At 41.7% G+C, this 57,671-nt stretch carries 55 protein-coding genes and 4 pseudogenes (1 of these 59 only partly in view); 16 read left to right on the forward strand and 43 right to left on the reverse strand.

Translation table 11 applies throughout. The features are described from left to right. Positions 1 to 170: 170 nt before the first annotated feature. A complete protein-coding gene (locus tag HHK01_RS15065; protein ID WP_170008840.1) occupies positions 171 to 581 on the forward strand; it encodes a MerR family transcriptional regulator in 411 nt (136 codons plus the stop codon). Between the two features lie 416 nt (positions 582 to 997). Here the strand turns inward: HHK01_RS15065 and HHK01_RS15070 are convergent. Next, a pseudogene (locus HHK01_RS15070) lies at positions 998 to 1,300 on the reverse strand (transposase); the annotation flags it as partial. Between the two features lie 621 nt (positions 1,301 to 1,921). Beyond that, positions 1,922 to 3,061 carry an NAD(P)/FAD-dependent oxidoreductase gene (locus tag HHK01_RS15075; protein WP_170008533.1) on the reverse strand — a complete coding sequence of 380 codons (1,140 nt, stop codon included), beginning with the start codon at positions 3,059 to 3,061 and terminating at the stop codon, positions 1,922 to 1,924. A 316-nt stretch (positions 3,062 to 3,377) separates the two neighbouring features. On the opposite strand from HHK01_RS15075, the gene HHK01_RS15080 reads away from it, so the two are divergent. Further along, positions 3,378 to 3,548, forward strand: a complete 171-nt coding sequence (locus HHK01_RS15080; protein WP_170008534.1) for a hypothetical protein — start codon at positions 3,378 to 3,380, stop codon at positions 3,546 to 3,548. Here the strand turns inward: HHK01_RS15080 and HHK01_RS15085 are convergent. From HHK01_RS15085 to HHK01_RS15135, 11 genes and pseudogenes are all read right to left on the reverse strand, one after another. Further along, a complete protein-coding gene (locus tag HHK01_RS15085; protein ID WP_170008535.1) occupies positions 3,545 to 4,324 on the reverse strand; it encodes a sulfite exporter TauE/SafE family protein in 780 nt (259 codons plus the stop codon). The genes HHK01_RS15080 and HHK01_RS15085 overlap by 4 nt on opposite strands. A 62-nt stretch (positions 4,325 to 4,386) precedes the next feature. Next, the gene (locus HHK01_RS15090; protein ID WP_170008536.1) at positions 4,387 to 4,614 is read right to left on the reverse strand and encodes a sulfurtransferase TusA family protein; all 228 of its coding nucleotides are present in this window, start codon (positions 4,612 to 4,614) and stop codon (positions 4,387 to 4,389) included. Between the two features lie 22 nt (positions 4,615 to 4,636). Next, a complete protein-coding gene (locus HHK01_RS15095; RefSeq protein ID WP_170008841.1) occupies positions 4,637 to 5,761 on the reverse strand; it encodes an MBL fold metallo-hydrolase in 1,125 nt (374 codons plus the stop codon). A 20-nt stretch (positions 5,762 to 5,781) separates the two neighbouring features. Continuing rightward, the gene (locus HHK01_RS15100) at positions 5,782 to 6,177 is read right to left on the reverse strand and encodes a DsrE/DsrF/DrsH-like family protein (protein ID WP_170008537.1); all 396 of its coding nucleotides are present in this window, start codon (positions 6,175 to 6,177) and stop codon (positions 5,782 to 5,784) included. Positions 6,178 to 6,204: 27 nt separating this feature from the next. After that, entirely contained in the window at positions 6,205 to 6,777 is a 573-nt protein-coding gene (locus tag HHK01_RS15105) for a sulfurtransferase TusA family protein (protein WP_170008538.1), read from the reverse strand. Between the two features lie 25 nt (positions 6,778 to 6,802). Further along, positions 6,803 to 7,117 carry a rhodanese-like domain-containing protein gene (locus HHK01_RS15110; RefSeq protein WP_170008539.1) on the reverse strand — a complete coding sequence of 105 codons (315 nt, stop codon included), beginning with the start codon at positions 7,115 to 7,117 and terminating at the stop codon, positions 6,803 to 6,805. A 38-nt stretch (positions 7,118 to 7,155) separates the two neighbouring features. Then, positions 7,156 to 7,395, reverse strand: a pseudogene (locus tag HHK01_RS15115) (DsrE/DsrF/DrsH-like family protein); the annotation flags it as partial. A 220-nt stretch (positions 7,396 to 7,615) separates the two neighbouring features. Continuing rightward, the gene (locus HHK01_RS15120) at positions 7,616 to 7,876 is read right to left on the reverse strand and encodes a metal-sensitive transcriptional regulator (RefSeq protein WP_170008540.1); all 261 of its coding nucleotides are present in this window, start codon (positions 7,874 to 7,876) and stop codon (positions 7,616 to 7,618) included. A gap of 28 nt (positions 7,877 to 7,904) precedes the next feature. After that, a complete protein-coding gene (locus HHK01_RS15125; RefSeq protein WP_170008541.1) occupies positions 7,905 to 8,297 on the reverse strand; it encodes a rhodanese-like domain-containing protein in 393 nt (130 codons plus the stop codon). A 295-nt stretch (positions 8,298 to 8,592) separates the two neighbouring features. Then, positions 8,593 to 10,032, reverse strand: coding sequence for a 6-phospho-beta-glucosidase BglA (bglA, locus tag HHK01_RS15130; protein ID WP_170008542.1), 1,440 nt, complete (start codon positions 10,030 to 10,032; stop codon positions 8,593 to 8,595). A 13-nt stretch (positions 10,033 to 10,045) separates the two neighbouring features. Continuing rightward, on the reverse strand, positions 10,046 to 11,947 hold the full coding sequence (locus tag HHK01_RS15135) for a beta-glucoside-specific PTS transporter subunit IIABC (protein ID WP_170008543.1): 1,902 nt from the start codon (positions 11,945 to 11,947) through the stop codon (positions 10,046 to 10,048). Positions 11,948 to 12,115: 168 nt separating this feature from the next. Between HHK01_RS15135 and HHK01_RS15140 the strand changes: the two genes are divergently transcribed. Next, the gene (locus HHK01_RS15140) at positions 12,116 to 12,826 is read left to right on the forward strand and encodes a GntR family transcriptional regulator (RefSeq protein WP_170008544.1); all 711 of its coding nucleotides are present in this window, start codon (positions 12,116 to 12,118) and stop codon (positions 12,824 to 12,826) included. A gap of 262 nt (positions 12,827 to 13,088) precedes the next feature. Here HHK01_RS15140 and HHK01_RS15145 read toward each other — a convergent pair whose 3' ends face one another. From HHK01_RS15145 to HHK01_RS15710, 5 genes are all read right to left on the reverse strand, one after another. After that, entirely contained in the window at positions 13,089 to 13,883 is a 795-nt protein-coding gene (locus tag HHK01_RS15145) for an IS91 family transposase (RefSeq protein WP_265575545.1), read from the reverse strand. 635 nt (positions 13,884 to 14,518) lie between these two features. Continuing rightward, a complete protein-coding gene (locus HHK01_RS15150) occupies positions 14,519 to 15,373 on the reverse strand; it encodes an SDR family oxidoreductase (protein WP_194241269.1) in 855 nt (284 codons plus the stop codon). A gap of 246 nt (positions 15,374 to 15,619) precedes the next feature. Further along, positions 15,620 to 15,967 carry a DoxX family protein gene (locus HHK01_RS15155; RefSeq protein ID WP_228027605.1) on the reverse strand — a complete coding sequence of 116 codons (348 nt, stop codon included), beginning with the start codon at positions 15,965 to 15,967 and terminating at the stop codon, positions 15,620 to 15,622. Between the two features lie 61 nt (positions 15,968 to 16,028). Continuing rightward, on the reverse strand, positions 16,029 to 17,075 hold the full coding sequence (locus HHK01_RS15160) for an LLM class flavin-dependent oxidoreductase (RefSeq protein WP_170008545.1): 1,047 nt from the start codon (positions 17,073 to 17,075) through the stop codon (positions 16,029 to 16,031). A gap of 11 nt (positions 17,076 to 17,086) precedes the next feature. Next, on the reverse strand, positions 17,087 to 17,425 hold the full coding sequence (locus HHK01_RS15710) for an NAD(P)H-binding protein (RefSeq protein WP_228027606.1): 339 nt from the start codon (positions 17,423 to 17,425) through the stop codon (positions 17,087 to 17,089). Between the two features lie 433 nt (positions 17,426 to 17,858). Between HHK01_RS15710 and HHK01_RS15170 the strand changes: the two genes are divergently transcribed. The 4 genes from HHK01_RS15170 (at position 17,859) to HHK01_RS15185 (ending at position 21,776) form a co-directional block, all read left to right on the forward strand. Beyond that, on the forward strand, positions 17,859 to 18,434 hold the full coding sequence (locus HHK01_RS15170) for a TetR/AcrR family transcriptional regulator (RefSeq protein ID WP_170008546.1): 576 nt from the start codon (positions 17,859 to 17,861) through the stop codon (positions 18,432 to 18,434). Between the two features lie 1,098 nt (positions 18,435 to 19,532). Further along, the gene (locus HHK01_RS15175; RefSeq protein ID WP_170008547.1) at positions 19,533 to 20,147 is read left to right on the forward strand and encodes a DUF4372 domain-containing protein; all 615 of its coding nucleotides are present in this window, start codon (positions 19,533 to 19,535) and stop codon (positions 20,145 to 20,147) included. 112 nt (positions 20,148 to 20,259) lie between these two features. Continuing rightward, positions 20,260 to 21,369 carry an IS4 family transposase gene (locus HHK01_RS15180; protein WP_170007902.1) on the forward strand — a complete coding sequence of 370 codons (1,110 nt, stop codon included), beginning with the start codon at positions 20,260 to 20,262 and terminating at the stop codon, positions 21,367 to 21,369. A 191-nt stretch (positions 21,370 to 21,560) separates the two neighbouring features. Continuing rightward, positions 21,561 to 21,776: a pepsin/retropepsin-like aspartic protease family protein gene (locus HHK01_RS15185; protein ID WP_170008548.1), complete on the forward strand. Its 216-nt coding sequence runs from the start codon at positions 21,561 to 21,563 to the stop codon at positions 21,774 to 21,776. Positions 21,777 to 21,926: 150 nt separating this feature from the next. On the opposite strand, the gene HHK01_RS15190 is transcribed toward HHK01_RS15185, so the two are convergent. The 12 genes from HHK01_RS15190 to HHK01_RS15245 all read right to left on the reverse strand — a co-directional run bounded on the left by HHK01_RS15190 (position 21,927) and on the right by HHK01_RS15245 (position 35,611). Beyond that, positions 21,927 to 23,036 (reverse strand): IS4 family transposase, encoded by a 1,110-nt coding sequence (locus HHK01_RS15190; protein ID WP_170007902.1) that lies wholly within the window; start codon positions 23,034 to 23,036, stop codon positions 21,927 to 21,929. 170 nt (positions 23,037 to 23,206) lie between these two features. After that, complete coding sequence (locus tag HHK01_RS15195) at positions 23,207 to 23,470, reverse strand: hypothetical protein (RefSeq protein WP_170008549.1); 264 nt, start codon at positions 23,468 to 23,470, stop codon at positions 23,207 to 23,209. Positions 23,471 to 23,698: 228 nt separating this feature from the next. After that, on the reverse strand, positions 23,699 to 24,178 hold the full coding sequence (gene rlmH, locus HHK01_RS15200; protein WP_170008550.1) for a 23S rRNA (pseudouridine(1915)-N(3))-methyltransferase RlmH: 480 nt from the start codon (positions 24,176 to 24,178) through the stop codon (positions 23,699 to 23,701). 69 nt (positions 24,179 to 24,247) lie between these two features. After that, positions 24,248 to 24,427 (reverse strand): CxxH/CxxC protein, encoded by a 180-nt coding sequence (locus HHK01_RS15205; protein WP_170008551.1) that lies wholly within the window; start codon positions 24,425 to 24,427, stop codon positions 24,248 to 24,250. Between the two features lie 771 nt (positions 24,428 to 25,198). Next, the gene (locus HHK01_RS15210; protein ID WP_170008552.1) at positions 25,199 to 26,407 is read right to left on the reverse strand and encodes a S1C family serine protease; all 1,209 of its coding nucleotides are present in this window, start codon (positions 26,405 to 26,407) and stop codon (positions 25,199 to 25,201) included. Between the two features lie 329 nt (positions 26,408 to 26,736). Then, the gene (locus HHK01_RS15215; RefSeq protein ID WP_170008553.1) at positions 26,737 to 27,531 is read right to left on the reverse strand and encodes an MBL fold metallo-hydrolase; all 795 of its coding nucleotides are present in this window, start codon (positions 27,529 to 27,531) and stop codon (positions 26,737 to 26,739) included. Between the two features lie 5 nt (positions 27,532 to 27,536). Continuing rightward, positions 27,537 to 28,337 carry a two-component system regulatory protein YycI gene (locus tag HHK01_RS15220; protein WP_170008554.1) on the reverse strand — a complete coding sequence of 267 codons (801 nt, stop codon included), beginning with the start codon at positions 28,335 to 28,337 and terminating at the stop codon, positions 27,537 to 27,539. Beyond that, positions 28,324 to 29,670 carry a YycH family regulatory protein gene (locus HHK01_RS15225; protein ID WP_170008555.1) on the reverse strand — a complete coding sequence of 449 codons (1,347 nt, stop codon included), beginning with the start codon at positions 29,668 to 29,670 and terminating at the stop codon, positions 28,324 to 28,326. The genes HHK01_RS15220 and HHK01_RS15225 overlap by 14 nt, the downstream gene beginning before the upstream one ends. Continuing rightward, entirely contained in the window at positions 29,667 to 31,499 is a 1,833-nt protein-coding gene (gene walK / locus HHK01_RS15230) for a cell wall metabolism sensor histidine kinase WalK (protein ID WP_170008844.1), read from the reverse strand. The genes HHK01_RS15225 and walK overlap by 4 nt, the downstream gene beginning before the upstream one ends. Before the next feature lie 9 nt (positions 31,500 to 31,508). Next, positions 31,509 to 32,213, reverse strand: coding sequence for a response regulator YycF (yycF, locus tag HHK01_RS15235; protein ID WP_170008556.1), 705 nt, complete (start codon positions 32,211 to 32,213; stop codon positions 31,509 to 31,511). 248 nt (positions 32,214 to 32,461) lie between these two features. Then, positions 32,462 to 33,922: a M23 family metallopeptidase gene (locus tag HHK01_RS15240; protein WP_170008557.1), complete on the reverse strand. Its 1,461-nt coding sequence runs from the start codon at positions 33,920 to 33,922 to the stop codon at positions 32,462 to 32,464. Positions 33,923 to 34,321: 399 nt separating this feature from the next. Next, complete coding sequence (locus HHK01_RS15245; protein ID WP_170008558.1) at positions 34,322 to 35,611, reverse strand: adenylosuccinate synthase; 1,290 nt, start codon at positions 35,609 to 35,611, stop codon at positions 34,322 to 34,324. 241 nt (positions 35,612 to 35,852) lie between these two features. Here HHK01_RS15245 and HHK01_RS15250 point away from each other — a divergent pair, with 241 nt between their 5' ends. Beyond that, positions 35,853 to 36,239, forward strand: a complete 387-nt coding sequence (locus HHK01_RS15250; RefSeq protein WP_170008559.1) for a VOC family protein — start codon at positions 35,853 to 35,855, stop codon at positions 36,237 to 36,239. 47 nt (positions 36,240 to 36,286) lie between these two features. Here the strand turns inward: HHK01_RS15250 and dnaB are convergent, their stop codons facing one another. The 3 genes and pseudogenes from dnaB to HHK01_RS15265 form a co-directional block, all read right to left on the reverse strand. Further along, a complete protein-coding gene (gene dnaB / locus HHK01_RS15255; RefSeq protein ID WP_170008560.1) occupies positions 36,287 to 37,654 on the reverse strand; it encodes a replicative DNA helicase in 1,368 nt (455 codons plus the stop codon). Positions 37,655 to 38,263: 609 nt separating this feature from the next. After that, positions 38,264 to 38,669, reverse strand: a pseudogene (locus HHK01_RS15260) (transposase); the annotation flags it as partial. 557 nt (positions 38,670 to 39,226) lie between these two features. Next, positions 39,227 to 39,757: pseudogene (locus HHK01_RS15265) on the reverse strand (transposase); the annotation flags it as partial. Between the two features lie 252 nt (positions 39,758 to 40,009). Between HHK01_RS15265 and HHK01_RS15270 the strand changes: the two are divergent. The 8 genes from HHK01_RS15270 (at position 40,010) to HHK01_RS15305 (ending at position 48,368) form a co-directional block, all read left to right on the forward strand. Continuing rightward, positions 40,010 to 40,996 carry a LacI family DNA-binding transcriptional regulator gene (locus tag HHK01_RS15270; RefSeq protein WP_170008561.1) on the forward strand — a complete coding sequence of 329 codons (987 nt, stop codon included), beginning with the start codon at positions 40,010 to 40,012 and terminating at the stop codon, positions 40,994 to 40,996. A 21-nt stretch (positions 40,997 to 41,017) separates the two neighbouring features. Further along, positions 41,018 to 42,340 (forward strand): ABC transporter substrate-binding protein, encoded by a 1,323-nt coding sequence (locus tag HHK01_RS15275; protein WP_170008562.1) that lies wholly within the window; start codon positions 41,018 to 41,020, stop codon positions 42,338 to 42,340. 106 nt (positions 42,341 to 42,446) lie between these two features. Beyond that, positions 42,447 to 43,724 (forward strand): carbohydrate ABC transporter permease, encoded by a 1,278-nt coding sequence (locus HHK01_RS15280; protein ID WP_170008845.1) that lies wholly within the window; start codon positions 42,447 to 42,449, stop codon positions 43,722 to 43,724. 12 nt (positions 43,725 to 43,736) lie between these two features. Beyond that, positions 43,737 to 44,558, forward strand: a complete 822-nt coding sequence (locus HHK01_RS15285) for a carbohydrate ABC transporter permease (RefSeq protein WP_170008563.1) — start codon at positions 43,737 to 43,739, stop codon at positions 44,556 to 44,558. A gap of 13 nt (positions 44,559 to 44,571) precedes the next feature. After that, entirely contained in the window at positions 44,572 to 45,300 is a 729-nt protein-coding gene (locus HHK01_RS15290; protein ID WP_170008564.1) for a ThuA domain-containing protein, read from the forward strand. A 6-nt stretch (positions 45,301 to 45,306) separates the two neighbouring features. Then, positions 45,307 to 46,332, forward strand: coding sequence for a Gfo/Idh/MocA family protein (locus HHK01_RS15295; RefSeq protein WP_170008565.1), 1,026 nt, complete (start codon positions 45,307 to 45,309; stop codon positions 46,330 to 46,332). Between the two features lie 14 nt (positions 46,333 to 46,346). Beyond that, positions 46,347 to 47,387, forward strand: a complete 1,041-nt coding sequence (locus HHK01_RS15300) for a Gfo/Idh/MocA family protein (RefSeq protein WP_170008566.1) — start codon at positions 46,347 to 46,349, stop codon at positions 47,385 to 47,387. Between the two features lie 12 nt (positions 47,388 to 47,399). Then, positions 47,400 to 48,368 (forward strand): sugar phosphate isomerase/epimerase family protein, encoded by a 969-nt coding sequence (locus tag HHK01_RS15305; protein ID WP_170008567.1) that lies wholly within the window; start codon positions 47,400 to 47,402, stop codon positions 48,366 to 48,368. An 86-nt stretch (positions 48,369 to 48,454) separates the two neighbouring features. On the opposite strand, the gene rplI is transcribed toward HHK01_RS15305, so the two are convergent. The 10 genes from rplI to ychF form a co-directional block, all read right to left on the reverse strand. Then, positions 48,455 to 48,901, reverse strand: a complete 447-nt coding sequence (gene rplI, locus HHK01_RS15310; RefSeq protein ID WP_170008568.1) for a 50S ribosomal protein L9 — start codon at positions 48,899 to 48,901, stop codon at positions 48,455 to 48,457. After that, positions 48,898 to 50,871 (reverse strand): DHH family phosphoesterase, encoded by a 1,974-nt coding sequence (locus HHK01_RS15315; protein WP_170008569.1) that lies wholly within the window; start codon positions 50,869 to 50,871, stop codon positions 48,898 to 48,900. Before HHK01_RS15315 ends, rplI begins: the two co-directional genes overlap by 4 nt. Positions 50,872 to 50,891: 20 nt before the next feature. Then, a complete protein-coding gene (locus HHK01_RS15320; RefSeq protein ID WP_170008570.1) occupies positions 50,892 to 51,830 on the reverse strand; it encodes a YybS family protein in 939 nt (312 codons plus the stop codon). A 163-nt stretch (positions 51,831 to 51,993) separates the two neighbouring features. After that, the gene (gene rpsR, locus HHK01_RS15325; RefSeq protein ID WP_170008571.1) at positions 51,994 to 52,227 is read right to left on the reverse strand and encodes a 30S ribosomal protein S18; all 234 of its coding nucleotides are present in this window, start codon (positions 52,225 to 52,227) and stop codon (positions 51,994 to 51,996) included. Between the two features lie 33 nt (positions 52,228 to 52,260). Then, positions 52,261 to 52,794 (reverse strand): single-stranded DNA-binding protein, encoded by a 534-nt coding sequence (gene ssb, locus HHK01_RS15330; protein WP_170008572.1) that lies wholly within the window; start codon positions 52,792 to 52,794, stop codon positions 52,261 to 52,263. 60 nt (positions 52,795 to 52,854) lie between these two features. Next, a complete protein-coding gene (gene rpsF, locus HHK01_RS15335; RefSeq protein ID WP_170008573.1) occupies positions 52,855 to 53,142 on the reverse strand; it encodes a 30S ribosomal protein S6 in 288 nt (95 codons plus the stop codon). Between the two features lie 461 nt (positions 53,143 to 53,603). Beyond that, positions 53,604 to 53,885: a transposase gene (locus tag HHK01_RS15340; protein WP_228027607.1), complete on the reverse strand. Its 282-nt coding sequence runs from the start codon at positions 53,883 to 53,885 to the stop codon at positions 53,604 to 53,606. Positions 53,886 to 54,155: 270 nt separating this feature from the next. Further along, positions 54,156 to 55,265, reverse strand: a complete 1,110-nt coding sequence (locus HHK01_RS15345) for an IS4 family transposase (RefSeq protein ID WP_170007902.1) — start codon at positions 55,263 to 55,265, stop codon at positions 54,156 to 54,158. A gap of 112 nt (positions 55,266 to 55,377) precedes the next feature. Continuing rightward, positions 55,378 to 56,103, reverse strand: a complete 726-nt coding sequence (locus HHK01_RS15350) for a hypothetical protein (protein ID WP_170008574.1) — start codon at positions 56,101 to 56,103, stop codon at positions 55,378 to 55,380. Positions 56,104 to 56,792: 689 nt separating this feature from the next. Further along, positions 56,793 to 57,671, reverse strand: the 3' portion of a protein-coding gene (gene ychF, locus HHK01_RS15355) for a redox-regulated ATPase YchF (protein ID WP_170008575.1). It continues 222 nt past the right edge of the window; the window shows 879 of its 1,101 coding nt (coding positions 223-1,101); the start codon falls outside the window, past its right edge; it ends in the stop codon at positions 56,793 to 56,795.

The raw sequence follows: 57,671 nt of genomic DNA on the forward strand, positions 1-57,671 counted from the left end.
TAGCCTATATTAGTTACATATTTTAAAAGCAAGTATATCTCAATTGAACCGAGTCAAAGTTACTTTCCCTTTAAAGTAACTTTGACATTCAGCAAAAACAGCGATAAAATCCTCTCACAACAATAGAGTTAACTCGAGATCTATCTATCAATTGAAAGGGGAGATAAATGTTGAAGACATATTCTATCAGTGAAGTTGCAAAAGAATTGAATCTTACAGTCTATACCTTGCGTTACTACGACAAAGAGGGACTTATGCCTTTTGTAGAACGGGCAGACAGCGGAACACGCTTGTTTAAAGAATCTGATATCGACGCTTTAAAAATAATTGAATGTCTGAAATCTACAGGGATGCCTATTAAGGAAATTAAAAACTTCATTGATTGGTGTTCTGATGGGGATTCAACGTTGCAGCAAAGATATGACATGTTTATGGAAAGAAAGGCTAGTGTAGAAGCGCAGATAGAAGAATTAAAAAAAACAATGGAACTCATCGAGCATAAATGTTCCTATTATAAAACTGCTTTGGATGCTGGAACGGAAGATATTCATAAAAACGATAAAATAGAGATTACTAATTAATAGAAGCCACCGCTTCGTTTTGTTCAATACTTTAGTTACATACAATTAGAACGACTCTATAACACCGGGAGTGCTCCAACAATTATGTTGTGCAATTATAAATTTCTCCCATTATTCTCATATAAAAGAGAACTATATAATCTGCAAAAAGATGAAAACAACAGAATTATTCCTGACTAGTTTCGATATTCTTTAATATTTTCGCAGGTACACCCTGTTTTTGACACCCTAAGATTACTGAAAGTTGACGGTATTGCCTGTCCGGAAGTGGACGAGTATAATGTCCATGAATATAATCCGGCGAAAGGAAAAGACGCCTCCCATAATGTATAACTGCGCCAACAGTTATACAGGAGACGTCCCAACAAAAAGTATATGGTTATTGTATCAGATTATCAGCTGATTGACATTCATACTACTTGTTCGTAAATGGGGTCATCATCATAACCAGCATCCATGGCCTGATAGCGCAGTGATGGAATGGAGAGACGTTCGTGAATTCCCTTTAATAAGGGGATTGCTGCCTTTCCACCGTTCAAGCTACCCGATGAGAAGAGGGATTGTAGTATGTATTGACTCGATGTACCAACGGCCAAGTGTCCCTTATAGCCATACCAAAAAACGTTTTTGCCTTCACTGTTCTTTTTCATGCCCCAAGTAGGGCCTTGAGGAACTTCAGCGCGCAATTCAGCTAAAGATGCATCCAGTTGCGCTTCGATCTACAAGAATTGACCGCTCACCCAAATTTGAACAAGCAGTCAATTCCAATGCCTTTCACACCAAAAATAGAAAACTCAAACCCAATCATTTTTGTGGAACAGCCATGTTCTGTTGTTGGTCATTACCCTCTTTACACCAAACAATTAAATTTGGGCACCGCACCCACTTATGGGCGACCTCATTCTTTTGCCTATACGAATTTTTTTATGTATAATGGACATATAAATAAAGAGAGAAGCGTCGACACTTCTCTCCCTGCAACCTCTACCGTCAGGGTGGTGGTTGTCAGAAGTTACTTGTTATCTTGAGAACCACCCTTTTGCTTGTGACGGCGTAGGGTGGTTTTCTTGTCCTCTAGTACGTTTTTTCGAATTGGTTTGGCGATTAAACAATACCACAAGATAAGCATACTTCTTTATTTTTTTATGTCTTTTTAAGGTATTTTTGTTTTTAGAACTGCTTCTAGAGAGCCATCGCATTAGCGATTTCGTTCTTCTGCTGCTTCGGAAGCAAGAGAACCGCCCCCGTGCATCCACCAGGAACAGTAGCCTTTGAGAGGGTCAAAGATTGCTCCAAATATGTCTCACTTGGCTCCCCCTTAATGGTTCAAGTGTGTATCTCTACAGAATATAATCTATATTCCCTTGTTCTCGCACAAAGTATTCTTTAAAAGATTTCTTCATAAAAGCTGCTACTGGACCTGTAACGGGAACTTTACTCCGGGTTCCACCCCAAATTGTATCAGCCTCAATATATGCAGCATTGTCTCCACCCATCTCCATCACACATAGTACTTCAGGTGTATAAAGTTTGTTTGTATTGCTGACTTTCAACTCATGAGCAATATTTTGGGCAATTACTTTTGCACCTGCCATTGCATTGTGCCCCATTTTCGGACCCACCATCTGAATCATATCCCCTGTTGCAAATACATTTGGATAATGAACCGAACGCAGTTGTTCGTTGACCGGAACAAATCCACCCTCACCTTCCAAACCACTTCCTTGTAATCCCTTTGGACCTTCGTATGCAGGCATGATAAACGACAATTGACTTTCCAAAACAGGACCATCTTTAAACCGAACTTCATTTTCTGCTATTTCACTCAACTCTACGTTGACATGAAGATGAACGTCATGTTTTTCAAACTGTTCTTTGACAAAATCTTGTACTACTGGTCCGCCCGGAGCAAAAGCAACAGGCTTAGCGGTAAAATAATGAAATTCTGTTTGATCCCTTATACCTTTTTCACGAAGATAATGATCGAGTTGAAATAAAACTTCAAGAGCCGGTCCTTCGCAAGGGCTGTTTGCTGCTACACCAGCCACGAAAGTACCACCTTTAAAAGATGAAATCGCTTTACGAAGCTCTAAAGCCATGTCGATTGTTTGTAATGAATGACCGTAATCCTTAAATCCAGGGATTTTTTCATATGCGAAATGTGCACCCATCGCCGTAACAAGATAATCGTAATCAATCGTTTGGTCGGAAGCATAGACTTTCTGTTCCTTAGGGTCAACCTTTTCAATATCACCAGCTAAAAAGTCAATATTTCTCTTGTGTAGTAACTCAGGTAATGACAGGACAATTTCTTCAGGATCAATATGACCAATTGCCACACCTGGGAAGGCTGCACGCATATAGAACTTGTCCAAATTTGAAATTAACAAAATATCATGTTCATTCCCTAATTCATTTCGAAGGGACTGTGCAGCAACAATCCCACCAAATCCTCCACCTGCTATAATAATTTTTGCCATGCAATATCATCTCCTTACTTTTTTTATACTCCATATGGTATCCAATAAATGTGATGAAAGTGTTAAGTAATATAAACTTTTCTAATATTTCGCTTATTCAATTGATTTATTGATTTCAAAGGTTTTTTGAAGCACTCGATCATCTTACTTTCATGACTTTCGTATATTAGTTTGTCCGCATATTTGAATTAAATCGACTTCCCGCCTTTACTTTCCCCTCCACCCTTATTATTCCATTCCAACCTTTCCTCTATTATGTTAAAATCATAGTAAACACATTGGTTTTGGCAGATTTGATCTCAGGAGGTCTTTCTTGATGAATATCTTAAAGAATTTTTTTATAGAGAAATGCCCAAAGTGTAATGATGTTTTAGTAAATAAAACCCATACATTAACAGCTCAAATTATTAAGTTTTGTCCAAATGGCCACTACGAAAAAGAGTTTCACCCAGCACTGGAATCATATATTGAAACGAAAAAAGCTTAAGACAATATTTCTAACCAAATTTTAATTGTAGTAATCAGTATTAACACCGCCAGTATTCCTTGTAAAAAATTTGTGTTCACTTTCTTTCCAATAGCTGCACCAAGAGGTGATGCAATAAGACTAGCAACTACCATTACTAGCGCTGGGATAAACGGAACTTGCCCAGTTGTCAGTTTCCCTACCGTTGCACCAATGGAAGAAATAAATGTAACAGCGAGCGAAGTGGCAATCGTCATTCGGGTCGGTATTTTTAAAACAACTAACATAATTGGCACGAGGAGAAATGCTCCTCCTGCTCCAACGATGCCTGCCCCAAGACCGACAATAAACGTAAGTGAAGCAGCTAAGCCCTTAGAAAATGCGACTTGATCACGCCCTCTATCATCTATTCCTTTCTTTGGAATAAACATCATCACTGCAGCAATTACAGCCAACATGCCATAAACAAGATTGATTCCTTCCTCGGATAAGAATCGAGAACCGTATCCACCGATGAAACTCCCGATTAGAATACTTACACCCATCGTTAGGATTAAGCTTTTATTTAAATGCCCTCCTTTACGATAGGCGAAAACACCGGAAAGTGTAGCAAAAAAGACTTGAACGGCAACAATGCCTGAAACTTCATAAGCATTGAAACCTACAAATCCTAGTAAGACAGGAATGTATAATAGCATCGGATAATTAATAATAGCCCCACCGATACCGAGCATTCCTGATAATAAAGATCCGATTAGCCCAATAACAAATAGGGTAAGAATAAAGGTTATATCCATCGTATGTTTCCCCTTTTGATAAATTGAAAAGGAGGCATAGCAACCCCCTTTTCAATTGATGTTTAACCTTTCTTAATCCAAAACTTTAAAACCCCATCTTCTTCTGTATCTTGTAATAATTCATGTCCACCAGACTTTGACCAAGCAGTAAGGTCACTTTTTGCTCCTTTATCTGTTGCATGAACTTCTAACACTTCTCCTGAATTTAATTCATTTATCGCCTTTTTTGTTTTTACAATCGGCATTGGACATGCCAGCCCTTTTGCATCTACTATTTTGTCTGAATTCATTTCAAACTCTCCTTTTTATTTATTATCCGTGTATGGCACAACGATTTGGTCCAATTTCCATTTCACGTTGATCTTCATCATTTGGGTTTATTTTCCCCATGTTCGTTTGACGAATTTCTTGATAAGCATTCGGCTGTGGTGGTAGATTCTCTGATACAGCACGACGGAATTCTTTTTCATCCAGATTTAAACCTGCATTTTTTTCAAATAGGTCGCCAAGTTTTGCTTGAACTTGACCTTGATCATCTAATTCACTGACATTTCCAAAGTGTGCTGGAAGAACGATGAGCTCGTATGACAATTCCTTATATTTGTCATATAACGTATTGCGTAAATCATCTGCCCAGTCTCCAGCTTTCCCAGCTAGGTCAGGACGGCCAATCGATTCTACAAAAAGAATATCTCCGGTTAGCAAGTATTGATCGTCAACAATCAATGACGTACTTCCAATCGTATGACCTGGAGAATACAGTGGCTCCACTTTAACCTTTGTATTGCCTACAGATATATCTTTCCCCTCGACAAGTGGCTCATAAGAAAATTGTACTTCCTCTGCATCTTTTGGTGGTAAATAGTACGTCGCACCTGTACGCTCTTGTACTAAACGTCCACCTGATATATGGTCAGCATGTAAGTGCGTATCAAGAACATGCTTAATAGTGACACTTTTTTCCTTTGCAAAGTCAATATACGCATCAACTGTCCGGGTGGAGTCAACAACGATAGCTTCTCCGTTTGATTCAATGAAGTAAGAGAGACAGCCTTTACCAATACGAACAAATTGATAAATAGAGCCACCGTCTTTCAAATCACCAATCTTCACTGGATTTAAATATTCACTCCATGTCTTCATCCCGCCTTCAAGCACAAATACACCTTCAAATCCAGCGTCAACTAAATGCTCCCCAACCATCTCGGACGATCCTTGCTTCGCACAAACGACAAGAATTTCACTATCTTTCGGAAGTTGATCAACAATCTCATCAACCCCATCAATCAAATCGAAATAAGGGGCATTTAGGTGCTCAACTTGTTTCCCTTCGATTTTCCAATCACTAAACGCATCTTCGTTTCTAACGTCTAAAATAAAGAGTGCCTTATTACTTAAAACCTTATCGGTCACTTCTTTTGCTGAAATTAGTTTCATGCCCAATCCAGAAACCTCCTTTAGAATGTTAATGTAATATTGGCGTCAGAAGCATAGTGGATGAAACTTGCCGCACCACCAACCTCAATTCCATCAACAAATTGATCTCTATCTAAGCTCATGACATCCATTGTCATCTGACAAGCAATGATCTTCACACCCATTTCTTGTGCCATTGAAAGTAATTCGGGGATAGATGGTACGTTCTCCTTTTTAAAACCTTCTTGAAAATGCTCACGGCCTTCAGGGATAGGAAGCTGCTTATGTCCTTCCTTGTGAATCAAATTTAAACCTTCAAATGTGAAGAAGATCCCCACTTCGGCATCACTTGCTGCCGCAGCTGTTGCTACGTTAAATACCTTATAGGCATCAAATAAACTCCCATTACTTGCAATAATCGCTACTTTTGTTGCCATTTTTACATTCCTCCATTTAGTTTGTTTTTATTGACTTTTTTCGACTGAGCCGGACCACTCTACCATTCCTTGAACAACATTTTTAACACTTTTAAAGCCCTTTTCAGCGAGCTGCTTAGAAGCTAAGTCACTGCGGTTGCCGGTACGACACACAACGTAAACTTCACTTTCTTTATCCAACTCATCTGCTCGATTCTCTAGTTCACCCAATGGAATTGATTTTGCGCCTGGAATATGTCCAAAACTATATTCAGCAGGTTCACGGACATCAAGTACAGTAACCTTCTCTCCAGCATCCAATTTTTCTTGTAATTCGTCATTTTTTATTGCGTGAGGATAGTCCTTATCTTCTTTTATTTCGGATTCGCTTGCCTTACGAAGGTAGTGCTTCAATACATCAGCCTCTTCTGTTGTTCCAAGGTACTGGTGGCCACTGCTTTTTGCCCAAGCTTGAATATCCGCGAGTGAGCCCTTATCCGTCGCTTGCACCTCGATCACTTGCCCAGGTTCTAAGTCATTCATCGCTTTTTTCGTTTTTACAATCGGCATCGGACAAGCAAGCCCTTTTGCATCTAACATATGATCCGTATGAATGGTCATTTCTTATTCCTCCATATTTGTTTATTTATTCTATATCGCTTTCCCAATTGGACATTCCACCAACCATGTTTTTTACCTTAAAACCCTTTTCAGTTAACCATTCAGAGGCTAAACCACTTCGGTTGCCGGAACGACAGACCATAACATATTCTTTTTCTTTATCCAATTCATCTAGACGAGTTAAAATCTCTCCTAAAGGGATGTGTTTTGCCCCTGGGATTTTCCCCGTTTCAACTTCATTGCCCTCTCTGACATCAATGATGTTGAGCTTTTCATCATTTTTTAATCTTCTTGCTATCTCAAAAGGTTTTACTTCCTCTATTTTCAGTTTAGTTCCCATTTTTTACCTCTTTCCTCTCTCCTTTAGTTTCACCGAAGTGATAGTCCGAATCTCTCTGGACCACGAGGCATCATAAAACCAAAGGCCTTTTCAAGTATTCCCTTTTTGACTGGTACTTGCTCATCTTTTCTTAAAGCATTAAGTCCCCAAAAAGTATGAAAGATCGTTACCTCATGATCATAAGCTGCTGCACCATTAGCAATAATAAATGCTGCAATAGCTTTATCTAAGTCCCCACTAAATAAGACAATAGTTGTTTTTTCTTTCTGCTCGCCCATTTAATATCTCTACCTACTATAAAATCTAATACACCTACCTGTATGGGTATATTAGTATTCAAAAAAATATAGCTAACATTTATTACCATTAGTAACAGTGTTGACTCATTACCCCTGTGGGTATGTTAGCAAACAAAAAAATAGTTGTCAACATTCGACTGTTTCTTTGAGCAGAAGTAAATGAAATGGCTGTTCGTTGTTATAAACAGCCAAAATTTATTTATCTACTCTTCACCAATAAATTAACAGCTTCTTGAATTAGTTCCTCAGTATCTTCTCCTCTTTCTATTTGCAGGCGAACACATTCCTCTAGGTTAGAACTTACAACAACACCTATGGCGCGATCTAATGCAGAACGAACCGCAGACATTTGACCCACAAGGTCTTTACACTCTTTTCCCTCTTCCATCATTCTTAAAATACCTCTAACTTGACCTTCAATACGTTTCATTCTATTTTTGATTTGGTCATTGTATTCCATGTTATAACCTCCAATTCTTATCTATTTTTTATCCCAATCCGCTTTTTTTCTGTCCCGACCAAGAGGAAATACCTCCTGACAAGTGAGAAACATCTGTGTAATTTTGCTTCTGTAAAATCCGTGCTGCCTGTTTACTACGTATGCCACTTTGGCAATACAAGATCAATTCTTTATCGTTAGGAATTTCCTTTAAACGTTGTTTCAACTTAGATAATGGTATATTCACTGCATCAGGAATATGACCGGAACTAAATTCATGAGTTTCTCGCACGTCAATTAATGTACTAGCTCCGCGTTCGAATTTTTCACGCAGTTGTGCCTCCGTTAAATTTCTTAAGTTTTTAACTGGAGCTATTCTCTTATAAACGAACCACCCTACTAAAACAAATAAAAGTATATTAATAAGATAACTTATGTCCAAATCAAAGATTCTCCTCTCATACTTCTATAAACATACCCCCGTGTGTATTATACCACCCTTTGTTACTTTTACCAGAGTATAAATTTACCAAATAAGGCTCGCGTCCCGCCCGCGGAAAGCGTCCGCCTGTAGCGGAATCAACAACCAGGTTCAACGGCTACCCATCAGATGATTTTTAGGATTCTGCGTAACTCCGCCCCTTTTCCACAGAAAAAAAACCGAATATGGCACTTTTTTATGAGTGTCCATATTCGGGTTAGTATTTTCCATGGTTAGCAAGAGTTAGGTTTCTCTATTATAATTGTTCTCCGTTCGTTTGAATGACCCTTTTATACCAATTAAATGAATCCTTCTTATAACGTTCCATTGAACCATTTCCTTCATTATCACGATCCACAAAGATCATACCATAACGTTTTTTCATTTCACCTGTTGTGAATGATACAATGTCGATTATTCCCCATGGCGTATAGCCCATTAAGTCAACACCATCATACGTTACCGCTTTTTGTAATGCCTCAATATGTGATTTTAAATAAGTAATTCTTTCTGGATCATGGATAGAGCCATCTTCTTCTATAGTATCCACTGCACCAAAACCATTTTCTACGATAAACAATGGAATTTGGTATCGATCATAGAAACGATTTAATGTATATCTTAATCCAGTTGGATCAATGGCCCAACCCCAATCACTAGACTTAATGTATGGGTTTTCCACCCCATTCGGTAATCCACCATTAACGATATCTCCACGATTATCCTTTTCGACATCACTTTTAACCGTTGTAGACATGTAATAACTAAACCCTAAATAATCAACCGTACCATTTCGTAAGATTTCTTCATCGCCATCTTCAAACTTGATATTGTAGCCTTCTCTTTCAAACTCGTTTAAGGCATAGCTTGGATAGTAGCCACGAACATGTACATCAGGGAAGAAGTATCGTTGTCTCATTTCTTCTTCAGCTAGCATCACATCTTCTGGATTCGATGAATAAGGGTAAATAGGTACATGTGAAACCATTGCCCCAATTTTGAATTCTGGATTGATTTCTCTTCCCTTTGCTACGGCTAATGCACTTGCAATCAATTCGTGGTGTCCTGCTTGATACATGACCTCTTTAGCGTTTTCGCCTTCTTCTACCGTAACACCGGAGTTTGTCCATAAGAACAGAGGATTATTCACATCCATTTGGTTATTAATTTCGTTGAATGTCATCCAGTATTTTACTTTATCTTTGTATCGATTAAAACAAACCTCAGCAAATTTTGCGAAGAAGTCTACTACTTTTCGATTTTTAAATCCGCCATATTCTTTTGCCAGATGCAACGGCATTTCAAAGTGAGATAAAGTAATGACCGGTTCAATTCCATGCTTTAGCAACTCATCAAATACATTATCATAAAACTGTAACCCTTCTTCGTTCGGCTCCGCTTCATCCCCTTTTGGGAAAATTCGGCTCCACCCTATAGAAGTCCTTAAACATTTTAAACCCATTTCTGCAAATAACGCGATATCTTCTTTATATTTATGATAAAAATCAATTGCTTCATGGTTTGGATAGAATTCATTCTCTTCAATCGTCACAGTGTTTTTTCTCGGTACGCCATGGGCACCTGCGGTCAATACGTCTACAACGCTTGGTCCTTTACCGCCTTGATCCCAACCACCTTCGAATTGGTGGGCAGCTAAAGCGCCGCCCCATAAGAAATCCTTCGGTAATTTTTTCATAATAAATTCCTCCCTAACTTACTAATGTAAACAATTTCTGATTTAATGCACTTTCTTTACTATCTTCAATGATAATTTGTTGATAAGCATGTGAATTCGTTACGATAACAGGGGTAATCGTTTTTAAGCCCTTACTTTGAATAAATTCTTTATCAAACTCAACAAGTAGGTCCCCTTTTTTGAATTTAGCTCCATCTTCCACTTTCAAGGTAAAAGGTTTCCCCTCCAAAGTAACCGTATCTAACCCAATATGCACAAGTAATTCAACACCAAATTGCGAACGTAATCCGACCGCATGCTTTGTAGGTGCGACCATAACGATTGTTCCGTCAAAAGGAGCGTACAATTTATTGTCTGATGGCTCAATCGCTAACCCTTGACCCATAGCACCTGAACTAAATACTTCATCTGGAACTTCTGAAAGTGGGATAACCTTACCGCTAAACGGAGCATCCACTGTTTCTTCACTTTTCACATCATTAGTCTGTAAATTAATCCCCTTTTGCTCTTCTACAAGATCTTCACTTCCTGCTTGTTTCGCCGTATCCTCACCGAATCCAAAGATTTGAATTAAAACAACAGGAAGAATAATAGCAATTGCAGCCCCAACTAAAATTCCCCAAATCGACATTGGGTAGTCTGAACTGATCCCATTGACAAGGGTCAGCGGTCCTGGCAACCCTGCATAAGCAAAGTAATAAGGGGTAAAGAAACTTGCTACAATTGCACCAACAGCTCCAGAAATACACCCAAAGATAAACGGCTTCTTAAACCTCAAAGTTACCCCGTAAATGGCTGGTTCAGTAATCCCAAATAATCCAGTTACCCCAGCTGAAACGCCGACTTTTCGTATTTCTTGATTTTTCGTTTTCAAAATAACTCCAAGTACCGCTCCAATCTGTGCAATAACAGCGATTGTTTGATAGGCCTGGAAGGAATCTCGACCGTATAATTCATAATTCGCTAGTACCATTGGAGTGATTCCCCAGTGAACACCAAAGATAACAAAGACTTGCCAGAAAGCCCCGATTATCGCTCCCGCTACAACAGGTGCATTTTCAGCCAAGAAATTGTAACCGTTTGCAATTCCGTTCGCACCCATTGTTGTCACAGGTCCGATTAAGACAATCGTTAAAGGTACCATAATTACCATACATAAGAGAGGTACAAATAATGGTCTAACTACTTCATTCATTTTCTTATTTAAAAATCTTTCAAGATAAGACATAATCCATACTAAAAATAATGGCGGTAACACGGATGATGTATACGTAGTTGGAGATAAAGCAAGTCCAAGGAACGAAATGCTGTTACCTTCTGCAATCTGCGCGGCCATCTCGGTCCAAGTTGGGCTTACTAATGCAGCACTACTTGCTACTGCTATATAAGTGTTAGTTTTAAAGTGCTTTGATGCAGTAATTGCAATGAAAATCGGTAAAAACGTAAATGGTGCCCACGAAATAAAACTTAAAACCTCGTAAGTCCCAGTTTCTACAAAGTTATCAGACATTAAGTTAATTAATATCAATGAGCCTTGTAAAATACCAGCAGCAGCTAATATATAGATAAATGGCGCAAACACAGCTGACATCGTCGCGATGACTCGATTTACAATCGTTCCTTTGTTTTCAGCTTGTCCATCATCGGATGTTTCATTGTTTACTAAGCTAGAAAATTCACCAAATACTTCTCCTACGTGTTGCCCAATGACCACTTGAAATTGGCCGTTGTTTTCCACGACTGTTATGACTCCAGGTAAAGAAGATACGATTTGTTTTGCTTTTGGATTCGATCGCTTAAGCACTAATCTAAGTCTCGTTGCACAACGAGTAGCTCCAATCACATTTGCTTCCCCGCCAACCGCTTCCAAAATGTCTTGTGCAAGCTTGGTGTAATCTCTAACTTTTCCGGACATTTTAAACCCCCCTAAATTGTTTCTGCATTTTCAGTATAATTGTACCGGTATAATTTTTCAATGCCCAAATAATATTTTTGTTATTGCACAATTTAGTTGAATGGTTTTTTGACAAATCTATGCTATAATGCAGGGATTAAAATAGATCTAAACTAATGGGGTATGTATATGTTAAAATACCAGCAAATCGCAATCGAAATCGAAAAGTATATTGAAGACCATGCGCTTAAACAAGGAGATAAACTTCCAGTATTAGAAACCTTAATGACTCATTTTGAAGTGAGTAAAAGTACAATTACGAAATCTTTAGATCTATTGGAAAAAAAAGGGGTCGTCTTTCAAGTAAGAGGTAGCGGTATTTTTGTTAGAAGGCATAAAAGAAAAGGATATATTAGTCTGCTTTCCAATCAGGGATTTAAAAAGGACCTTGAGGATTTTAATATTACTTCCAAAGTCATTGAATTAGCAGTGAGAAAACCAACAATAGAGGCTGCTGAAAATTTGAACATAGGAAAAGACAACGATGTCTATTATGTAAAGAGAATAAGGTATATTAACGGACAAACATTATGCTTTGAAGAATCCTATTATAATAAATCCATCATTCCCTACTTGAATAATGAAATTGTTTCTGAATCCATCTTTCGTTACATCAAGGAAGGATTAGGATTAAAGATTGGCTTTTCCGATCTATTTCTTCATGTCGCTAAACTGAACGAGGAAGAAGCAAATTACTTAGGTTTAAAAGTCGGAGACCCTAAATTCTATGTTGAGAGTATTTTCTATTTGAATAATGGTCAATCATTTGACTTTTCAAAAGTCACGTATAACTATGAACAATCCCAGTTCTTTGTCCAAGCGAATAGTCATTTATTATAAAGTGATCGTTATAAGCTTGATGCTGTTTTACGGAGCACGGGGACGGTTCTTAAAGGGGACAATCGGAAGTTTTGCGAGAGAAAAGGCACAATGGGCGGATCTAATCCACTCATTGTGCCTTTCTGTTGTTTCATGCTACCACTAACACGCAAAATTTTTGATTGCCGAGAAGAATGAAGTCGCGGTCCCTGGCCTATGGGGTTTCAATCTTTTGACCCTCCCCATTGAAGAGGCTTTTTAAAAAGTACGCGGTTGGGGCTCATTAGGGTTCACCTAAAACCATTTTAAGTGGCGATTTTCTACATCCAGGACACAACGTGACATCTTTATTGACAAGAACGGAAAGAATTTCAATGGTACTTAGTCCTTCATATTTCGGTTGATATACCGGACTTTGCGTTAGTCGACGACAGAGTTGCGGCTTCGTTTTTTTGCTTCGATTCGCTAGTAGTCCATAGTGTCTGATTTTCACAAATTTCCTCGGAAGAGTATGCATTAAAAATCGACGAATAAACTCTACAACTTTCATCTTTACAGTCTTTTTTTCATTGTTGTTTTTATAATCCTTCACGAGAATTGTAACCGTATCGTTTTCAACCGAAAGAATCCGGTGATTGGATATGGCGATACGAGGGGTGTAACGGCCAAGATATTCGATGACAGCCAAGGGACCCGAAAATGTCCTTTTGGTATCGCTATACCAGTTGAGGTTATAACACTGATCAATTAACTCTTGAAATGCTTTCGGGTCTTCAAACTGTTTGGCATCATTATAAAATTCAAGTCGATTTTGTTGATAGTACTGTTTTAAAATAATGGGGAAATTTACAACGAAACTTTTTAGATAGGACTTTAACCGGTATAAAGAATCTTTTACTTGTGCTGCGCCACTGATTCTGTTTGGTAAGCCCCCAGCTAATACAACCGTGTGAATATGGGGATGGTAATGTAAGTTCTGCCCCGAAGCATGGGGACGGTTCTGCCGCTTCGGAATCAAGAGAAGAACAAAGTTGCTAACGCTATGGCTCTTTAAAAGCAGTGCTAAAAACAAAAACACCTTAAAAGGACATAAAAAAATCAAAAAGTATGCTTATCTTGTGGTGTTGTTTAATCGCCAAACCAAACAAACCAAGAAAGAAAGGCACCTTTATAGACTGATATGAGCACAAGCCTAGATAGTTTTTGACGAGTTCCTTCAATGTAATTATGTGAGTTAAAAGGGGCAAACAGAAAAGGAATTCGTAAAAGTCCTTCACCAACCCATACTACACTATTCCACTAAAGCACCCTTAAAGTATTTTTTTCACAAACTTAGTACAAATAGATGTTGTTTGAATGCGCAGTAGTTTTGTACTACGCAGTAAATGGCTTTGTGTTATTAGCTGATCTTTACATAAGCCTCCGTTAACGAAAGAAGACGGAATATATTATTTTATTCATAATAAAATGTATCTATATATCTTATATTATCCATCCAAACTACGAGCAACCACTACCATAAAGAGAGCCACCAACAAAATGGTGGCTCTCCTTTCAACAATTGTGACCCGTTAACACCTAAAAAACAGCAACTCCTTCAAAATAGGGTGTGAAGTATATTAAAATGTCATAGGCTACTAAGTTATATCGTGCCAACAATGTTTATGTGACACCTTTCCTGAGTTGTCCATACATTTATATCGCAAGAGTAAATTACTGGAATGTGGTGGTAGACAGGATTGATTCAAAAGTTCGTGCTGGACGACCAGACAATTTCTCAATATCTCCCGTAACGATATCGAAGTCACCATTTGAAAAGTTCTGTTGGATACTTACAATGGCGGAGATGACCCCTTCTGGAAGTTCTGCCTGCTGAAGCTGCTCTCGAAGTGTCTCAACAGGTAGAGTTAAATACTTCAATGATTTACCACTTGCTTTAGCTATTGCCTCTGCTCTTTGCGCACCAGTTAGGCTTTCTGGTCCAGTTCCCGTATAAATTGCGCCATCATGCCCTTCACCGACAAGTAAACCTGCTGCTGCTGCAGCTAGATCGTCACGAGAAACAAAACTTACTTTGTTTTCAGTGATACCAGTAAGTACACCATGTGCTAGGGACATCTGTGCTTCGGTTATAATAGCCTCTGCATAGTAGCTCATACGTAGTATACTCCATTGGTTAGCTTTACTCATCAAATGTTGTTCGGGGGCAAAGTATTCAGCTGCGATGTTCGTTTTCTCCACATTTCGCGTCCCCGCAGATGACATAAGGACAATGTGAGACACACCTGCAGCTACGGCTTTGTCAATAGCTGTAATATTCTGCTCCGCTCGACGACCGGTCTCCATGTCGGTAGATGGTATCAACAACAGCCTGTCCAAGCCACTGTATGCCTCGGAAAGTGATGATGGTTGATTATAATCCCCGAATCTAGCTTCTACACGTTCAAGTTTTATTTTCTCTGGAGAACGCGAAATGGCTACAATACTATGCTCATTCGACCGCTCCAATAAATATTTAACTACCGCTCCACCCAATTGTCCGCTTGCACCACTTACACCAATTTTCATAATTTAATTACCTCCAATTTATTATTATGTTTCGTTTTTCTAAAACTTTATAGCCTTCGCCACCCTAGAAATAGGTTACCCTCCATATTTAATTATCCCAAAACTAGCTACGGTCTAATAGCTTGATTGATAAAAATCTTTTTCACTAGTTGATCTGCGCTGCTGACTGCGAGGATATCTCTTTAATCACCCCCCTTCACACCGTTCTAGAATAAACTTCTCTTTGCTTAGAGTCTTTGCCTTTTACTACAAATAAAGAAAAAATACAACAGCCGATAGAACCGCTAAGAATAGGATCATAACCGTATCCTTAAAGGAATCCTTTACCCGAATATGCGTAAGGATTCCACCTATACCTGTAATCGCAAGTAAAAGCGATCCTGCCAATGCGGAAGTGGAAACCCAAAATCCAACAATTAAAAGTACAGCTCCTGCTAATTCAACAATCCCTGTCACAACTCTAAACCATTGTGGCAATCGCCACTTCTTAAATGCTTCCACATGCATGTTAGAACCTGATACCTTCCCAAATCCCGCCATCAAAAACATTAATGCAAGAATTCCTTGTAAAATATAAGTTAAAATTACCATCATTCTTCTCTCCCCTTGTTATATTATTTCATTTTTAAAGATAACTATTTTTAAACTTTACAAGTTATTTTGATAAAGCTCTGCGGACCATGGGTGCCACTTTGTTTGCCAGTAAATCAATCGCTTTTTCTACTCTGGCTAATGGCTGGCCACCCATATCGAATTGTCCCATAAAGCGTGAATGCTCGAATAGCTCATGCTGATACAAGATTTTTTCTACTAGTTCTTCTGCACTCCCAACAGCTAAAATCTGTCCAGCTGCTCGCTGAGGCATCAATTGCTCTGCAGGTGTATAGAAGTGTTGAAGACCACGATCTTTTGAAAAGTAATCAAAATATTGATTATAATGCGTAACAAATTCGTTAATCGCTTGTTCTCCTGTTTCTGCTATATACGAGTGTCCTGTCACAGAAACCCTTAATTTGGATAGATCATGACCTGCTTCTCTAGCACTTTTCCAGTATAAATCTGTTAGTAGTTTTACCTGTTCAGGACGACCACCTAACAAACCAAGAGCCATATTTACACCAAGTCTTCCTGCACGAATCGCACTTGCAGGGGTACCCCCGACACCAATCCAAAGTGGCAGTTTCATCTGCACAGGTCTAGGTGCTATCTGTGCATTTTGAAGGGAGGAGCGGAATTTCCCTTGCCAACTGATGACTTCCTTCTCTTGCAGTTTGATAAAAAGATTCAACTTCTCTTCAAACAATTCATCGTAATCATTTAAACTTACTCCAAAGAGTGAGAATGATTCTAAAAATGCCCCACGACCTAAAATAATTTCAGCACGTCCGTTCGATAATAAATCCAGTGTGGCGAAGTCTTCATAAACACGCACTGGATCGGCTGTACTAATAACGGATAGTGTGCTGGCTAGTTTAATACTTTTCGTCTCCCGTGCAATTGCTGCAAGTAGCATGGCATAGGAAGATGTCACAAAATCTAGGCGATGATGTTCTCCAACGCCAAATACATCGAGTCCTGCTTCATCCGCCCACTTTCCCATTTGAATAATGTTCTCTACACGATCTTTAGCAGATAACGTATTCCCGTTTGCATCAGGTATTCGTTCCCCTAGTGAATAAACCCCAAATTCAAATTTGCTCATTTCTTCCCCTCCTATTTGTTAAATACAATTGGCATTTTATGAATCCATGCGTCTATCTTCGTTGCCTCAAGCATACTTCTCGCTACATTATAACGAGAAGCACTCATCTTCCCTTTTGTATCTCCAAATGATATAGAATATCCATTCCCATTTGTTTTTGCATTTGGGTCAATGATTCGTACAACAGTCCAATCAAGCGTAGAACCTTTAATTAATTTCTCAATTGCTTTCATCTCAGCGTATGCAGTAGGAAAGACTAGTTTTGGCATAATTCTTGGTAACACTGTAATAAGCTGCTTAACGTCTCCCTTTGCAGAGATTGCAGGTGTTGCAAGGGTAATAGTCCGCACTGTTCCATAACAGAAATAATGGCTTTATGTGCTTCTGCTATAGGGAGGTCCGAAACTTTTCGTTTCATTGACATTGCTGGTCCAAGGGCTTAATACAGCATCACTTCCTACGATTGCTTTTCCCTTAATTTTTCTTGATCTGTTAACGACCCAACTACAGTTTGTAATTTGTCGTATTAATGCTTAATGCATTAGGTCGTCTTATATAGGCTGTAACTTCATAACCAGCTTGAAGTGCTTGATTGACAAGCAGTTGGTTAATTTTACCATTAGCCGTTATTTTAATTTTTTACCCCCAACACCTTTCGTTTATACAACATATGTTGTAAATTTAGCATAACCAGTTGGAACATTTTCAACAACCAACAAAATTACACATGTATCGTATATCCAACACATTGATTAAAATGTCGGAAAAATAGGAGAAAAACTTATGGAAAAACAAATCGATCCCCGAATTCTTCGCACCCGTAAGCTTATTATGGATGCGTTTATTGAACTATCAATGAAAAAAGACTTTAAACACATTACCATTAAAGACATCACAACTGCTGCAACGGTTAACCGAGCGACCTTTTATTATCATTTCATAGACAAATTTGATTTGCTTGAAAAGGTATTAAGTGAAAGTGTAATGAGAGAAGTTATTCAAGAGGTAAGTACACATGAGGTTTTGAACGAAGAGACTATTAAGGCCATTTTTTTATCTATTATTAAGTTCCAAACATCCATTAGTAACCAATGTCAGCGAAGTTACGAGGCATTTACACCCCAAATAGAAACGATTTTTAAAGAGGAACTTCAGGACTTTTTTACACAGCTTGTACAAAAGCAATGGAAAAACAAAAATAAATCAGAGGCAGAAGCTTTTGCGGTAATGGTAACCTGGGCGCTTTATGGAGCTACGATGCATTGGATGCAGAATCAAAGGACCCACCCGGAAGACTACGTAGAGCAAATCATGCATTTTATAATAAATGGAATACAGTTGGATAAAGAAAATGTTTAACTTTAATTAAATACAGGTTTGTGACTTGATGTACCATCAATAGTTCTTTTCATTTTCACAAATAATTAATAGAGCCTGTTTATATATAAGAACAGGCTCATAATTGTGCTTATATTAATTTCTTTAATTAGCTACTCCTTAGTACATTCTTTCACAAAGTGGTCTAAGGATGAACAATTTTGCTGCGCAGTAATTGCCTACTCCGTAATACAAGAGTTACTCCACAATCTGTCCCATTTGCGGAAGACTGATCTTATTGAAAATCAAATTTTTTTATAACATTTTCGATTCCCAAAACTATGGTTTTAAACGAAGCATGGGGACGGTTCTGCTGCTTCGGAAGCAAGAGAACCGTCCCCGTGCTTCTCCAAATAAAAAGAAGGGACGCACACAACGTGCGAACCCTCCTTTTAGGTCGTACACAACGTGCGACCTACTATAAATATACCCATAATATGGGAAAAGTGCGACTAAAAATTATTAAAGAGCAAAAGTCCCTAAGTCATACACGACGTGTGAGTTAGTTACCAATGCTCTCAAGTATGTACGGAATTTAGTCGTACACAACGTGCGAGCAAGTTTCTTTGTAATCTTATTATCATAAATTCCACTTCGGAAATCAATAGATTTACTTGATTTGTAACATTTTTTTGTTATGCAATTCTTTCGTATATCATAATGATTACATAACCTATTTGACCTAAGTCGTTAAACGAATTAGAATATTTTTATCTAATTCAACTTCAACTTTCTGCTTTACCACTATTTATGATACGGTTCACCGTATCTACTACACTAGCGGTTTTTTAGTCAAAGAAAGCAATCTTACTATTAAGCTGCATTAGCTAGTAATTTTAAGTCACATAAATTCACTTTATTTTTACCAACATGTCTTCAAAGTCTATTATTAAACCAGATTTCATCATAAAATCAACTCCAAGTATTCCGTTTCGTTTGTAATACCTAACTGTAATTGAAATCACTAGCGTTGCATAAATACTTTCTGGCAATTCTGTCATCTAAAGAAGACATAAAAAAATCCTTTATAATAGAGGGATAGGTGGTAGCCTGTCCAAATCCACTATAAAGGAATTCAGCATGGACAAGTTTACACTATTAACTTCATTTGGTAAATGGGTAGAGCCCTTAGAAAGTACCTTATTCGATGAAATGTCACATGATAAATCTTTTGATCGCTATACAAAAAAGCTTACAACAAAGCGTTACGTGCTTCTGTTTTTGTATGCGCAACTCCAAAACCGCAGCGGTTTAAGAGCGATTAGCGACGATCTGTTGATGAAAGATTTCCAAAAGGAAATCGGGTTGGATCATATCAGTCCATCACAGCTATCTAGGAAAAATAGGCATGTCGACTCTACGATTCTTTCAGAAGTTTGGCAGTCCTTAATCCTGCAAATTCGCACAGTGTCATCCGGACATAAGCGTACGATACCAAACGTACAATTGCTTGATTCGTCTACTGTTCCGCTTAGCCTAAACCTTTATAAGTGGGCTAAATTTCGAGAAACCAAGTCGGGATTAAAACTACATTTACTTGTGGAATTTATCAACGAACGCGATGTTCTACCAACAAAGCTGACGGTTTCCCCTGCCGAACGTTCAGATATCAAAGAATGGCGGCACTTCATAACTGAACCAGGTGTGACATACGTTTTTGATCGTGGTTACTTTGATTTCATGTTATTTCACTAGCGTTGCATAAATACTTTCTGGCAATTCTGTCATCTAAAGAAGACATAAAAAAATCCTTTATAATAGAGGGATAGGTGGTAGCCTGTCCAAATCCACTATAAAGGAATTCAGCATGGACAAGTTTACACTATTAACTTCATTTGGTAAATGGGTAGAGCCCTTAGAAAGTACCTTATTCGATGAAATGTCACATGATAAATCTTTTGATCGCTATACAAAAAAGCTTACAACAAAGCGTTACGTGCTTCTGTTTTTGTATGCGCAACTCCAAAACCGCAGCGGTTTAAGAGCGATTAGCGACGATCTGTTGATGAAAGATTTCCAAAAGGAAATCGGGTTGGATCATATCAGTCCATCACAGCTATCTAGGAAAAATAGGCATGTCGACTCTACGATTCTTTCAGAAGTTTGGCAGTCCTTAATCCTGCAAATTCGCACAGTGTCATCCGGACATAAGCGTACGATACCAAACGTACAATTGCTTGATTCGTCTACTGTTCCGCTTAGCCTAAACCTTTATAAGTGGGCTAAATTTCGAGAAACCAAGTCGGGATTAAAACTACATTTACTTGTGGAATTTATCAACGAACGCGATGTTCTACCAACAAAGCTGACGGTTTCCCCTGCCGAACGTTCAGATATCAAAGAATGGCGGCACTTCATAACTGAACCAGGTGTGACATACGTTTTTGATCGTGGTTACTTTGATTTCATGTTATTTGATGCTTGGTGTAAAGAGGGTATCTACTTCGCGACAAGAATCAAATCAAATACAGTTGTGGATTATAGGGAAGTGATCTACGATCACCTTGACCAGGGTGGTATACGGGAATCACTCGTTAAAATTGGCTCTCAACAAAACAAAATGAAGCATCATTTACGTCTGATTGAATTCAGAGATGAAAAAGGGAAATTTTATCGTATTATCACAAATCGCTTTGATTTATCGGCACATGACATCTCAGAGTTATACCGTTCCCGATGGCAGATCGAGTTACAGTTCAAGTGGATGAAACAGCATTTACAGGTAAATCATATTCATGGCCGCACCGAGCAGGCTGCGTGGAATCAGCTTTATATCGCCATGATTGCATACAGTTTACTAGTACTTGTGAAGCTTGAAAGTAAAACCAAGCTTACGATGTATCAAATTTTCACAAAGCTCAGAGCGCTCGTTTTCTCCAGTTATAGCGAATTAACTGAAGTCATGCTGCCTACATGAATATACATATGTTGGTCGGACAAAAAGCCAGAGGACTTTAATACATTTATTACCAAATGGACAGCGTCACCTTTATATGATGTTTGTCTTTTTCGCAATTTCAGAGTTAGATATAGTTCAGAATATTTAAATTAATATTGTATTTCTGTTTTATGCAACGCTAGTGAGCATATAAGGGGAATAAAACATTTTTGGATGACGTTCTTTTAGATACAGGATGTTCAGCAACTATTTTTGTTACGGATGAAGTAGAGGGAATAGGGCTTACCATAGACCGTAAAAAGGGTAAACCCAAAAGAATGTATGGTGTTGGCGGTGAAAGTGAACTTTGTTATGAGCAAACCGTTAACAATATAGAAATTGATAACTATAAAATGGATTTATTTCAATTCACTAGCGTTGCATAAAACAGAAATACAATATTAATTTAAATATTCTGAACTATATCTAACTCTGAAATTGCGAAAAAGACAAACATCATATAAAGGTGACGCTGTCCATTTGGTAATAAATGTATTAAAGTCCTCTGGCTTTTTGTCCGACCAACATATGTATATTCATGTAGGCAGCATGACTTCAGTTAATTCGCTATAACTGGAGAAAACGAGCGCTCTGAGCTTTGTGAAAATTTGATACATCGTAAGCTTGGTTTTACTTTCAAGCTTCACAAGTACTAGTAAACTGTATGCAATCATGGCGATATAAAGCTGATTCCACGCAGCCTGCTCGGTGCGGCCATGAATATGATTTACCTGTAAATGCTGTTTCATCCACTTGAACTGTAACTCGATCTGCCATCGGGAACGGTATAACTCTGAGATGTCATGTGCCGATAAATCAAAGCGATTTGTGATAATACGATAAAATTTCCCTTTTTCATCTCTGAATTCAATCAGACGTAAATGATGCTTCATTTTGTTTTGTTGAGAGCCAATTTTAACGAGTGATTCCCGTATACCACCCTGGTCAAGGTGATCGTAGATCACTTCCCTATAATCCACAACTGTATTTGATTTGATTCTTGTCGCGAAGTAGATACCCTCTTTACACCAAGCATCAAATAACATGAAATCAAAGTAACCACGATCAAAAACGTATGTCACACCTGGTTCAGTTATGAAGTGCCGCCATTCTTTGATATCTGAACGTTCGGCAGGGGAAACCGTCAGCTTTGTTGGTAGAACATCGCGTTCGTTGATAAATTCCACAAGTAAATGTAGTTTTAATCCCGACTTGGTTTCTCGAAATTTAGCCCACTTATAAAGGTTTAGGCTAAGCGGAACAGTAGACGAATCAAGCAATTGTACGTTTGGTATCGTACGCTTATGTCCGGATGACACTGTGCGAATTTGCAGGATTAAGGACTGCCAAACTTCTGAAAGAATCGTAGAGTCGACATGCCTATTTTTCCTAGATAGCTGTGATGGACTGATATGATCCAACCCGATTTCCTTTTGGAAATCTTTCATCAACAGATCGTCGCTAATCGCTCTTAAACCGCTGCGGTTTTGGAGTTGCGCATACAAAAACAGAAGCACGTAACGCTTTGTTGTAAGCTTTTTTGTATAGCGATCAAAAGATTTATCATGTGACATTTCATCGAATAAGGTACTTTCTAAGGGCTCTACCCATTTACCAAATGAAGTTAATAGTGTAAACTTGTCCATGCTGAATTCCTTTATAGTGGATTTGGACAGGCTACCACCTATCCCTCTATTATAAAGGATTTTTTTATGTCTTCTTTAGATGACAGAATTGCCAGAAAGTATTTATGCAACGCTAGTGTTATATGCTAGAACAACAGAGACTATTGGTAAACCGCCCTTCATTTGAATTTTCATGGCAGTCGTCTCCTAACTCCCATGAATTTTTGTTCCTTAATTTCAAGGGTTTCATGATCAGTATGAAAAATATAATACTCTCGAGAAGGTTCGGCTAGATGTAGCTTTTTGTATTCTTTCCATGCCATCGTTGAATCAGGGAAATTTGAAATAACTGATAGTTCATCCAAATGACGGAATGAGTTTTCTGAATAAGCGGAGATAGCTTCAACAAGTACCCACTGCTCTGGGTATTGCTTACGGACTTGGGCCCATTTCACTGATAACACCTCCATTATTCTTTTATTTCAAGTATACCATTTAACAATAAATAGAGTGAGTCATGCGATGAACAGCGTTAATAAAAATTCTTTATTCCCCTATAATCTAAGTATTCCATAATACCTCATTCAATCAATACCTTAAATTAAATTAAGTAATTCTGTTGTCTATAAAATCTCACCCCCCTCTACCGTACTTCAATTTATTTTCAGTACTAAAAACCGCACCTATTTATGATAAGGCCCCCCACCCAATATCCGAAATCCCCGGTAAACTTGCTCAACCAGTATCAACCGCATCAACTGATGAGGAAACGTCATCTGACTAAACGAAAGCTGCTCATCACTCCGACGCACAACCTCCTCACTCAAACCAAGCGATCCCCCGACCACAAACGTCACCTTGCTCTTCCCATACGTCGCGAGCTTGTCCATTTCCTTTGCCAGTTGTTCTGAGCTCCACGACTTCCCTTCAATCGCCAACGCAATCACGTAGTCATCCGCCCGTATATGTCCTAGCAATCGCTCGCCTTCCTTTACTTTCACCATCTCTTCTTCCTTCTCACTCATCGTTTCTGGGGCCTTTTCGTCAGGGACTTCGATGATGTTGAGTTTGCAGTAGCGGGTGAGGCGTTTTTCGTATTCGGCGATGCCTTGTTTGAGGTATTTTTCCTTTAATTTTCCGACAGTGAGGATCGTGATGTGCATGGTAATGGCTCCTTTACAAACAGTTTGCAAACAAGATATCCACAGGGTTTATCCACATATCCACATTTTCTATCCACATGATGGGTCAGAATCTTTGTTCGCCACCAGATAATGTGCTTGTTTTTCGCAGTAAGCACACGCTTTTGTGGATAACTGGTCGTCTATTTCTGTTAGTTGTGGAAAGTTTCCGGTTTCATCTATCATGTCGTCGAGCGCAATCTCAACGTGTTCCTTACAAGCGTATAGCATAGGTGGTCTCCTTCTTTAGCCGTGTCTTTTTTTATTGTACTAGAGTTTTTCTTTTACCTGCAACTCCGCCTTTTTGTTTATCCATTTATCAACATGTGGATAATCAAGGCTCTTTTCGTATCCTTTGTTGTTTTTACTATACTGTAATCTCATGAGGTGACGTAATGAAGAAACTGCTAGAATACCGCTGCGGAAATTGTGCTTAATATTTTGTAATTAAATAACGGAACCAGTGTCCGTACACCTTCGAAAACAGTATGATTTTTATTGAATAGAGGAACCAATGTCCGTTCGAAACAGGATAGGCAATAGCCTAGCAAGCACTATACCAAAGTATGGGTGCCTCTTTGTTTCTGAAAAATTCAAGTACCCATTGAACGGCATCTGGAGTGAACAATACCAACTCTTCAGAAGGTTGAGGTAATAAGTTCAATATTAGTAAGGAAATACACATGGACTCCTTAAAAATGTACTCAGCATTTCTTTGTGCAATGTAAGTTCAAAATCAGCGGAGGAAATACACGTAGACTCCTGCGGGATCAGCGGGACAGGTGAGACCCCGCAAGAGCGCAGCGATGAGGAGGCTCACCGCCCGCCCCGCGGAAAGCGAAGTGTATTTCCGGAGCGATATTTAGCAACATGAATTTGCATTACGTCGCATCATATAGCTACTGTGTAATGGGATTTCATTAAAAAAGCAACAATTTTTTAGAAAACTGCCATAATCAAAAACAACCACCCCCGCACTAGAGAGTGGTTGTTGATACCTCTTTATAAGGTTCCTTCATTATTTAATGTGACGGTCGCTTCTTGTAGTTCACCCGCTCGGTAGAACGACACGGTCATCTCATCGCCTACATCTTTTTCGTTGTACAAATACTTGCGAATATCCAGGAAGGTTTCGATCGGTTGTCCATCTAGTTCTACGATAACGTCGAGTTGTTCAAGTCCTCCGGCTGCGGCTGGGGAGCTCGGTTGGATGTCAAAAACGACGACACCACGTGTAACATCTTCAGGTAATTTTAATGTTTCCTTTTGGTGGTATGCCGTAACCATGGATAAGTCTTGGAGTGTTACGCCTAATGTTGGGCGTCGCACTTCACCGAATTGTTCTAAGTCTTGGATGATCGGTTCGACATAGTTGATCGGTATAGAAAGTCCAATGCCCTCTACTGCGCTTTGGGCAATTTTCATCGAGTTTATGCCAATCACCTGGCCTTCGATGTTCACGAGCGCACCCCCGCTATTCCCTGGGTTAATGGCTGCGTCTGTTTGGAGGACTTCTGCTTGCCAGTCAACTTGGCCGTCCTGGTTAATGTCGACTGGAATAGCACGCTCAAGACCAGAGATGACTCCTTGTGTCACAGAACCTGAAAATTGGAGACCGAGTGGATTCCCGATGGCGATTACAGGTTCTCCTGGTTGCAAGTTATCAGAGTTACCGAACTCCGCCACCGTTTCAATGCCTTCTCCGTCCATCTCCAATACCGCTAAATCCGTCCAAACGTCGCTACCGCGGATCTCTGCTTGGCGTTTTGTTCCATCTGCCAGCGTTACTTCGACTTCGTCTGCACCCGAGATGACGTGGTCGTTTGTTACCACAAAGGCACGCCCGTCTTCTACTTTATAAATGACGCCAGAGCCTGTGCCTGCTTCACTTGCTTGATCCCAAAAGTTGTTGGCTTGGATATTCGTAATGCCTACGACAGCGTCCCCAGCTTTATCTACAGCTTCTGTGACTTGTGTCGTTACATCTACGCTAAGATTACGCGTTTCGACAGGTCCTTGAGCGCTTGCCATCCCGTTTTGATCGTTAGATGCCTGATTAGAGCTCGGCTGATCCATGAACGCCGGAAATGCAACCACAACGAGAATAGCGCCTAGTACCACTCCGAGCAAACTAGCTAATAAGTAGCCACCTCGATTTCCTTTTTGTTTTTGATACCGCTCTTGAGAATAATCTTGATCATAATAGCCCATTTCTTTCATTCCTTTCGTACCCAAAAAGTAGTAATGAGTTCAACGCTAAACCTGTGTATCCATATGGGGGACAACACTGTCCTTTTGTGAAAAAGTATGCTTTTACTAGTGTGCCTCTCTACTTCTTCTTTACACGTTATTTAGATCAATAAACGCGTTTTTTATCCTCCCCTTTACTTTTACCAGATTGTACAACAAATTTATTGCCTTTACTAATTAGAACGTAGTCACACACCCTATGTTTCGATGAATATTTGAACAATTTATGAAAACCACTCCTACACGCATAAAAAAAGACAATCGGCTCGTCACACCGATTGTCTCTCCTCCTATACCGCTACCAAACTAGTAGGTTCTCTAGGGTCAGTATCATAGATTTCAAACGTCTCTCCCACGCCAAACCCTCGGGTTGTGAGCGTTTGTTCTACCGCTAGACGAGCAATGTCCTTCATGTTGTTGTCTGCACTTAAATGGGCCAGATAAATGCGTTTCGTCGCGTCTGTAATGCAATCTGCCATAGCAATCGCAGCATCTTCATTGGATACGTGTCCTTTGTCTGAAAGAATACGACGCTTCACGCTCCATGGATAGCGTCCCATTTGTAGCATACTGACATCGTGATTGCTTTCAAAAACGAAAGCGTCCGCTCCTTGCACGATCCCTTTCATACGATCACTCACGTAGCCAGTGTCTGTAATGAGAGCGAGCTTTCTACCTTCGTAATGGAATACGTAAAACATCGGTTCAACAGCGTCGTGAGAGACTCCGAACGTTTCAATATCGAGACCACCGAACGACTTGACTGTCTCCATTTCAAAATGAAACTTTTGCTCGGCGCCGACTTTCCCAATCATCGGGTCCATGACGTTCCATGTGTTCGTATTCGCATAAACTGGTAACTTATATCTTCTCGCCAGCACACCAAGACCATGAATGTGATCCGAATGTTCGTGCGTGACGAAAATTCCGTCTAATTCTTTTAAGTCCCGTCCGATCTTTCTAAACGATTCTTCAATTTTCTTCCCGCTCAACCCAGCATCAACTAAAAAGCGATGCTCGGGCGTTTCGACGTAGATGGCATTCCCCGTGCTACCACTCGCCAACACGCTAAATTGTAAACTCACCCTGGTCACTCCGTCTCTACATCTTTAATAATTTGTCCTTCAAATGCATTCACGTACACATCTTTTTCGCCATTGACAACGAAATGCCATGTTGGGGTGAATACTTGTGATTCGGTCAGCTGTATGAGTGGATAGTAGACTAACTCCGTTTTCGTAATATTGCTACCAGGAGTCAACACACCGCCTTGACCATACATAGACCATACCGCTTGGATGGCTGGCAATATATTATTTTCATTGAAGGATTCAAAATCGCTGAGTAACGTTTGATCATACTCTACGATTTGGTTCTCCTCATTCACTGTAAACTGTAGCATACTACTTTGGCTACGAAAGAATTGTCGGCCGTCGTATTGTTGATAATACGTAATCGTGCCAAGTTCTTCGTTCACTCCCCAAAAGGCATAGTTCTCACCAGCAATCACTTCTTCTACAATAAACGTCTGCAGTTTGTCAGGGGTAAATTCACTGAGTTCCCCAACTTCCATAGGCTCCTCTAACGTAATATTGAGCCTCTGTATTTTGTTGTCCTGTCGAATGTACTCTATAGTGTCCACACCTTCAAGATCTGCCATTTCTTCTTCAGTGAATTGACGTGGCATTACACTGATATAACTTGCCTTAATTGGACCTTGCGGAAGCTCGCCTAATGAAATTTCATCGGCCTCTAGCTGTTCTTCAAAGGGCGATTCCGTAAATGTCTCAATTTGTTCTGCATTTTGCTTTTCAATGAACTGCACGATCAAGAAGAAGTCGAGAATGAGAAAAGTTAGGATGAGCATCATCTTCGTTCTACCCCAGTCCACTTTTGAGCACCCCCTCGTCTTCTTCTGGAGTAATCGCCATCCACGCCCCCGCATACAACATATACCACGTGGGTTCTAACGTGAATAATTGATTATTCGACGATTTCTCTAGACGGTAGCCAATCGTGAGTCTCTCCAGTTGTGAAGGGGCAAATTCCCTCACCCTTTGTTCCACATAGCGTAAAATGTTCGGACCCGATAAAAGCTTTTTTTTGGATGTCTCGGGCATGAGCACTGCGAGAGAGAAGGCAGGGCGAATGTATTCCTTTACCTCGTCCTCTCCCCACGATACAGAGATTTCCGTCAAATCAACCGGGCTTGGGCTCATCACTGGCCGACCATTGATATACATTCGAAATGTCACTTTCCGATTAAATTCATCCCACTCTGCATACCGATACGGATCAGTCCATCCAGCATGATCATTCATAAACGAAAACGTATCCTCAAAAACATCCCCTGTCGGAACGTATAAATTATCACTTTCTTCCGCTGGATTATTATAGCGAATTTGATTCTTACTATAGTCAACTTCCATTTGCCTAGAACCGTCTGTAAATTCCTCTAGAGTACCGACTTGATTCCGTTTCACAAACGACGGATCGTTAAAGAGCGCATTTTTAAACGCATCCACATCTACTAAGTCCAAAAGGTATGTTCGTCTTTCTACCGTCATAGGGTCTTTTGGAATGAATAACTTACGGAAATCCCCTGCTTCATACTGTACATAGGGTTGATACTCTTTAGGAGAAAAGAAGGCTTCGAACTCATCCAATTCTGTTTGACGAATACGCGCCCCGTAAACTACCGGTTGACTATCTCTAGATGTGACGAACCCTTCATAATCCGCAAAGTAAATGTTCGGTGCTGTTGCATTCCGATGTGAAAAATCGATAATGACTCGGTCGATTTCTTGGTTGGGCAAGTCTTTATCCTCAAAATCAAACAGACTATCGAGCACTGAAAACGGAATGATATCTTGAAACAAAAACTCTATACGGTCCTCTCCTTGTACAATTTCCAAAAATTCTTCATTGCGGAGAGACACTTCTTGCAAGTTCTCGAACGTCCAATTATCCATCATATCTGTCATCTCTTTAATTTTTCCCGGTCTTGTCGTCCCATAATCAAGATCACCGGAATGCCAGACAAATTCTACTGGTTGTAACAACTCCTTAGGTTTTCGTTGTTCACTAATTTCCACATTCTGCACTGTTGTACTTTCAGCCATTTCGTAAGGCGGTCGGTATGTCCACATATTCCAAGTTAGCACAATACTCGCTACTACGAGTATGGTTAACACGGCGGTTTTCATCTGTTCCGTTCGCTTCATGACCACTCATCCTCTTCTGGGCGGTCGTACGGGAGAGTGAACATAACCTTGGTCCCCTTTCCTTCCTCACTCGTCGCCCAAATGTCTCCTCCATGGGCCAAAACGACTTCCTTCGCAATAGCGAGGCCTAGCCCTGTTCCACCAAGCTTTCGCGATCGTGCTTTGTCGACCCGATAAAAGCGTTCAAAGATTTTGTCCAAGTTTTCCTGGGGGACTCCGACACCTTCATCCTGAACAGAGATCTGAATCATTTCAGGCACTTCCTCGATAGTGAACGTCACGTGTCCGCCTTCAGGTGAATACTTCAATGCATTCGAGATGATATTGTCGAGTACTTGTGTTAGTTTATCTTCGTCAATATCGACAAACAAAGGTTGCTCTGGAATTTGCCTCGTAAACTCTACGTTTTGTTCTTTCGAAAGCTCAAAGCGATCAACCACGCGGTTAAACAGATGGGTAATGTCATAGAGACCCTTTGTTAATTGATAGTCCTGACTGTCGAGACGGGAAAGTTGTAGCAAATCATTGACGAGACGGATCATGCGTTCTGTCTCCGTTTGCGTCACATTGAGGAAGTTAGGCGCAATCGCTTCATCCTTCCACGCCCCCTCTGCTAATGCCTCTAAATAAGAACGCATCGTCGTAAGTGGCGTGCGTAATTCGTGTGACACGTTGGCTACAAACTCACGTCTCTCCATATCAATCTTCTCTTGCTCTGTTATATCGTGCAAAACGGTTATGAGCCCATTGACAAAACCTGTTTCCTTTTGAATGATGGAAAAATTAGCACGAAGGATGTATGTTTTTCCATGCTCTTTACTAAAGTCCATAATGACAGAGTCTTGTTCCTTCAGTAAGTCTTCAAAGTTCGTCGTTTCCTCTAAATTCAGCAACTCTATAATGGGCTTTGCAAGCACATTTTTACGCGAAACCCCTAACAATTTAGCTGCAGGCTCGTTAATTAAAATGACACGCCCTTTGCGATCCGTTGCGATCACACCATCTGTCATGTATGAAAGGACAGAGGATAACTTGCGCCGTTCTCCCTCCGTCGTCGCCTGGGCTTCTTGAAGTTTCTTCGTTAAATTATTGAAGGTAACCGCAAGCTGACCGATCTCATCGTCTCCGTATACTTTTACTTTGCGAGAAAAATTCCCTTTCGCCATGGCGAGGGCTTGTTTTCGCATGTCAGAAATCGGTCGCGTGATGGTTTGAGCGAGCACCACACCAAGGATGGCTGTAATACCTAGTGCGATCGCAGTCCCGGATGCCATGATGTTATTGATTTCACCAAGTTGCTCGTATACGGTTTCAATTTTTGCAATAAGGTGGATAACTCCCAGCACTTCTTGGTTTGCTATAATTGGCTTATACAGCATCCAAATCCGTTTGCCTGTTTGTCGGTCCAAAAAGATACGATCCTCTTCCTGACCCGTATTCAGTACACGCTGGACTTGCTGGTCTGTCGTGCGCTGACCAACAAGTCCTTGCCCCGATGCGTCTGATATGCCAACAATCCGATTTCGGTTATCAATGACACGCACTTCTGTAATATCAACTGCTTCAGAGTCAGAGTCGCTGAGTAAGCGCTTGATGTCTTGCTCAGGAGGGGGATCCTCCTCGTCTCGTTCTCTCGTTAATTCCTCTTCAATATTTAGCGCTAGCAAATCAACCCGTTCGTTCATAGATGTTTTGAAATTGTTCATGAGCTGATCCTCCAGCTCCCGAACAAAATACACGCCGATAATTTGCATAGCAACGAGAATGAGCAATACGTAAATAAGCACAATCTTTAAGTGAATCGAACGGAATAGTCCAACCTTGTTCATCACCTATACTTACTCCTGATCAGGGTTGCGCAAATAATACCCCACACCACGACGTGTCACAATCCACGCTGGATGAGAAGGGTTATCTTCAATTTTCTCACGCAAGCGACGGATAGTGACATCAACAGTTCGTACGTCGCCGTAGTAATCGTAGCCCCATACCGTCTGCAAAAGATGTTCGCGTGTCATCACTTGGCCTATATGTCTCGCTAAATAATGGAGCAGTTCAAATTCACGATGCGTTAATTCAATCCTGTCCCCACGTTTCAGCACTAAATAAGCCTCTGGTTGAATCGTTATGGCCCCTACTTCAATTTCTGTGGGGCTATCATTCGAGTTGGTTGCTACTTGTTGGTGTCTACGCAAGTTCGCCTTCACGCGGGCAATGAGCTCGCGTGTACTAAATGGCTTCGTCACATAATCGTCAGCCCCAAGTTCAAGACCCAGTACTTTATCGATCTCGGAATCCTTTGCTGTAAGCATAACGATGGGCATTTCGTGTTTTTTTCGAATCTCACGACACACTTCCATTCCATCACGCTGTGGCAGCATAATGTCGAGAAGGATAAGATCTGGCTTGAGCTCCTCTACCTTTTCAAGCGCTTCGTTGCCATCGTACGCGCAATGCACGTCGTAGCCCTCTTTCTTCAAATTAAACTCTAAAATATCTGCAATTGGTTTTTCGTCATCTACCACTAAAATTCGTTTGGGCATCGTTCATTCTCCCTTCTTGGAGCTTTTGCTCTTTTTAAAGCATGAACGGTTCCAATCTATGTTTCACGTGGAACATTCCACGATCATTCTATAGATGGAATCCTCTTTACTTTACCATGTTCTACTTTGTCTTTCATCTCTCGTTCTGAATAGTTTAATGAACAAAAAATTCAGTAGGTAAGCTTGTCCTTCAAAAGAAGGAAAACCCTCGGCACGAGACCGAGGGTGTAAACTATTTATTTAATCATCTATTGAGACACGTAATTTAACGGGTTCATATTCACACCGTTTTGAAGTACTTCAAAATGTAGATGGACACCTGTTGAATCCCCTGTTGTTCCCATTTGGGCTATAGTGGCGCCTGCTGGAACCGTTTGTCCTGGACGCACGCTGACACTTGCTAAGTGTGCATACAACGTTTTATACCCATTATTATGGTTAATAATCACTCTATATCCGTATCCATCATCACGATACCCTGCTACCTCTACCACACCATTGTCAGCAGCTTTAATGTTGTAGTTTGATGGACGCGCAATATCAAGACCTTTATGGATGGCATTCCAGCGAAGTCCCATTTGTGAGGAAATGTATCCACCTACTGTCGGCCACACCCACTCACCCGTACCGCGAGAAGAGATGACTTTTGTCCCTTTAACGATAATTTTTTCTTGCGGTTCACTAAGCATTTCACTTTCCACTTCATACTTCCCAACACGCTGCCCGTTTTGTTCACGGATGACGTATTGAACTGCACGCTTCCCAGCTTTCCCTTCTTGACGTGTCTTCGTTTCCCCTTTATACATTGTGTCGTCTTCTACGACTGTTGTTTTAAACGGGACCTTTTCGTTCTTGAAGACAGCTCTTTTTACTTGAACGTTTACAAAGGGCTCATACACTGTAACGTTCAACTCATCACCTACTTGCAGTAATGAATCCACTTGCAAATCACGGTTCAATTGGAGCAACTCATCAATGGACAGGTCATGAGCTGCTGCAATGGAACCAAGAACATCGCCTTCTTTCACTGTGTAAGGCTTCTCTTCTAATGTTCCTTTTTGCAAGTACTGAATAGCTTCCTCTGGTGACAAAATTTCTTCGGGTGCCGCTTTATCTTTTTCTATCGAAATATTTTTATCAAAAAGAACATCAATCGTTTTCGTTTCATCTGGTGCTAGTTCAGGATACGCTTCACCCGTTTGCTTCCACTCTTTTACTGCAGCTAGTTCCTCTTCGGAAGCGTAGGTGAGCTTCAACTCTTTCACTACGGTCTCAGCTTGCTCTTTAGTAGGCACGTAGGTAACCGGCACACCGTCAATCTCAATCGCGTAACTCTCTGCTTTCACAAAGAGTTGGGATTGAACAGATGCTAGAACGTTGCGGGGTGATGTATTTTTGCGAAATACTTGTTCAGGTATGTATTGAATTTCACTCTCTATATCGAGACCTAGTTGTCCATAGGCTTCCTGCGTTTGTGAAATCTCTTGATCAATATAAGCTTGAATAGCACTGGTATCTTCTACAATTCCGAGCCAACGATCACCTAAGTACACGTGATACACAGTGTTTAGTTCACTATTGTCGTCTTCTTTCGCAAAAGCCGGGTTCGTGACAGTAAATGTAGAAGCGAGCAACGTAGCAGCTGCTGTCACCTTTATTAATCGAAGAGGTTCGCCTATTTTCGACACGAATGTTCGTGGTTGTTTCATTTTTTTGTTCCTCCTACCATCCAGTCCCTGTACCTTTGTCCTATACTTCCTAAATTCTACTAAAATCTCTTTCTTCTTAGCTAAGGACGAAAGGGTCTCTCTTATACCTCCATTACTCTAACACACTTTTCCACCCGTTTGGGTGCATGCACCAACCTGTAACAGAACTGTATAATGGGTAACATCTTGTATCCAAATCTTCTAATCTCTTTCAATATAATGGTATTAAATGGTAGTAAATAGTGAATTTAGTAGGATTTTTCGATAGGTTTAGTGAGGTGTCGAATTTTGTCTGGGCTTTTTGTAACAGTTTCGTAACTTCCTAGAAACTTGGAGGCAAAGGAAAGAGGCTAGATGCTTTTCATCTAACCTCTTTCCTTTTTTATCTCTATGACATGCTTAGTATCCGTATACACTGCGCACGACATTCGTTTGCGAACGATCTGGACCTACAGAGAAGATGGACAGTGGAATCCCTGTCAACTGCGAGATCCGTTCAATGTAGTGACGCGCATTTGCCGGTAACTCTCCTAAGCTTTTGCACTTTGTAATGTCTTCGGTCCAACCAGGAAGCTCCTCATATACAGGTTCGCATTGCGCTAGTACGTCTAAGCTCGCTGGAAATTCTTCCATGATCTCGCCTTTGTATCGGTAGGCTGTACAAATTTTTAACGTCTCAATCCCTGTCAACACATCCACAGAGTTCAAAGACAAATCTGTTAGACCACTTACTCGACGTGCATGACGAACGACCACACTATCAAACCAGCCGACACGGCGTGCACGGCCTGTTGTTGTGCCGTATTCACGACCAACCTCTCGAATCTGGTGACCAATTTCATCGTGCAATTCTGTTGGGAATGGTCCATCACCTACCCGGGTCGTATACGCTTTCGACACACCTACAACGTGCTTAATTTTCGTAGGGCCGACACCAGAACCGATCGTGACCCCACCGGCTACTGGGTTCGAAGATGTAACAAATGGGTACGTACCTTGGTCGATATCGAGCATAACGCCCTGTGCACCTTCAAATAATACACGGCGACCTTCGTCAAGCGCATCATTTAATACGACAGACGTATCACACACGTAAGATGCAATCCGTTTGCCTAATGCAATATATGTTTCGTAAATATCTTCTATTTGAAAGCCTTCTGTTTCATACATGCGCTCTAACAGACGGTTCTTTTCTTCGAGGTTCACTTCAAGCTTGCGATGGAAAACCTCTGGATCAAGCAAATCTGCGATACGAATCCCGACACGTGCCGCCTTGTCCATATACGCAGGACCGATGCCTTTCTTCGTCGTTCCAATTTTGTTCGCGCCTTTTTGCTCTTCTTGTACTTCATCTAATTTCAAATGGTATGGCAAAATGACGTGCGCACGATTCGAGATACGCAAATTATCTGTTGAAATACCACGTTCATGTAAGTAATCAATTTCCGTTGCTAACGCACTTGGATCCACGACCATGCCGTTTCCAATCACACATAGCTTATCGTTATAAAAAATCCCAGATGGAATTAAGTGGAGTTTGTATGTGTTGCCATCGAATTTAATGGTATGCCCTGCATTATTACCGCCTTGGTAACGAGCGATCACTTCTGCATGTTCACTCAAGAAATCTGTAATCTTGCCTTTACCTTCATCGCCCCATTGCGTCCCAACCACAACTACTGAAGACAATAGGAACACCTCCAACATTGGATTAATGGTTACTCATGCTTTACCTTGCTAAATGAACAAAGTCGCACGGAACCCTCCTCAGTGTAGCAAGCATAGAATGGCGAGTCAATGCGTAAAGGCGAACATTTACTTATAAAGCCTATAATTCGTTCGGGAAAAAGGCAAAAGAGGAGTTTGTAAACCCTTTCTAGAATTAATTAAGTAGGAACTTTAAGTAGTTTGAGCTGAGGAGGAATAACTTATGAGGGCATCTTTCCATCTGAAATATGTCATTTTGTACGTGAACGATGTAAAGAAAACGAAGCACTTTTATGAGAAGCTACTCGGTTTCCCGATCCGCATGGAGGCTGGTACATACGTGGAATTCTCAACTGGTGAAACAATTCTTTCTTGTAACACAAGGGAGAGTGGACGGGAAATTACTGGACTTCGTATTCCCGATGAGTCCCGCTCGCAAACGTTTGAGCTTGGCGTAACGGTTGCGGATGTGAAAGTAGCGATTGATGAGTTTCGTTCAGCCGGTGTAACCATTTTGAAAGAGCCGGTTACGAAACCTTGGGGTCAAGAAGTTGCGTACGTGGCTGATCCTGACGGGCACTATATTGAAGTTTGCTCACCGATGGATTGATGAAAAAGCGCTTGTTCTTTGAAGAGGACAAGCGCTTTTTATTATCACTAGGCTCCCGGTGGTACGTGCGAATCATCGTGTCGCCGCTCTAGATTCACGAATTTATTGTACTCTTTCACAAACGCCAGCTCGACGGTGCCAGTAGGTCCGTTACGTTGCTTGGCAATAATAATTTCGATAATGTTTTTGCTTTCACTTTCTTTATCGTAATAATCGTCACGGTACAGGAACGCGACGATATCGGCATCTTGCTCAATCGCTCCAGATTCTCGGATATCTGACATCATCGGACGCTTATCTTGGCGTGACTCCACACCACGGGAAAGCTGACTCAAGGCGATAACCGGTACTTGAAGTTCCCGGGCCAGCTGCTTTAATGTACGAGAGATTTCCGAAACCTCTTGTTGACGGTTCTCTTTAGAAGAGCCGCCAGATCCTTGAATAAGCTGCAAATAGTCGATTAAAATCATGCCGAGACCGTGCTCCTGCTTCAAACGCCGACACTTAGCGCGAATCTCATTCACGCGAATCCCTGGCGTATCATCAATGTAAATACCTGCATTGGACAGCGATCCCATGGCGAGCGTTAGCTTTTGCCATTCATCCTCAGTTAGCTCTCCTGTTCGGAGATGTTGCGCGTCAATGTTTCCTTCCGCACAAAGCATACGCATCACGAGCTGCTCTGCCCCCATCTCCAAACTAAAAATGGCCACGCTTTCCTCCGTACGGGTCGCCACATTTTGTGCAATATTTAAGGCAAAAGCCGTTTTACCGACTGAAGGACGAGCTGCTACGATAATGAGATCATTTCGTTGGAAACCTGCCGTCATACGGTCTAATTCTGCAAAGCCAGTCGGGATCCCAGTAATATCCCCTTTTCGGTTATGCAACATCTCGATATGGTCATACGTTTTCACGAGTACGTCTTGAATGTCTTGGAAAGCACCCGCATTGGAACGTTGCGCGACCTCCATAATGCGCTTTTCCGCTTCGCTCAATAACTCGTTTACTTCATCCTCGCGACTGTACCCATCTTGAGCAATCGTCGTTGCGGTACGAATTAGTCGACGAAGCAACGCCTTTTCCTCTACGATGCGTGCGTAATACACGACGTTCGCAGCAGTCGGTACACTCCCCGCCAATTCGCTCAAGTACGCGATGCCCCCGACCTCATCGAGCTCCTCTCTTGCCCGTAGCTCTTCCGTTACCGTGATCAGGTCAATCGCTTCACCTTGCTCATTAAGACGCATCATACAATCAAATAAACGCTTATGACTGTTCTTATAAAAATCATCCGAAATTAATAACTCAGAGGCCTGGATGAGTGCACTCGGTTCAAGAAACACCGCCCCTAATACTGCCTGTTCCGCCTCAATACTTTGTGGAGGGATACGATCTTGAAACAGCTCGTTCATCTCACCAAAACCTCCTTAGGCACACACGATGTGGGTCAGAAAGGCGTTGCGACAGGACGTCGCAAAATTAGCCTTTCCTCCTTGATCTGTCCACATGTGGATAACTGATTTCGAACTTCGATAGCTCTTCTATTCTAGCATGTTTTGAGTTAGCTTTCTTGTGAAAAATTTGGATTAATTCTACGTTGCAAATGAAAAACTATTGTCGCTAACATTCTTGTGTTTATATTCCTGTAGCAATCTTGGGTGTATATTGAATCAATTTCATAATTGCTCTATTTAAAAATACACAGACCAGCAGAATAGTAGTTACTTAAAAATTTTCTTGATTCGTACCGCTTGAACAAGGTTGTTGATTTCCGCTACAGGCGGACGCTTTCCGCGGGCGGGCCGTGAGCCTCCTCGTCGCTCCGCTCCTGCGGGAATGAAATGTGGAAGCGGTCCGTCTTGCTCCCTCTGAAAGATGTTCTTTGGCTTTAGAGGCGTTTTTTGCCTCAAAAAACGAAGGTTATTTTCAGACGGGAGCAGACCGCTGCAGCTAGACAAGTCTCACCCGGCCACGCTTTTCCCGCAGGACAAGGAGGAAAGGCTAAGGGCGCCACGTCCTGGTTCTGGCTCATTTCGCTTGTTATACGCAATGATGGACTGATGCCCCATTCGATGTACTTGTTCATAAATAGGGTCATAATCATAGCCGGCGTCCATGGTCTGATAGCGTATGTCGGAAGAGCAAGACGTTCATGAATTCCCTTTAATAGTGGGATCGCTGCCTTCCCATCGTTCAGACTACCCGATGAGAAAAGGGTCTGTAGTATGTATTGACTCGATGTGCCGACAGCCAGATGCCCCTTGTAACCATACCAAAAGACGTTCTTCCCTTCACTGTTCTTTTTGACGCCCCAAGTAGGGTTTTGAGGGACTTCAGCACGTAATTCCGCTACAGATGCATCTAATTGAGCTTCGGTTTTCTCTCAAAAAGTGGAAAATCCGCTTCTTTTTCAGCTTGTTCGGAGACTTAGAGAGGAATGCTCAGACTCAGGGAGGAATGCTCAGACTCAGAGAGGGATGCTCAGACTCAGAGAGGAATGATCAGACTCAGAGAGGAATGCTCAGACTTAGAGTGGAATGCTCAGACTCAGGGAGGAATGCTCAGACTTAGAGTGGAATGCTCAGACTCAGGGAGGGATGCTCAGACTCAGGGAGGGATGCTCAGACTCAGGGAGGAATGCTCAGACTTAGAGAGGAATGCTCAGACTTAGGGAGGGATGCTCAGACTCAGGGAGGAATGCTCAGACTTAGGGAGGGATGCTCAGACTTAGGGAGGAATGCTCAGACTTAGGGAGGGATGCTCAGACTTAGGGAGGAATGCTCAGACTCAGGGAGGGATGCTCAGACTCAGAGTGGAATGCTCAGACTCAGGGAGGGATGCTCAGACTTAGGGAGGGATGCTCAGACTCAGGGAGGGATGCTCAGACTCAGAGAGGGATGCTCAGACTCAGAGAGGAATGATCAGACTCAGGGAGGAATGCTCAGACTTAGGGAGGGATGCTCAGACTCAGGGAGGAATGCTCCGATCCACTGCTCACGCTCTGCCTTCGGTTTTCGACCGCGTTTTTTAGGTTCAGTTTTGGGCTTTTCTTCTTTCGGCGGTGCCTGATCACGGGCTTCAAAATGGGTGGCGTCAATAGCGACCGTATCATCTGTAATAAAGCCCTCATCAACTGCTTGGAGCACAACTTCCTCTTGGGCTTCTTCTAAAATATTGGATTCACTCAATTTACCTAAAAGTCGCGAGTAGGAAGCTTCACATGGGGGTATTGTCTGAAACTAAAAAACCGCAATTTAACTTGAAGTTTAGGTCATCCTTCAAGCGTTTAATGAGCTGTTTACTAGTAGGAATCCCCTCAACATAGCGGATACAAACTGAAATGACCATAGCCACATAATTTATTTTTTCGGGAGCACCCAACCGAGACTTTTTGGTTACATTGTGGTGAATTTCATCCAAGTCTATCGCTGAAATCATCTCTTGGTAACGTTGGGTAGGCTCATCTCGTATCATTCTTGGATGCTAAACAAGCTCTCTTGGCGTATTCTAACCATTGGGAGTTCCTCCAGTCTTTTGGTTCGTGCTTACTTACCATTATACAAGACTTGGGGAGGTACTCCTTTTTCTATGTCTCAAAACCCTTGCGCTGCATGGGCTCAGATTTGTGAAATTCATTCATATTCAAAAGGTTTATTTATTTTTTTGAATTTTCCTATTGATTTCATTGCCCATTTGCCATATGCTCTATATGAAAACGATTTCATATCGTGTACGTACAGGAGGTGTTCCTATAGGAGGGAGTGCGTATGTATACCATTAAAGATGTCGCGTTGGAGGCTGGGCTATCACAGGCTACCGTTTCGAGAGTAATTAACAATCATCCCTACGTAAGTGAGGACAAGAAGATCGCTGTACAAAAAGCGATGACTCGCCTCGGGTACGTACCCAATTCATCAGCACAACGTTTACGAAATTTAAAGACAAAGAAAATTGCCGTCCTTGTCTCACGTATTGTCAATCCGTTCTTCAGTCAATTGGTCGATGCAATGGAAAAGCGTGCTGCAGCATTTGGGTTTCAGCTCATCCTTTGTAATACGAGAATTGATAAGCAAAAGGAACTGGAGTTTTTTAAGCTTCTTGTATCTAAACAAGTAGACGGGATCATTATGGCATCGGTTGAAAACAGTTGGGAAACGATTGAGCCTTACACACAGTACGGACCGATTATTTATTGCAATGAGTATGATCCTGAGGCAACTGTAACCAGGATTAGATTAGACCAGGTTGAAGGCGGTTACATCGGAACGAAGCACTTACTTGAAAAGGGGCATCTTAATATTGCCTACTGTCAAGGTAACGACAGCAGCGTTTCTGTTAACAGACGCAAAGGTTTTTTGAAAGCGGTTACAGAGTCAGGCATTGAACCTGTGTCAGAATGGATGTTTCGAGATGTTTACACAATTGAAGATGGTCGCAACATCTTTAGAAGAATTCATAACATTCCTACTCCACCAACTGCTGTATTTAGCGGCAGTGATGAAGTTGCGGCAGGCATCATCAATGAGGCCAAAAAACACGGATGGCGTGTACCAGACGATCTTGCTGTGGTCGGATTTGATAATCAGCCGATCGCTGAATTACTCGATCCACAGATAACGACAATTAACCAATTTACTACTGAAATTGGCTACCAGTCTATGGAAGTCATGCTACAGATCATCAATGAAACTCGTTCAAATGATGCACAAGATATTCTACTACCGCTTCGTCTAATTGAACGACAATCTACTTAAAAAATAAAGGGGGCATTATTTATGAAACTATGGAACAAAAAAATGGCAGGCGTATCCACAGTCCTTGCGATGAGTCTATTTCTTGCAGCATGTAGCGGAAATAATGATGATGCAGCGGACACACCAGATGCAGGCTCGGATGGCTCGGATGGCGATAATCCATCTGAAGAGCAAGTTGAGATTGTTTACGCAAGTGGTGTTGATGTCACGGGTGCTACAGACATTTTGATTGAAGCTTTCGAAAAAGAAAACCCAAACATTAAGATAACACGCCGAGAAATGCCAGCAGATACGGGTGCTTCTCACGATCAATACGTGACCATGTTTAGCAGCCAAAGCGCTGAGATTGATGTGTTTGATGCTGATGTTATCTGGCCAGCTGAATTCGCACAGGCTCAATACGCACTTGAATTAGATCGCTTCATTGAGGCAGATGGTATCAACATGGATGACTACTTCCCTGGAACGGTAGCATCAGGGAACTTTAACGGACGTCAATATGCAATGCCGAAGTACACAGATGCTGGTCTCCTTTTCTATCGATCTGACATCGTGGAAACACCACCTGCAACGTGGGATGAGCTATTTGAGATGGCTGGCGAATTACAAGGCGAAGCGGGTACAGAGTTTGGGTACCTCATGCAAGCAAATCAATATGAAGGAATGGTTACGAACGCCGTTGAATTCATCGCAGCTTATGGTGGTCAAATTGTGAACGAAAACAACGAAGTCGTTGTAAACAGCCCGGAAACAGTTGCAGGTATTACAAAAATGGTTGAATTTGTTAACTCTGACTTTGTTCCAAGCAACATCTTGAGCTTCCAAGAAACTGAAACCAATAATGCCTGGATCGGCGGACAATCTGTATTTGCTCGTAACTGGCCGTACATGCAGTCTACTTCAAATGATGAAGAAGTTTCTGAAATAGCAGGAAATGTTGGTTTTTCTGTACTTCCATCCGGCGACGCAACAAGTGCAGCCACACTGGGTGGTTGGATGAGCATGATCAATCGTTACACTGAATACCCAGAAGAAGCTTGGGAATTCGTATCCTTTATGTCCGGCCCTGAAGGTCAAAAAATCAGTGCAGTTGAAGGTGGACGTGCGCCAACAATTGAAGCGCTTTATGATGACGAAGAAGTGAAAGCAGCGGCGACACTCTTTGCGAATGAAGAGTTCGTGGCAACGCTTCAAAATGCGGTACCGCGACCGGTTTCACCGATCTATCCAGAGATCTCTGACATTATGCAAGTAGAGCTTTCACGTGCATTAACTGGGGAAATCACACCTGAAGAAGCTGCTGCTAATATGCAAGAACAAATTGAAGCAGCTATGGCTGAGTAAACAATAAGCATAGGGGAAGGTGAACGTTTCACCTTCCCTTTCTATTAGTAGAAAGTGGGTGAGAACAGTGAAGTTTCAGTTGAACGAAAAACAACTTGGCTATTTAATGGTAGCCCCTGCCCTGATATTAGTGATTCTTGTCACACTCTTGCCGGTTGCCCAATCTTTTTATAACAGTTTGTTCGACTATCGTTTGAATGACCCCTCTAGATCAGAAAGGTTTATACAATCCAATGTCGACTTAGAGCGCTACGCAAATGATTTCTTTTATTTATCTCGTGATCTTGAAGGCTTAGCTGCACAAGCACCTAACAATGAAGCAGCCGATACAGCCAATGAAATCAGCGAAGGGATTATGGGCTATCATGAAGAGCTCCTTGCAATGGATGGTTTAGGTGAACAATATAAAGAAGTTGAGTCTCTACTCGCCACCTATACTCCCATCGCCGAACGAGAATTAAAATATGCAAAGATTGATAATGAATTTGCTGAAGAGTATAAGGACTTTTTAACAAACGCAGAAGAAGAATTAACAGCTCTGTCACAAACATCTGCAGATGAAGCCTTTACGACTGCCACAACAAACATTGCGGGGTCAATTAATTTAGCTAACAGCTCCATTATTACATCGAACTTTATTGGCTTAAGTAATTACTCACGTTACCTGCAAGATGAACGTATGTGGACATCCTTAGGGAATACTTTCGTTTTCACAGTAGCATCAGTTGGAGCTGAACTTGTTCTCGGTTTACTTGTTGCCTTACTCATCAACCGTGTATTTTTTGGGCGAGGCATCGTTCGAGCATCGGTACTGATCCCTTGGGCGATTCCAACAGCCGTTGCCGCTATGATGTGGGGCTTTCTATACGATGGTCAAACAGGGATTGTTGCTCATTATTTTGAACAGTTCGGTTTGATCAGTAGTGCATCAGATCTTTTATCAACGGGGACGGGTGGTATGTTTTCTGTCATTTTTGCAGATGTGTGGAAAACAACGCCGTATATGGCACTTCTCTTACTTGCTGGACTTCAAACGATACCGGGTTCTCTTTATGAAGCAGCTGAAGTGGATGGTGCAGGAAAGTGGCAACAGTTTTGGAAAATTACATTACCGCTATTAAAATCATCTATTCTAGTAGCGTTGTTGTTCCGTACGTTAGACGCTTTCCGTGTGTTTGACCTGATCTACGTACTTACAGGCGGTGGACCAGCGAACTCAACTGAATCCATTTCAATTTATGCCTACATTACGCTATTCTCGCAACAAAATTTTGGAGAGGGCTCTGTTCTTTCTGTAATCATTTTTGTTTGCGTAGCCATCATCTCGGCACTATTTATAAAATTCATCGGGTCTGATCTTTTTGCTGGGCGGTCAGGTCGATAAGGAGGAATCAAGATGAATAAACGTGCAGGTATCGGGTTTTATATTTTTCTCATCGTGTTTGTGTTTCTCGTGATGTTCCCTTTCATCTGGGTATTCCTCACGTCGATCAAACCACCAGGCGAAATTTTCAATAACTTTAATTGGTTTACATCAAGTCCCTCACTAGAATCTTATCAAAATGCCTTAACGAATCGTCCGTTGGTAAGCTATATGACCAATAGTTTTATCATTTCAAGTTTAACGACGATTATTGCGATTGGATTCGCATCCATTGCGGCTTACGCACTGACACGTCTCCCGATTAAATTTAAAGGACTCACTTTAGGGGTAATCCTAGCTGCGTCGATGTTTCCACAAATTGCGATTATCTCGCCAATTTACAACTTCATTACAGCAATTGGTTTGCGCAATAGCTACATGGGACTCGTCATCCCTTACATCACTATTAGTTTGCCGCTTGCCATTTGGATTCTCTCCACCTTCTTCCAAAAGATACCTTGGGAGCTTGAGGAATCGGCAAAGCTGGATGGCGCGACACCGTTTCAAACATTCCGTAAAGTGATTTTCCCACTTGCAGCACCAGGAGTTTTCACCACAGGAATTCTCGTTTTCATCGCTGCGTGGAATGAGTATCTATTTGCCTTAACGATCAACACGGAGGATTCATGGCGTACAGTGCCCGTTGGAATCTCCTTCTACCAAAGTCAATTTACCATTCCTTGGGGAGATATATCAGCTGCGACTGTCATTGTGACCATCCCTATTGTTATACTTGTATTGATTTTCCAAAGAAGAATCGTGGCTGGACTCACATCTGGCTCAGTCAAAGAATAAAGGAGTGCTACCAATGAATGTAACCGTATGGAACGAATATCGTCATGAACAAAAACACGAAGAGGTTCGGAAAATTTATCCTAATGGAATCCATCAAGTGTTAGCGTCTGCATTAGGGGAGCAAGGCTTCGATGTAAAAACAGCCACATTAGACGAACCAGAACACGGTTTAACAGATAATGTATTAAACAATACAGACGTTCTTGTGTGGTGGGGTCACCTTGCACATGATGAAGTGAGCGATGACATCGTTGAGAAGGTCCAAAAGCGTGTATGGGAAGGGATGGGTTTAATCGTTCTCCACTCTGCCCACTTCTCCAAAATCTTTAAAAAACTGATGGGCACAGGTTGCGATTTGAAGTGGCGTGAAGCAAATGAAAAAGAACGTTTGTGGGTAGTGAATCCTAGCCACCCGATCGTTGAAGGAATTGGGGAATACATCGAGCTTGAAGAAGAAGAAATGTATGGTGAACACTTTGATATACCAACACCAGATGAGCTCGTCTTCTTGAGCTGGTTCCAAGGTGGCGAAGTGTTCCGTAGCGGCGCAACATTTAGACGTGGAAACGGGAAGATCTTCTACTTCCGCCCTGGACACGAAACGCATCCAACTTACTACAACAAACAAATTCAAAAAGTCATTGGCAATGCCGTCAAATGGGCAACACCCACTACGCGTGACTACCCTGTTTACGGCAATGCAAAGCCACTAGAAAAGCTTGAAGGCTATAAGGGGGAATAAGCCACAATGGAAAAATTAAAAGTCGGTGTCATCGGTACAGGAAGCATTGCAAAACATCGCCATCTAGCGGAATACAGAGCGAACGACCAGGTGGAAATTGTAGCTGTTTGCGATATCAACGAAGCTCGTGCGAAAGAAGTCGGCGCATTATTCGGCGTGACCAAAACGTTTACAGACTACCACGATCTATTGAAAGAAGATGTGGATGCAGTCAGCGTTTGTACACCGAATTACTTGCATGCTCCTATCTCGATTGCTGCTCTAAAGGCTGGCAAACACGTTCTTTGCGAGAAGCCGATGGCCACGTCCGAAGAAGAAGCGAATGCGATGATCGCAGCTGCTGAGAAAAGTGGGAAAACACTGATGATCGGCCACAATCAACGCTTTGTTGCCTCTCATCAGCAAGCGAAAGATTGGATTGCTACAGGGAAGCTCGGCAAAGTATACAGCTTCAGAACAGCTTTCGGGCACCCTGGTCCAGAAGCCTGGAGTGCAGATGGGGACCGCAGTTGGTTCTTTAAGAAAGAAGAAGCTTTCATAGGGGCAATGGGTGACCTCGGTGTCCACAAAACAGACTTAGTCCGCTATATTTTAGGAGAAGAAATGGTCGAAGTGGCTGCGATGGTGGAGACGAGTGCCAAGAAAAATGCAGACGTGGATGACAATGCGGTGCTCATTTTAAAAACAGAGAGTGGCATTATCGGCACGTTAGCTACTAGCTGGTCCTACAACGGCAACGAAGACAATTCAACTGTTATTTACGCAGAAAACGGGGTTTTACGTTTAGAAGACAATAAAGACTTTTCCGTAATTTATCACAAAAATGATGGCACAACCGAAACCTTTAGCCTTGGAAAAATTCAGTCCAACGAAGAAGGCGGTCAAGTATCCACTGGCGTCATCGATCATTTTGTAGACAGTATTTTGACTGGTAAAGCCCCTCTCATTACTGGGGAAGAAGGCAAAAAGTCGTTGCTCGTCATTTTAGGCGCCATCGCATCAAATGAAACGAAGCAAATTGTAAAGTTGTAGGTGAGGTGATCATAATGGAAAAACTAAAAGTAGGCCTTATAGGAGTCGGAGGAATTGCCGTTGGAAGGCACCTCCCCTCCTTTCTGACGTTAAGCGACGATGTAGAGGTCACAGCTGTATGTGATGTAAACGAGGAACGGGCACAATCAGTTGCCAACGAATACGGTATCCCCTTTCACACAACTCAATACGCTGAGCTTTTTGAACATGTGGAGGCTGTGACGATTTGTACGCCAAATAAATTTCACGCAGAAATGGCAGTGGCAGCCCTACAAGCCGGCAAGCACGTACTGTGTGAGAAACCCATGGCGATGACAACAGAAGAGTGTGCAGCGATGGTCGCAGCTGCTGAGGCTTCCGGAAAAGTGTTAATGATTGCGTACCACTATCGTTACACAAAAGAAGCGCGAGCAGCAAAAAGATTTATTGATGAAGGAGAAATGGGGCGTCCTCTCGTCTCCCGTGCGCAAGCGATTCGCCGACGAAAAGTACCGGGTTGGGGCGTTTTCACGAACAAAGATCTTCAAGGTGGCGGAAGCTTGATCGACTTCGGTTGTCACTTCCTTGATTTAGCCCTTCATTTAATGGACTTTCCGGAGATCGCAGAAGTGTCAGGCGCAACATACAACGAGTTGAGCCGGCAAACGGACGTAGTGAATCAATGGGGTACGTTTGACCCGTCTACTTTTGAAGTTGATGACCATGCGACAGCTTACATTAAATTTAAAGATGGCGCAACGCTATTATTTGAAACATCATGGGCAGCGAATTTAGCTGATGACAAAGAAGCACTCAGCATATCAGGGACAAACGGAGGACTTGATGTGTTTCCGTTAAAGCTATATCAAGCCAAGTACGGTATGCTTTTAGATCAACAAGCGTATTGGATTTCTGATGATGACAATCCAGGGATTCCACAAGCGATGAATTTTATCGAAAGTTGCAGAGGGCGTCAAACACCACTCGTCAAGCCTCAAGAAGCCCTGATTGTATCTAAAGTAATCGAAGCGATTTATGAAAGCAGCCAAACTGGGAAAGCCATTTCGTTTACATAAGGAGGAGCTAATTTGAAATTAGGTGTATTTACTGTTCTATTTGCGCAAAAGTCATTTGAAGACATGTTAGATTACGTAAAAGAATCAGGACTAGATGCTGTAGAAATTGGAACAGGTGGCTACCCTGGAACGGATCACTGTCCCATTGATGAACTGTTAGAGGACGTAGATAAACGCAACCAATATTTAGATGCGGTGACCTCTCGTGGATTAACAATCAGTGCCTTTAGCTGTCACGGAAATCCTGTGAGTCCCGACCCTACCTTTGCCAAAAAAAGCGATGAGGACTTGCGAAAAAGTATCCATTTGGCGCAACTGATGGGTGTTCCTGTCGTCAACACGTTCTCTGGAACACCAGGCGCAGACGAAGAGGCAAAGCAGCCAAACTGGCCTGTTGCCCCATGGCCAAATGAATATGGCGACATTTTATCATGGCAATGGGAAAATAAACTGATCCCTTACTGGAAAGAGATTTCCGGAATCGCGAAAGAAGCAAACGTGAAAATTGGCCTTGAATTGCACGGAGGCTTTTCGGTTCACACCCCCTACACGATGCTAAAACTACGCGCAGCAACGAACGAGTACATAGGGGCTAACCTTGACCCAAGTCACTTATGGTGGCAGGGCATCGACCCAGTGGGCGCCATCAAAATTCTTGGAAAAGAGAATGCGATTCATCACTTCCACGCAAAAGACACGTACATCGACCAAGACAACGTAAACATGTACGGTCTAACAGATATGCAACCATACAACGAAATTCGGACGCGTGCATGGAGCTTCCGTTCTGTTGGCACAGGACATTCCGTTCAGGAGTGGTCAAACATCATAAGTGCCCTTCGCACGTATGGGTATGACTACGTGGTTAGCATCGAACACGAGGACCCACTCATGAGCATCGACGAAGGCTTTAGGCGGGCTGTGGCCAACTTAAAGTCGGTGAACATAAAGGAACAGCCTGCTGATATGTGGTGGCTGTAATAAAGTTCGGAGCGACCAGTCTTATAATTTGACAGCTAGAAAAAAACTGCTGAGGCACAGCACTCAGCAGTTTTTTTTCTAGCTCTTTATTGTTCCGTAACATGAACCTTCAAAGTCGCCGTCACATCCGTATGGAGCTTCACTGGTACGTTCGTGTATCCTAATGAGCGGATCGCATCGTCTAGCTCCATTTTGCGCTTATCAATTTTAATTTTATGTGTTTTCTTCAGTTCTTCGCCGATTTGTTTGCTCGTTACAGATCCGAAAAGGCGACCTCCTTCTCCTGATTTCGCTTTGAGCTCGACTGTTAAAGCTTCTAAAGTAGCCTTGAGCTTCTTCGCTTCTTCCAGCTCTTCTTCCGCTTCCTTCTCCTTTTTCTTCTCCTGTGCTTCGAGGTGCTTCACGTTCGCATTATTTGCTTCGACAGCATGACCGTTCTTAATCAAAAAGTTTTGAGCATATCCATCGGCAACATTTTTCACATCACCTTTTTTTCCTTTTCCCTTGACGTCACGCAAAAATATAACCTTCATGATTTCTCTCCTCCTTCTACATACTGATCCAATACATTTTTCAGGCGCTTTTCAGCTTGTTCAATTGAGTGGTTCGAAAGCTGTGTTGCGGCATTTGTCAAATGACCGCCCCCGTCTAATGCCTCCATGATAACTTGTACGTTCACTTCCCCAAGAGAGCGGGCACTAATTCCGACGACCCCAGCTGATCGTTCAGAGAGAACAAAGGAAGCGGCTACCTCATCCATCGTAAGTAATGTGTCTGCTGCTTGTGCAATGAGAACGGGGTCGATTTGTTCCCCTTCATCGGCTGTTGCAATCGCAATTCCTTCTTTATAAAAATAAACTGATTCAATTAGTTTTGCACGCCTCACATACGTCGCTACATTCTCTTTTAAAAACTTTTGGACAAGTACCGTATCCGCCCCTTGAGAGCGTAAGTACGAAGCAGCATCAAACGTACGTGATCCTGTGCGCAAGGTGAAACTTTTCGTATCCACAATGATCCCTGCCAATAACGCTGTAGCCTCTAACATCGACAGTCGCCCCGTTTTTGGCTGATACTCCAATAATTCCGTAATCAGTTCTGCTGTGGAGGATGCGTACGGTTCCATATAAACAAGTACAGGTTGATGAATAAATTCTTCTGCTCTCCGGTGGTGATCAATGACGACCACTTGCTCGACTCGTTGCAGTAGCGCCTCACTGATGACGAGCGACGGCTTATGAGTATCCACAACAATCAGTAAAGAATGGTCTGTAGCCATCTCCATTGCTTGTTCTGGTGTAATCATACGAGAATACAAATCTGGATTCTTTTTGGCCTCGTTAAGCAGTCGCTTCACCCCTGAATCGATGTCCTCTTGGTCCATCACAATGTACCCTTCTTGCTGGTTCATCTGCACAATCTTCCAAATCCCGATGGCTGAACCAATCGCATCCATGTCAGGTCGTTTATGCCCCATAATAAACACCTTATCAGTGCCGAGAACAAGTTCTCGAAGTGCATGGGAAATGACACGCGCACGCACCCTCGTACGTTTTTCCATTGGGTTCGTTTTTCCACCATAAAATTTAACGCGACCGTTTGGCTGTTTGATCGCTACTTGGTCACCACCGCGCCCAAGCGCCAAGTCTAAACTCGATTGCGCTAACCCCCCAAGTTCTGGGAATGAAGACACACCTGCACCAATGCCCATACTGAGCGTAAGCGAGACACTCTCCTTTGCGGTAACCTCTCGAACATCGTCTAAAATAGCGAATTTCCCGCGTTCAAAATCGTGCAACACTTCTTCATGAAATACGGCAAGAAAGCGATCTGACGACACACGTTTCAAAAAGACGCCATTTTCACTTGCCCACTTGTTCAACATTTGCGTAACTAAGCTATTCAAACTGCTTCTGGTTGGATCATCCATCCCTTGCGTCATCTCATCATAATTATCTAGAACGATAATAGCTAATACGGTGCGCTCGTTCTCATACCGTCGCTCCATCTCTTTTTGTTCTGTTACGTCAAAGAAATAGAGTAACTTTTCATCACGTTTGTAGACCACTTGAAAGCGCCGTCCGGAAAGTGAAATAGTATCAATCTCAATATCCTGCTTTACAATTGGAATTAACACATCCCCAATATCGTACAGCGATCGCCCGATAAGAGATTCTTCTTTAAAGCAAGAGGACATAAACCGATTGGCCCACTCGATGTAATATTCATCGTTAATGAGCATGATCCCGATAGGCATCTCAAGCAATGCTTCGTCGCCTACTTTTTTTACCCGGTGACTAAGGGTACTAACGTATTCTTCTAAGCTCTTTCGTGTTTGAATATCGTGATAAAATGCCAACACAAACAGTCCGACAAAGCAGACAAAGCCAACAAGTCCCACCCTCCAGTCGTAAAACGCCAAAGCACTTACGGTAGCGAGAGACACAACCAGTAACCCCATAAGTGGGATATGGCTGAATTTGCTTTTCAAAAATGGTGGCATGCTTCCCAACTCCCTTTACGCTATGTCTTCTTCTGAATTCGTGAGCGTAAGTCAAATCCTATGTCTATTATACCTAATAGCATCAAGACAAAAAATCCCAATGGAATGAGAAATACAGCAACCGTTAATAAAACGAGGATTGTCTTTGACCATTTCTTCGTTTTTCCGTAAAAATGCAGGAACGTGAGACCTTGGAAAAACATTAACAACTGCATGAGGAATAATCCGTTTAACACGATCGGATATAGAACCCCAGATGGATCAGTTACAACAAATTGCAACACCAGAATAATTAAGTAATACCAAATAATAGACCTTGGCAAACTTAAATCATGAAACCCACTCCACCTGGGTGCGTCCACCTGCATTCGACGGGCAAGTGGTACATTAATGGCTTGCAAGATCAATACCATAACAAATGAGGAGATAATCAGCAGCGTCGGTATGAGCTGTTGAAATAAATCGATCGTTCCCGCTATTTGTTCTTCAAAGGCTTCTGCGTTCTCCGGTGATGTAGCAGATAGAATAGAAGAGACTTGTCCCATAGAATCTTCCACTGTCGTAAACATTTCCTCCACTATGTTTATTTCAAAAAACACGATGGAAGTAGCGTATTGAATAACGACAGCAATTAGGAAAATAACCGTCGTAGACAGTAACAGCTGCATACGTGGCCATTTCTTCTGCAATGCATAGCCCATCATCATTCCCGTAAGACCAAAAGTAATAGGAACGATCAGCGCTAAAGGAGTTCCGACTAACACGGTCAACACACAACCAACACCAAACATTAGAAATGATGCTGCTCCACCAAACCGATAAGTAAAGATGAGGAATGGTAATGGGAGAAAGAACGTTAGAATGAACCCGAGAAAGGGGATGTTTAAAACGACAAGGAGGAGAACGGTATAGACCGCAAGTAACACGGCTCCTTGCGTAAGCATTTGTGTACGATTCAACTTGTGTCCTCCTTACAACTTCCTACTATGTAACGCTACTTATCACTATTTTACTAATCTAAACTATTCTGTTCAACTTATGTTACTTTGGATACCGATTCACTAATATGAAAAAAAGACCTGAAGATCGCTTTCTTCAGGTCTTTTCGTGTATTGTGCAAGCTTATTCTCCTACTACGTAAGGAAGAAGAGCCATTTGACGTGAGCGTTTAATCGCACGTGTCAATTTACGTTGGTACTTTGCGTTCGTACCTGTAACACGGCGTGGAAGAATTTTCCCACGCTCAGATACAAAGCGTTTTAGCAAATCTACGTCTTTGTAGTCGATGTGTGTAATACCGTTAGCTGTGAAATAACATACTTTCCGGCGTTTACGTCCTCCGCGGCGTCCTGCCATATCCATTCACTCCTTTTTACTGAGACATGTTCATTAAAACGGTAAATCATCGTCCGAAATGTCGATCGGTTCACCATTTTTCGTGAAAGGATCGTCATCATCGAGTCGTGTGTAGTCTTTTTGGTTGTTGTTTTGTCTAGATGGTTGCGGTTGTTGGCTATATCCTCCACCACCGTTGTATTCACGTTCACGAGGTGGCTCGCCATACGGAGAAACAGACCCGCCACCACCACCGGAGCCTTGTGCGTTTCGCGGTTCTAAAAACTGCACACTTTCTGCATTCACTTCAGTTATATAGACACGGCGTCCATCTTGTCCTTCAAAGTTGCGCGTTTGAATGCGTCCATCAACACCTGCTAAGCTTCCCTTTTTCAAGAAATTAGCGACGTTTTCGGCTTGCTTTCGCCACACAACACAGTTAATAAAATCCGCTTCCTTCTCCCCTTGTTGGTTCGAGAAAGGGCGATTAACAGCGAGTGTAAATGTCGCTACAGCTACACCGTTTGGCGTATATCGCAAATCAGGATCCTTTGTCAGACGGCCCACTAGAACGATACGGTTCAGCATCGACAAACAACTCCTCTTCTAACTACTTACTTTGTTTCACGTGAAACAATTTTTTATTTATTATTCTTCTTCTTTAATCACGATGTGACGAAGAATATCGTCATTGATTCGTGCAAGACGGTCAAATTCATTAACTGCTTCATTCGTCGCGTTTGCTTTCACAATGTGGTAGTAGCCATCACGAAAATCGTTAATTTCGTAAGCTAAGCGGCGTTTTCCCCACTCTTTAGATTCTGTGATCTCCGCACCGTTATCTGTCAAAAGCGTGTCAAAGCGCTCTGTTAACGCTTTTTTCGCTTCTTCTTCAATGTTTGGGCGGATGATGTACATCACTTCATAAGCTCTCATCCGTAGTCACCTCCTTATGGACTGTACGGCTCTTCTCTTTACAGAAGAGCAAGGAGCAATGCTTTCATTACTCACAATATAGCATTGTAGCACAAGTACCTAGAAAAGACAATCTCTTCTCGGTGTCTGCAGCTATGAGGAGTAAATATAGATAGTTATATGGCAGCTTTCAATTTTACATGTTAAAATTTACCATATACATCAAGTTATTTTTTTGCCAAAAAAGTAATCCTAAATTAATTTTTATCTATTTTATTTTTGGCTCTAATTAAAAGCAGGCTGTTGATTTCCGTTCCAGGTGCTCGCTTTCCGCGGGGTGGGCGGTGAGCCTCCTCATCGCTGCGCTCTTGCGGGGTCTCACCTGTCCCACTAATCCCGCAGGAGTCGGCACCTTCCACTCCAACCAACAGGGTGCTAAGTATTAATTTTGCTTCTTATCACACCCTTTGTTATAGTGAAGTTTAAGTGAATCTTATTTGAATTGGCTTTGCTAATTCAGCTACATCCTCGTCTGTTACCGTGCGACCGCGAATCGCTTCTAACAGGTTCGAGGATTTTTCTTTTGCTGTTTTTTTCAACTGTTTCCATACGCTAGACCCTTTTTCGTATAGCTGCATCAACATGTCCGCAATCTGGATGAGAAGATAATGATTTTTCATCGCTTGGTACTGGTGGCTATTAGGGTGTTCAATAAAATAACGCGTATTTTTTTGTTGATTAAACCTTGATTCTCGATCTTCCAACGGCTTCGACCTACTGAAACCAGCCATTCTGCATTGTTCTTGTTCACTTTCATATTCGTGATAAAGACAAATTGTCGACTTGTTCCTTCTTCTGTTTCGAACTTCACTAGCGTTGCATAAAACAGAAATACAATATTAATTTAAATATTCTGAACTATATCTAACTCTGAAATTGCGAAAAAGACAAACATCATATAAAGGTGACGCTGTCCATTTGGTAATAAATGTATTAAAGTCCTCTGGCTTTTTGTCCGACCAACATATGTATATTCATGTAGGCAGCATGACTTCAGTTAATTCGCTATAACTGGAGAAAACGAGCGCTCTGAGCTTTGTGAAAATTTGATACATCGTAAGCTTGGTTTTACTTTCAAGCTTCACAAGTACTAGTAAACTGTATGCAATCATGGCGATATAAAGCTGATTCCACGCAGCCTGCTCGGTGCGGCCATGAATATGATTTACCTGTAAATGCTGTTTCATCCACTTGAACTGTAACTCGATCTGCCATCGGGAACGGTATAACTCTGAGATGTCATGTGCCGATAAATCAAAGCGATTTGTGATAATACGATAAAATTTCCCTTTTTCATCTCTGAATTCAATCAGACGTAAATGATGCTTCATTTTGTTTTGTTGAGAGCCAATTTTAACGAGTGATTCCCGTATACCACCCTGGTCAAGGTGATCGTAGATCACTTCCCTATAATCCACAACTGTATTTGATTTGATTCTTGTCGCGAAGTAGATACCCTCTTTACACCAAGCATCAAATAACATGAAATCAAAGTAACCACGATCAAAAACGTATGTCACACCTGGTTCAGTTATGAAGTGCCGCCATTCTTTGATATCTGAACGTTCGGCAGGGGAAACCGTCAGCTTTGTTGGTAGAACATCGCGTTCGTTGATAAATTCCACAAGTAAATGTAGTTTTAATCCCGACTTGGTTTCTCGAAATTTAGCCCACTTATAAAGGTTTAGGCTAAGCGGAACAGTAGACGAATCAAGCAATTGTACGTTTGGTATCGTACGCTTATGTCCGGATGACACTGTGCGAATTTGCAGGATTAAGGACTGCCAAACTTCTGAAAGAATCGTAGAGTCGACATGCCTATTTTTCCTAGATAGCTGTGATGGACTGATATGATCCAACCCGATTTCCTTTTGGAAATCTTTCATCAACAGATCGTCGCTAATCGCTCTTAAACCGCTGCGGTTTTGGAGTTGCGCATACAAAAACAGAAGCACGTAACGCTTTGTTGTAAGCTTTTTTGTATAGCGATCAAAAGATTTATCATGTGACATTTCATCGAATAAGGTACTTTCTAAGGGCTCTACCCATTTACCAAATGAAGTTAATAGTGTAAACTTGTCCATGCTGAATTCCTTTATAGTGGATTTGGACAGGCTACCACCTATCCCTCTATTATAAAGGATTTTTTTATGTCTTCTTTAGATGACAGAATTGCCAGAAAGTATTTATGCAACGCTAGTGTTCGAACTTAGATTCCAGTACATTCACCATTCTTTTATGATAGGGCATGTCATTGACCCAAAAAAGATGATTCTCCTTTTGACCTTTTTCCATCGTTTTTATCGCATAAAAATCGGATGCAATACTTCGTATTCTGCCTTCTTTAAATCGGAAAAGGTATTTCCAGTTGTACTCCTCACAACGACTAAATACAGGCTCACATGCGTATAGGCTATCCCCTAAAACACAAATAGGCAGCCTCTTATAGGTCTGCTTGAGCTTCTCCGCTAATCTATGAAATGCCTTTAATTCGCAATCCTGTTTGGTGACGTTTTCTGATTCATTTTCAATAAATTCCGACCCAATGCTATACACCATATCGCCTACCACTAGCTTGGCTTCCAACACATGATGCATGTATACCGTCTGTATTTCTCCTGTTTCCTTGTTCTTATATTCGCGTCTCAAACAATGTTCACAGTGCTTCTTCTCAAAAGAATACAACCCGGTGCCGTCAAAGATGACGCCCCAGTATCTCCCTTCTATTTTGTACTGGTCGAAGCACCGCTTATTGAACAGTTCCTTGATCATATAAATCCTGATTTCTTCTAATTCTGTCACTTCTAATCCAGTTAAAAAGTCGTTAATGGTGTCGTAATGAGGGAATTCTTCCAACTCGTCTAGCTGCAATGTTTTCCTCACATTCTCTATACACTCATCCGTATTTAATGCGTCACTCATGCTTCTCATGGAAGTCAAACCCATCACGTTTTTTAACAGAGTGGTATATAAGAGTACTTCTGATCCATAGGTAATATAGCTTTTTGATCAGTGATCTTTCACTTTTTTTAGTTTGTGAATTAGATCCTTAGAAATGTCTTTGCGTTTTTGTGAACTCGAAGAAATAATTCGTCTCTTTTTCCTGTTTTCTTCTCTCTTTTCTCGTAGCCATAGTAATCCTCCTAAAATGTGCAGTCATATAGCACTTTTGTACCGTTAAATTATCTCATATTTAGCACATATTAGGGTCGATAGACGTAGGATTAGCTCGAAGAATTTTTACTCTTCAGTACTGCGGTGTCTGGTTGTAGCGTTGAGTTGTACATACACACGTACTTTATTTTAGGCTTCGTTAAACAAGGCTGTTGATTTCCTCTCCAGGTGCTCGCTTTCCGCGGGACGGGTGGGGAGTCTCCTCGGCTTAAAAGTGCCTGTGGGGTCTCACCTGACCGCTAATCTCGCAGAACAAGGAAGAAAGGCTAAAGGCGCCACGTCCTGTGGCAACGCCTTCCTGACCCACGTCCTGTGGGCCTCCGCTCCAATCAACAGTGTGCCAACATTGAACATTGCCTTGTTTCAAGATAGAAAAACACAACAGCCTCTCACGAAGTTGTTGTGTCTTAAAATGTTGTAAATCTAAGCCCTTGTCATCAGACGTTAAAACGAAAATGAATCACGTCGCCATCTTTCACAATGTACTCTTTTCCTTCTAAACGAACTTTCCCTGCTTCTTTTGCTTGTCCCATCGTACCTGCTGCGACAAGGTCGTCGTAGGAAACTGTTTCCGCGCGGATGAAGCCTCGTTCGAAGTCTGTATGAATGATCCCCGCACACGCAGGGGCCTTCATCCCATGGCGAAACGTCCACGCACGCACTTCTTGCACCCCGGCTGTAAAGTAAGTTGCCAGTCCGAGTAAGTTATACGCAGCCCGAATCAATTGATCCAGACCAGATTCTTCGATGCCTAGCTCTTCAAGAAACATGTCCTTTTCTTCGCCCTCAAGCTCAGCAATTTCAGACTCAATTTTTGCACAAATAACGATCACTTCTGCGCTGTCCCCTTTGGCAAATTCTCGAACCTGTTGCACAAATTTGTTCCCATTTGCATCAGCCACTTCGTCTTCACCGACGTTGGCCACGTACAAAACAGGCTTGGAAGTAAGGAGATGAAGTCCTTTTACTATTCTTTGTTGCTCTTCCGTAAACTCTACTGATCGCGCAGGCTTCTCTTCCTCAAATGCGTCTTTTAACTTCTTGAGGATGTCGTATTCATTGGCAGCATCCTTGTCCTTTTGTTTGGCAAGTTTCTCGACACGACCAATCCGTTTATCAACTGTCTCCATGTCGGCAAGTATGAGCTCCAAATTAATGGTCTCAATGTCTGCTATCGGATCCACTTGACCAGAGACGTGCGTAATATTGTCATCAGCAAAACAACGCACTACTTGGCAAATGGCATCAACTTGACGGATATGAGACAAGAACTGGTTCCCAAGACCTTCTCCTTTGCTTGCCCCCTTCACGATGCC

Origin of the sequence: Bacillus fonticola (genome assembly GCF_012955605.1) — a bacterium.
In the GTDB taxonomy this organism is placed as follows: domain Bacteria; phylum Bacillota; class Bacilli; order Bacillales; family JC228; genus Bacillus_CG; species Bacillus_CG fonticola.

Coding starts and splice junctions, on each gene's coding strand:
- HHK01_RS15075 (WP_170008533.1), bottom strand. CDS start 3,061: ATGGCAAAAATTATTATAGCAGGTGGAGGATTTGGTGGGATTGTTGCT.
- HHK01_RS15080 (WP_170008534.1), top strand. CDS start 3,378: ATGAATATCTTAAAGAATTTTTTTATAGAGAAATGCCCAAAGTGTAAT.
- HHK01_RS15085 (WP_170008535.1), bottom strand. CDS start 4,324: ATGGATATAACCTTTATTCTTACCCTATTTGTTATTGGGCTAATCGGA.
- HHK01_RS15090 (WP_170008536.1), bottom strand. CDS start 4,614: ATGAATTCAGACAAAATAGTAGATGCAAAAGGGCTGGCATGTCCAATG.
- HHK01_RS15095 (WP_170008841.1), bottom strand. CDS start 5,761: ATGAAACTAATTTCAGCAAAAGAAGTGACCGATAAGGTTTTAAGTAAT.
- HHK01_RS15100 (WP_170008537.1), bottom strand. CDS start 6,177: ATGGCAACAAAAGTAGCGATTATTGCAAGTAATGGGAGTTTATTTGAT.
- HHK01_RS15105 (WP_170008538.1), bottom strand. CDS start 6,777: ATGACCATTCATACGGATCATATGTTAGATGCAAAAGGGCTTGCTTGT.
- HHK01_RS15110 (WP_170008539.1), bottom strand. CDS start 7,117: ATGGGAACTAAACTGAAAATAGAGGAAGTAAAACCTTTTGAGATAGCA.
- HHK01_RS15120 (WP_170008540.1), bottom strand. CDS start 7,876: ATGGAATACAATGACCAAATCAAAAATAGAATGAAACGTATTGAAGGT.
- bglA (WP_170008542.1), bottom strand. CDS start 10,032: ATGAAAAAATTACCGAAGGATTTCTTATGGGGCGGCGCTTTAGCTGCC.
- HHK01_RS15135 (WP_170008543.1), bottom strand. CDS start 11,947: ATGTCCGGAAAAGTTAGAGATTACACCAAGCTTGCACAAGACATTTTG.
- HHK01_RS15140 (WP_170008544.1), top strand. CDS start 12,116: ATGTTAAAATACCAGCAAATCGCAATCGAAATCGAAAAGTATATTGAA.
- HHK01_RS15150 (WP_194241269.1), bottom strand. CDS start 15,373: ATGAAAATTGGTGTAAGTGGTGCAAGCGGACAATTGGGTGGAGCGGTA.
- HHK01_RS15155 (WP_228027605.1), bottom strand. CDS start 15,967: ATGATGGTAATTTTAACTTATATTTTACAAGGAATTCTTGCATTAATG.
- HHK01_RS15160 (WP_170008545.1), bottom strand. CDS start 17,075: ATGAGCAAATTTGAATTTGGGGTTTATTCACTAGGGGAACGAATACCT.
- HHK01_RS15170 (WP_170008546.1), top strand. CDS start 17,859: ATGGAAAAACAAATCGATCCCCGAATTCTTCGCACCCGTAAGCTTATT.
- HHK01_RS15175 (WP_170008547.1), top strand. CDS start 19,533: ATGGACAAGTTTACACTATTAACTTCATTTGGTAAATGGGTAGAGCCC.
- HHK01_RS15180 (WP_170007902.1), top strand. CDS start 20,260: ATGGACAAGTTTACACTATTAACTTCATTTGGTAAATGGGTAGAGCCC.
- HHK01_RS15190 (WP_170007902.1), bottom strand. CDS start 23,036: ATGGACAAGTTTACACTATTAACTTCATTTGGTAAATGGGTAGAGCCC.
- rlmH (WP_170008550.1), bottom strand. CDS start 24,178: ATGCACATCACGATCCTCACTGTCGGAAAATTAAAGGAAAAATACCTC.
- HHK01_RS15205 (WP_170008551.1), bottom strand. CDS start 24,427: ATGCTATACGCTTGTAAGGAACACGTTGAGATTGCGCTCGACGACATG.
- HHK01_RS15210 (WP_170008552.1), bottom strand. CDS start 26,407: ATGGGCTATTATGATCAAGATTATTCTCAAGAGCGGTATCAAAAACAA.
- HHK01_RS15225 (WP_170008555.1), bottom strand. CDS start 29,670: ATGAAGCGAACGGAACAGATGAAAACCGCCGTGTTAACCATACTCGTA.
- walK (WP_170008844.1), bottom strand. CDS start 31,499: ATGAACAAGGTTGGACTATTCCGTTCGATTCACTTAAAGATTGTGCTT.
- yycF (WP_170008556.1), bottom strand. CDS start 32,213: ATGCCCAAACGAATTTTAGTGGTAGATGACGAAAAACCAATTGCAGAT.
- HHK01_RS15240 (WP_170008557.1), bottom strand. CDS start 33,922: ATGAAACAACCACGAACATTCGTGTCGAAAATAGGCGAACCTCTTCGA.
- HHK01_RS15250 (WP_170008559.1), top strand. CDS start 35,853: ATGAGGGCATCTTTCCATCTGAAATATGTCATTTTGTACGTGAACGAT.
- dnaB (WP_170008560.1), bottom strand. CDS start 37,654: ATGAACGAGCTGTTTCAAGATCGTATCCCTCCACAAAGTATTGAGGCG.
- HHK01_RS15270 (WP_170008561.1), top strand. CDS start 40,010: ATGTATACCATTAAAGATGTCGCGTTGGAGGCTGGGCTATCACAGGCT.
- HHK01_RS15275 (WP_170008562.1), top strand. CDS start 41,018: ATGAAACTATGGAACAAAAAAATGGCAGGCGTATCCACAGTCCTTGCG.
- HHK01_RS15280 (WP_170008845.1), top strand. CDS start 42,447: ATGGTAGCCCCTGCCCTGATATTAGTGATTCTTGTCACACTCTTGCCG.
- HHK01_RS15285 (WP_170008563.1), top strand. CDS start 43,737: ATGAATAAACGTGCAGGTATCGGGTTTTATATTTTTCTCATCGTGTTT.
- HHK01_RS15290 (WP_170008564.1), top strand. CDS start 44,572: ATGAATGTAACCGTATGGAACGAATATCGTCATGAACAAAAACACGAA.
- HHK01_RS15295 (WP_170008565.1), top strand. CDS start 45,307: ATGGAAAAATTAAAAGTCGGTGTCATCGGTACAGGAAGCATTGCAAAA.
- HHK01_RS15300 (WP_170008566.1), top strand. CDS start 46,347: ATGGAAAAACTAAAAGTAGGCCTTATAGGAGTCGGAGGAATTGCCGTT.
- rplI (WP_170008568.1), bottom strand. CDS start 48,901: ATGAAGGTTATATTTTTGCGTGACGTCAAGGGAAAAGGAAAAAAAGGT.
- HHK01_RS15315 (WP_170008569.1), bottom strand. CDS start 50,871: ATGCCACCATTTTTGAAAAGCAAATTCAGCCATATCCCACTTATGGGG.
- rpsR (WP_170008571.1), bottom strand. CDS start 52,227: ATGGCAGGACGCCGCGGAGGACGTAAACGCCGGAAAGTATGTTATTTC.
- ssb (WP_170008572.1), bottom strand. CDS start 52,794: ATGCTGAACCGTATCGTTCTAGTGGGCCGTCTGACAAAGGATCCTGAT.
- rpsF (WP_170008573.1), bottom strand. CDS start 53,142: ATGAGAGCTTATGAAGTGATGTACATCATCCGCCCAAACATTGAAGAA.
- HHK01_RS15345 (WP_170007902.1), bottom strand. CDS start 55,265: ATGGACAAGTTTACACTATTAACTTCATTTGGTAAATGGGTAGAGCCC.
- HHK01_RS15350 (WP_170008574.1), bottom strand. CDS start 56,103: ATGAGTGACGCATTAAATACGGATGAGTGTATAGAGAATGTGAGGAAA.